Consider the following 54352-nt stretch of genomic DNA (forward strand, 5'->3'; position numbering starts at 1 on the left):
CGATGATAGTGCGGGTTCCCGTGTGAAAGTAGGTCATCGTCAGGCTCTTACAGTGAAAACCCCGTAGTCGAAAGATTACGGGGTTTTTTATTTGATCAATCGGTATTCTTGATATTGCTTGCGCAGTAGCGGACAGGGAAAGGATGAGCATGCAGCTGCAGGACATGTTGTATTCACAGGGCTTTGGCATTCGCCGCGTGTGCTCCGGCTTGGTGCAGCAAGGCTGGGTGGAGCTATGGAACCCGCAGACCTCTGACTGGGAGAAGGTCCTGGATTCCACCCAGCAGGTGGATCCCGAAGGTCTGCGCTTCAGGGTGCAAGGCGTGGAGTGGGAGTATCACGAGCTGGGTTATGTGCTGCTGAACAAGCCTGCCGGCACCGAGTGCTCGCAAAAGCCATCAGCCTATCCCAGCATCTATACCTTGCTGCCGGCTCCGCTGCGTCAACGACCCAACAAAGGGGCGGTGCAAGGTGTTCAAGCGGTGGGGCGCCTGGATCAGGATACGACCGGTATGTTGCTGCTCAGCGACGATGGGCAGTTCATCCACCGCATGTCGTCGCCCAAAAAGCATGTCTCCAAGGTTTACCGGGTGACTTGCAAGCACCCGGTGGATGCCAAGCAGATACAGCGGCTGCTGGATGGTGTCGTGCTCGATGATGATCCCAAGCCCGTCAAGGCAGCGGCCTGCGAGCAGGTGGACAGCCATGTGCTGGATCTGACCCTGACCGAGGGCAAGTATCACCAGGTCAAGCGCATGATTGCGGCCGTGAGCAATCGGGTCGAAGGTCTGCATCGCAGAAGAATCGGTGGCCTGGAGTTGCCCGCAGAGCTGGAGCCAGGCCAATGGCGCTGGCTGACGGCGGATGAGCTGGAATTGTTCAAGCCGGGCAAGTAAGGCAGAGAATCATAAAAAGCCTGCTGGCTTGCGCCAGCAGGCTTTTTGATTGGGGACACGGGAAATCAGTGTCGCTGCGCAGGGAGCATGGACGTCTGCTGGAGCTTGCCCGAGGCTTGCAGCGCAGCGCCGGGCAGGAATTCGATGCCGGTACGGCGCACCAGCTCTGCGTAGCTGATGGGCTCGGTGACGCGGGCCGCATCATCATTGGCCTGCCAGTGAGCCCAGGCACGCTGGCTCTGAGCGTCGTAGACCAGCTTGTAGAGAAAGCTGGGCACACGCACCTGGTTGTGGCCGACGGAGGCCGCGCCGGCATCAAAGACCGGGCCGGTGATGATGTAGACATCGCCCTGAGCCCGTTGTGCATAGCTGCGCGTGTCTTTTTCGATGCGGGCCCAGGGGCCGCCGTTCTGCTTGATGGACTGGGGCACCATATTGGCCAGCGAGAAGCTCTGGGCCATGGCCTGTGCGGTCGGCATGTCGCCAGCGGGAGCCATGTGGCCGCGTGAGTAGCCGGAGCGCTTGTAGTCGTCCAGCTCGGCGCGTTCATCGCGGGGCAGGCGGGCGTCGCTGTAGAACTTGTTGGTGCGCTTTTCGTCGGCATCGGCGACCAGGGCCTTGTTCAGGCGTTGAGCAACGAAGACGGGGGTCTTGCTCTGGCCGCTGTGCAGCACGGCAAACGCGTCATAGCACAGCGCACGCAGCTTGGGCTGATCGCTGAGCACGGGAGCTTTGCCATTGGCAAAGAACTGCGGGCATTGCTCAAAGCCCTGGGTACTGCGCGTGGGATTCTTGACCTGGATGAGCGACGCGGGGCCGACCGCTGCCGAGGGCGCGGGCATCCGGGCGGAGCATGCCGTGCTGCTGATGGCCAGCATTGCGATGCCGGCATGGCGCAGCCATCGGGAGGGTCGTGAGGAGAAAGAGGAAGGCGGTGCTGAGAAAGCGGAAGACATGCGCGAAGAAGGCCGAGGGAGATGAAAAGAGTGCCAGCAGCCCAGGCCCAGGAGCGGGTCTGGCCGTCATCGAGGAGGATTGATTGCTACTTGAATAAGAGCTGCTTGCGCAAGATTTGAAAGCTTTTCAAGGTAAAAGTTTCCTGAAAAGCTTTTTAGTAAAGCGCTAAGTGCTCATATTTTATGAGGGCTGGGCTTTGCCACAGCCCTGACCCTGCTTACGTCGCCAAGCTTCGGATCCCCGAGGGCGGCGTTCCATGCATGAGCAGGATCTGCAGCGCGGCTTGGGTTTGCAGATGCAGCTGCTTGAGCGCCTCATCTTTCTGGGGCGGCAAAATGTACTGGCCCTGTGCGTTCCTGGCATAGGGCTTGCCCAGAATGTCGGCCATATCGATCTGGTAGTAGCTGCGGTCGCCATATGGCCGCTTGCCGTCGATATAGGGCAAGGGCCAGATCGCCTGGCCGTCTTCCTCCTCGGCCAAAACATAAGGCAGGTCATCGGTACCGACTTCTCGCCACAGGGCGGCATGCAGCAGCGTCAGGTGTTCGGGACGAAAGTCGAAGCTGCTGTCTGGCGCCTGAGCAGAGAAGTCGGGCGGTAAGGCATAGCGACCGGGCGCCAAGGTGGCGTTTGCCACAAACTCCGGCAGCCAAAGGCAGACCTCGGCCAGGAGCCGGGTGGCCATAGCAGGATCGTGACTGCGCAGCACCTGCCGGGCTGTGTCGAGGGTGGACAGATCGCCGCCAAAGGGCTGCACGGGATCGAAGCCCGGTGCTCCCGACTCTATGGGCATCCACTGCACCCGCAGCAGGCGTATCAGTTGCAGATGCTGGGCGCTCAGTGGCGGCAGCGCCTGGCTGAAGACGGTCTGGATCACGGATCGACGCTCGGTACTGCCCGGACGCTTGCGCAGCCACGACCAGCTCAAAGCGCCGGTTGCCGCAACTGCCAGGGTGGAGAGTGTGGAGATCAGCAGCCTGCGCTTCATGGGCGAAGGCTTTCAGTCATCGATGGAAGCGCTCCAGCGGTCGCCCCAGCCGCTGCTGCGTTGCACGCGGTCGATATCCCGGCGGTCACGCTTGGTGGGGCGGCCGGTGTGCTGGGCCGCCAGTGCCGCTGCCGGCTCGGGGGCCAGACGGCGCTGCTCGGCCAGCTGTTCTCGCTGGGCAATGCTTTGCGCTGTTTCCTCGTACAGCTGTTGGGCCACGGGGGCCGGGCCGCGCATGCCGCTCAGCCCGCGTACGATGACTTCCCTGGGAATATTGCCCTGGCGCAGGTGGATGTGGTCGCCCGGGCGGATTTCACGCGAGGCCTTGGCATTGGCGTTGTTGACCGTGACCCGGCCTTTGCCGATTTCCTCCACAGCCAGGCTGCGGGTCTTGTAGAACCGCGCGCACCACAGCCATTTGTCCAGACGCATGGATTCAGTTTCGCTCATGTCGGTATTTTGCGGCGTGAAGGGATGGCGATTCAAGTCAGAGCAGTATCCATGTCCTGGGCATCGCCATTGTGCAGGGGCAGCTGAATCAGCGCCTGCAGGCCACGCACGCGGCCGAGTCCATCGTGCAGATTGCGCAGCTCGATCTGGCCGCCCAGGGTTTGCACGATCTCCTGGCAGATGGCTAGGCCCAGGCCAGAGCCGCTGCGCGCGTTGCCCGCCGAAAAAGGCTGGAACAGCCGCTGGGCCAGTTCATCGTCGATGCCGCTGCCGCTGTCTTCGATACTCAGCTGCACCATGCCGCCATGCGCGCGCACATCGACCTGCAGACTCCCGTGCCTGGGTGTGTGGCGTATGGCGTTGTGCAGCAGGTTGCGGGTCAGCTCGCGCAGCATCCATTCATGGGCGGCCACGCAGCAGGCTTGGGTTTCGATGCCGAAGTCCATGTCGTGATCGGCAATCAGCGGCGATAGCTCCAGAGCCACGTCGCGCACGATATCGTCGAGCTGGGCGAGCATGGCGCTGCTCTGGCTGCTGTCTTCCTGGCGCAGCTGCTCGACCTTGGCCAGGGCCAGCATCTGGTTGGCGACGCGGGTGGCGCGGTCCACCGTGTCGTCGATCTCGGCAAAGGCTTGGGCCGGTGGAATATCGCCGCGCTTGGCCGACTGCACCTGAACCTTGAGCACGGCCAGCGGCGTGCGCAACTGGTGCGAGGCGTCGCGCACAAAGCGCTTCTGGTTGCTCAGCAGTCCTTGCAGGCGCTGCATGGTCTGGTTGGTGGCCTCCAGCAGGGGCTGGACTTCGCGCGGCATCTCGGGTGCAGCCAGCGGACTCAGATCTCCCTGGGCACGGCCCTGCAGGTCCTGGCTGAGCTGGCGTATGGGCTGGGTGGCGCGTTGAACCACGATGATGACGATCAGGGCGACGACCAGCACCAGCAGGGCCTGACGAATCAGGGTGTCACGCAGAATCTGCAAGGCAAGGGACTCGCGCAGCTCCAGGGTTTCGGCGACCTGGATCACGGCCATGCCGCGGCCGTCGGCACTGGCCACCGGCTGCAGCAGCACGGCCACGCGCACCGGGTGGCCGCGAAACTCGTCGTCATAGAAGTCCACCAGCGCCGCATAGGGGGGGCGCTGCGGAATCCTGCCGTTCCAGACAGGCAGCTCCGCAAAGCCCGAGATCAGCTGTCCGTCCAGCGTGGAGACGCGGTAGAACATGCGGCTCTGGTTGTCGGCCTCGAAGATTTCCAGCGCCGAATAGGGGACGATGGCGCGCAGCTGCGCGTGCTCGTCGTATCCGGTAACGCCGATCTGCTCGCTGATGCTCTTGGCCGAGGCCAGCAGGGTTCTGTCATAAGCCGTGTGCAGCGATGCCAGCGTCTGCTGATAGAGGCTCCAGGCATTGAGGGCAATCAGCAGCAGTACGGGCAGCAGGATGCCGGTGAGCAGCAGGCGCCTCAGCGACCAGGCTGTCTTCGGCCGCGTCCTTGCCGGACTGGCTGTCATGCCGCCGCCTCGGCTTTGACCAGATAGCCCAGACCGCGCAGGGTGACCAGCTGCACGCCGGTGCCGCCCAGCTTTTTGCGCAGGCGGTAGGCCACGACTTCCACGGCCTCGTACTGCACATCGACCTCGCCGGGGAAGACCAGGCTGAACAGCCGCTCCTTGGTGACCGCATGGCCGGGGCGCGCCAGCAGCGCATGCATCATGGACAGCTCGCGCGGGGTCAGCTCCAGGACCTTGTCGTCGAGATAGATCGCGCCGCTTTCCTTCTCATAGCGCAACGCGCCCAGGACGATGGCCTCGGAGCCTGATCGGGGTGTGAAGCTATCCTGGCTGCGGCGCAGCAGGGCGCGCAGGCGTGCTTCCAGTTCGTCGAGGTCGAAGGGCTTGGCCAGATAGTCGTCGGCGCCGGCATTCAGGCCCATGACGCGGTCGCCCACGGTGCCGCGCGCGGTCAGGATCAGAACCGGCGTGCGCAGGCCCAAGGCGCGGGCGCGCTCCAGCACCTGCAGGCCGTCGAGACCGGGCAGGCTCAGGTCCAGTACCACGGCATCGGGTTCGCGGGTTTGCCAATGGGCCAGGGCACTGGGGCCGTCGGCCGCCACATCCACATTCAGGCCGCGACGCATCAGGGTGCGCTGCAGCGTGGTGCGCATGGCGGAGTCATCTTCAACAAGCAGTAATTGCATGTTGCCGAACATAGCACTGCGCTGCGAATGCGCAGACAAGTCGTGAAACTACCAGGGTTGCTTAAGGGATAGCCCTAGGTGATTGGACAGCTGTTTGACAGGCACGCTGTCCATGATTGCACCCACTAACTACATAAGGAGTACATCATGCGTCGTGATACGTTTCTGAAGTCTCTGGCAGCCCTGGCGGCAGCCGGTGCTTTGCCCCTGTCGGCCCAGGCCGCGGCGGCCATCAAGATGATGCTGCCCGCCAACCCGGGTGGCGGCTGGGACACGACAGGCCGTGCCCTGGGCAAGGCCTTGCAGGACGCAGGTGTGGCTTCTTCCGTCACTTATGACAACAAGGGCGGTGCTGCCGGTGCCATCGGCCTGGCCCAGTTCGTCAACGGCAGCAAGGGTGATCCCAATGCCATGATGGTCATGGGCGCCGTGATGCTGGGCGGCATCATTACCGGCAAGCCTCCCGTCAATCTGAGCCAGGCCACGCCTCTGGCGCGCCTGACCAGCGAATACAACGTGTTTGTGCTGCCCGCCAACTCGCCGTTCAAGAACATGGCGGAAGTGGTGGCCCAGCTCAAGAAGGATCCCGGCTCCGTCAAGTGGGGCGGTGGCTCGCGCGGCTCCACCGAGCACATTGCTGCGGCCATGATCGCCCGTGAAGTGGGCGTGGACCCCGCCAAGATCAACTACGTGGCTTTCCGTGGGGGCGGCGAGGCCATCTCCGCCATCCTGGGCGGCAACGTCACCGTGGGCGGCAGCGGCTTCAGCGAGTTCGCCGAATACATCGCGACCGGCAAGATGAAGCCCATCGGCGTGACCTCGGCCCAGCGCCTCAAGGGTGCGGCGTCCAGCGTTCCCACGCTCAAGGAGCAGGGCATCAACGTGGAAATCGGCAACTGGCGCGGTGTGTATGGCGCTCCCGGCATCTCCAAGGCCCAGCGCGACGAGCTGGTCGCCCAGATCGAAAAAGCCACCAAGAGCAAGGCCTGGGCCGAAGCGCTGCAGAAGAACGACTGGACGCCTGCCTGGCTGGGCGGCGATGCCTTTGGCAAGTTCGTGGACGACGAGTTCGCCAGCCTGCGCGCCACGATGGCCAAGTCCGGCATGATCTGACGATCGCCTGGCCGCTGCGTTCTGCAGCGGCCTTTAGAGCGTGTTCATGATCTCCTCACGCCGCGACAGAGGCTTTGCGGGATGGGATGCTAGGCGCGATACCGCAGCGATAGCTCCGCTATTGCGAGGATTCGCAACGCCGCAGACCGCCCGCAAAGACACTGTCCCGAAGGGTTGGAGCGAAATCGGACGATTTCTGTGTGCTGTCTCTTGCTTGCACACAGGTGCAAGCGGCGAGCCATCACTTCGAACTCATCCCGATTGCGCTTCAACGCGGCTGCGTAGAGATCGTGAACACGCTCTTGGGACATGGCACAGGGTTGGCGACTTCAGCCCTGATCGCGTTGTGTCCTGCTGTTTCTCCCCCGCACTGATTGATGGCCTGCCCCTGACGGCGCAAGCCAGGGTTTGTGCAACCCCATGATGCCGTGGGAGCTGTCGCAAGGCGGCTCTGGCGGGTTCCGAAAACCACTGAAATCACACACATTCATCATGTCTGATTCCTTCCAAGATCTGGCCCGGGCAGCGGAGGCCGCACAGGTTTCGGCCTATGCAGACCCCGACGAGCCGCAGAGCCCCAACGTACCGTCCAAGAGAGCGCAAACCATTGTCGGTGCGGGCGTGCTGCTGGTCGCTGCGGGACTGGCCTTTGGCGCACTGCAAATTCCTTCGGACTCCGGCTACGGCGGCGTCGGCCCCAATTTCCTGCCCTGGGTCTGCGCAGTGGTGCTGGGTATCTGCGGTGCCTTGCTGATCTGGGAAGCACGCAGCGGTGGTTTTCGCCATGCGGCCGACCCGGGCGGCCAGCCCAAGGCCGACATCCTGCCCTTTGCCTGGGTCTCGGCAGGTCTGCTGGTGAATGCAGCCTTGATCAGCACCCTGGGCTTTATTTTCAGCTGCACCATCTGCTATGTGCTGGCCGTGCAGGGCCTGCGCCGGGCCGCGCATCAATCGCAGGCGTCCGCACCGGGAACCTGGGTCAAGGATGTGATCACGGGGCTGCTGATTGCGGCGCCGGTGTTCTGGATGTTTACCAAGTTCCTGGCCATCAATCTGCCTGGTCTGACTGAAACGGGGTGGCTGTAATGGATATCTTCAATGCTTTGATGGCTGGCTTTGCCACGGCCATCACGCCCGCCAATCTGCTGTGGGCTCTGGTGGGCTGTGCCCTGGGTACGGCTGTGGGCGTGCTGCCCGGTATCGGCCCGGCGGTGGCTGTGGCCATGCTGCTGCCGATCACCGCCAAGGTGGATGTGACGGCATCCATGATCTTCTTCGCCGGCATCTACTACGGTGCGATGTACGGTGGCTCGACCACCTCGATTCTGCTGAACACGCCCGGCGAGACGGCATCCATGGTCACGGCCATGGAAGGCAACAAGATGGCCAAGAGCGGCCGAGCCGGGGCGGCGCTGGCAACCGCCGCGATCGGCTCGTTTTTCGCGGGTACCTTTGCCACGGTGGTGGTGACCCTGTTCGCTCCCTATGTGGCCGACTTCGCCGTGAAGCTGGGCCCGCCCGAGTACTTCATGCTCATGGTGCTGGCCTTCACCACCGTGAGTGCCGTTCTGGGCCAGAGCACGCTGCGCGGCATGACGGCACTGTTTGTCGGTCTGGCCGCGGGTTGCATCGGCATGGACCAGATCTCCGGAGCGGCGCGCTATACCGGCGGCAAGATGGAGCTGCTGGATGGCATCGATATCGTGCTGGTGGCCGTGGGCCTGTTTGCCGTGGCCGAAGTGCTGTATGCCGCCATGTATGAAGGCAAGGTCGAGGAATCCCAGAACAAGCTGACGCGTGTACACATGACCAAGCGCGACTGGAAGCGTTCCTGGCCCGCCTGGATGCGCGGCACGCTGCTGGGCACACCGTTCGGCTGTATTCCTGCCGGCGGCACCGAGATCCCGACCTTCCTGAGCTATGCGACCGAAAAGAAGCTGGCCAAGGGCGAAGACAAGGCCGAGTTCGGTGGCAAGGGCGCCATCGAAGGCGTGGCCGGTCCGGAAGCCGCCAACAATGCGACCGTGACCGCGGCTCTGATTCCGCTGCTGACTCTGGGCATTCCCACCAGCAACACCACGGCCGTGCTGCTGGGCGCTTTCCAGAACTACGGCATCAACCCCGGCCCCCAGCTGTTTACCAGCTCTGCGGCCCTGGTCTGGGCGCTGATCGCCTCGCTGTACATCGGCAACGTGATGCTGCTGGTGCTCAACCTGCCCATGGTGGGCCTGTGGGTCAAGCTTTTGAAGATTCCACGCCCCCAGCTGTATGCCGGCATCCTGATCTTCGCGACCGTCGGTGCCTACGGCATGCGCCAGAGCGCATTCGATCTGTTCCTGCTCTACGGCATCGGCGTGCTGGGCGTGATCATGCGTCGCTTCGACTTCCCCACCGCTCCCGTGGTGGTGGGCATGATCCTCGGCCCCCTGGCCGAAGCCCAGATGCGCAACGCCGTCTCGATCGGCGAGGGCAGCTGGTGGATCTTCCTGCAGCGCCCCATGTCGCTGACGCTGATCATCATCGTGCTGGCTGTACTGATCATTCCCCGCGTGCTCAAGCGCCTGTCGCAGGCCAAGCATGCCCGGGAGGCAAGCACCGCCTGAGTCCGCTTTCCTAGCCTGCTGCGGGTGCTTCACGCATGGAGCCCGTTGCATTCACATCCCCTGTCCGGTGAGTCGGACAGGGGATTTTTTTATGGAGGCAGGCTCAGTTCATGGGCGTGGATGCGTTGTTCGCTCATGAATGGGTGGCGCCAGGAGCGCGGCTACAGGTCTGTGCTGATGGTTGGGCTTCAATGTCGCCCTACCATGACGCGATGGAAATGAGCCAATTGCTACCCCACGATTTCGCTTGCGAGCTACCCGAAGATGCCGACGGCATCTATGCCCTGGCGGCACGGTCCATGTTTCAGCTGTTCTCTTCAATGAGCCAGGGCATGTTTCTGGTCGACAGAAGCGGGCGCATCGTCTGGGTCAACAAAGGCTACGAGCGTTTTTTGCCGCGCCTGGGCGTGGCCGGTGTGGGCGACTTTCTCGGGCATATGGTGGAGGAGGTCATCCCCAACACCCAGATGCGAGGCGTGCTGGAGACCGGCAAGCCGGTCCTGATCGATCTGCTGACCAATAGCGCCGGAACCTTTGTCGTCAGCCGCCTGCCGCTGCATGACGATGAAGGAGGCGTGATCGGTGCCATCGGCATTGTGCTGTTCGATCAGCCAGAGACGACCTTGCAGCCGCTGATCAGCAAGTTCGCGATGCTGCAGCGCGATCTCGATGAGGCGAGGCGCGAGCTGGCTGCTCAGCGCAGCCGCAGCTTGCACGCGTCCGTACAGGGCTCGCGCCGCAGCAAATACAGCTTTGCCAGCTTTGTGGGCAGCAGCCCGGCCGCGGTCGAGGTCAAGCGCCAGGCACGGCGGGCGGCCCAGTCCATGAGCCCGGTGCTGCTGCTGGGCGAGACCGGTACCGGCAAGGAGGTGCTGGCCCATGCCATCCATGCCGCATCGGCTAGGTCTGCCGGTCCTTTTGTGAGCGTCAATATCGCGGCCATTCCCGAGACGCTGCTGGAGGCCGAATTCTTCGGAGTGGCACCGGGCGCATTTACTGGGGCCGACCGCAAGACACGCGACGGCAAGTTCAAGCTCGCCGATGGCGGTACCCTGTTTCTTGATGAAATCGGCGACATGCCCGCCAGCCTGCAGGCCAAGCTGCTGCGGGCCTTGCAGGAAGGCGAGATCGAGCCGCTGGGCTCCAACCAGATCGTGCATTTCGATGTGCGCGTGGTGGCCGCCACTTCTCGCGATCTGTTGCAGATGGTGCGCGACGGGCGCTTCCGCGAAGACCTGTTCTACCGGCTGCATGTGCTGCCCGTGCGCGTACCGCCGCTGCGCGAGCGCAGCAGCGATATCCCGGCCCTGGTGGAAATGCTCTGTGAGGACCTGGCACTGCGCAACGACATGGTTCCACCGGAGCTGGGCAAGGGCGCACTGGAGCTGCTGGTCGCACAGGCCTGGCGCGGCAATATTCGCGAGCTGCGCAATGTGCTGGAGCAGGCCGCCATGCGCTGCGATGACTCGCACATCGATGCCGGCCTGCTGGCACAGGTGCTGCGCTCGTCCGGGGTCGAGCCTCAGGCTCCGCATCGGCAGCTCTTGGCTCAGGAGACTATGGCGGCGATGCCGGCGACGGGTGATCTGCTCAAGCCGCTTGCCGAGCAAATGGCCGATCTAGAAACCCGCGCCATACGGGCCGCGATGCAGGCCCATGGGGGCAACAAGCTGGCGGTGGCGAGGACGCTCGGCATATCGCGCGCCAAGCTGTACGACCGGCTCGAGAAGCTGAATTTCTGAGTCATGCTAGGGATTGCCCTTGGTGGGTAGGACTTGGTTTGTTTTTATAGTTATAAAAAATATCTAATTTAAGTCCGGAGACAGCATGGCATTGGTACAAGGGCAGGAATTGTGGAGGCCCACGCAGCAGCAGCAGGAGCAAAGCGGCCTGCGGCATTACATGAACTGGCTGCGCGACAGCCGTGGCCGTGACTTCTCCGACTATGAGGTGCTGTGGCAATGGTCGGCAACCGATATCGAAGGCTTCTGGCGCTCCATCTGGGACTACTTCGACATTCAGGCCAATGGTGACCCCACGCAGGTGTTGGCCAGCCGCAAGATGCCGGGTGCCGAGTGGTTCCCCGACACCCGGCTCAACTACGCCGAGCACATCTTCCGCCAGGCCAGCGATCAGCGTCCGGCCATCATTGCGCGCTGCGAGGGCGAGGCTTCGGTCGAGGTCTCCTGGCAGCAGTTGCAGCGCGATGTGGGCGCCCTGGCGGCAAGTCTGCGTAGCCTGGGCATAGGGCGTGGCGATCGCGTGGTGGCCTATCTGCCCAATGTGCCGCGGACCGTGGTGGCGTTTCTGGCCTGCGCCAGCATTGGCGCCATCTGGTCCAGCTGCGCGCCGGAGATGGGTGTTTCCGTGGTGCTGGACCGCTTCCAGCAGATCGCGCCCAAGCTGATTTTCGCGACCGACAGCTACACCTATGCCGGCAGGCAGTTCGATCGCCGTGAAGTGCTGGACGAAGTGCTCCAGGGTCTGCCCGATATCGCCCGGGTGATTCATGTGCAGGGGCCCTTGTTCGGCAGCGATGCCGAACATGCTGCCGTGCCCTGGCGTGACTGCATGAGCTGGGACGAGGCAACGCGCCATGCAGCGCCGCTGCAGTTCGAGCGCCTGCCGTTCTCCCATCCGCTATGGGTGGTGTACTCCTCGGGAACCACCGGCCTGCCCAAGGCCATGGTGCACAGCCATGGAGGCATCGTGCTCACCCACCTCAAGACCAATCGCCTGCAGCACGATGTCTTGCCCGGCGACCGCTTCATGTTCCTGGGCAGCACGGGCTGGATTGTCTGGAATCTGATGATAGGCAGCCTGCTGGCCGGTGCGACCGTGGTCCTGTCCGATGGCAACCCGACGGCGCCCCATGATGATGCGCTCTGGGACTTCATCGACCAATACCAGGTCAGCATCTTTGGTTGCGGTGCGGCCTTCCTCACCAAGAGCATGAAGGATGGTGTCTCGCCGAAGAAGGGACGCCAGTTCGAGAAACTGCGCGCCATCAACTCCACGGGCTCGCCGCTGCCTCTCGATGCCTACGCCTGGGTCTATGAGAACGTCAAAGGCGATCTGTGGCTGGCCTCGATCAGCGGCGGAACGGATATCGCCTCGGGCTTTGTGGCTTGCGCTCCCATACTGCCCGTCAATGCGGGCGAGATTCAGTGCCGCGAACTCGGTGTGGCCGCCCATGCTTTCAACGAACAGGGCCAGAAGGTGATCGCCGAAGTCGGCGAGCTGGTGATTACCGAGCCCATGCCCTCCATGCCCGTGTTCTTCTGGAACGACGAGAGCGGGGCGCGCTACCACGACAGCTATTTCGATGTGTTTGCCGGCTACTGGCGCCATGGCGACTGGATCGAGTTCAGCGAGCGCGGCACGGCCGTGATCTATGGACGCTCGGACAGCACCATCAACCGCTTCGGCATACGCATGGGAACGGCGGAGATCTACCGTGTCGTCGAGGAGCTCGACGCCGTCAAGGACAGCCTGGTGGTCGACCTCGAATACCTGGGCCGACCTTCCTTCATGCCGTTGTTCGTGACTCTGGCCGAAGGCCATGCATTGACGGACGAGCTGACCGCCCAGATCAGGAACGCCATCAAGACCAAGGCTTCGGCACGCCATGTGCCCAATGTGGTGGTACAAGTGGCCGAAATTCCGCGCACCCTCACCGGCAAGAAGATGGAGGTGCCTGTGCGCAAGCTGCTGCTGGGCGCGGACGCCGCCAAGGTGGCCAGCCCCGATGCCATGGCCAATCCATCCAGCATTGATTTCTTCATTCAATTTCGAGAGCAGGTGCCGCAGGCGTGACAAGCGCTTGAGGCTGATTTGACTCAATACCCAAAGCAGACCCACCCATGAACCATCAAGATCTGATCGCCATCGACTTCCACACCCATGCGGAAGTCAGCTGCCGCAATCCCTTTGACAGCTATGGCGAGGAGTACGACCGCGCGGCCGACAAATACTTCGGCAGCTCGCTGCGCCCGACGATCGCCGAAACCATTGCCTATTACCGCGAGCGCAAGATCGGTCTGGTGATGTTCACGGTGGACAGCGAGGCGCAACTGGGTCGTCGCCGCATCCCCAACGAAGAGATTGCCGATGCTGCGCGCGAGAACAGCGACATGATGGTGGCATTTGCCAGCATCGACCCGCACAAGGGCAAGATGGGCGCGCGCGAGGCCGAGCGCCTGATCACCGAATGCGGCGTCAAGGGCTTCAAGTTCCATCCCACGGTGCAGGGCTTTCATCCCTACGACCGCATGGCCTGGCCCATCTACGAGGTCATCAACCACTACAAGCTGCCCGCCATCTTCCACACCGGCCACAGCGGCATCGGCAGCGGCATGAAGTGCGGCGGTGGCCTGCGTCTGGCTTATAGCAACCCCATGCTGCTGGACGATGTGGCCGTGGACTTCGGCGATATGCAGATCGTCATGGCCCATCCCAGCTTCCCCTGGCAGGACGAGGCGATCTCGGTGGCGCTGCACAAGCCCAATGTCTGGATCGATCTTTCGGGCTGGAGCCCCAAGTATTTCCCCAAGCAGCTGGTGCAGTACGCCAACACCTTGCTCAAGGACCGTGTGCTGTTCGGCAGCGACTTCCCGCTGATCACACCGGAGCGCTGGATGAAGGACTTCGAGGTCGCCGGCTTCAAGCCCGAGGTCATGCCGGGCATCCTCAAGGACAACGCCGTGCGGTTGCTGGAATTCGACAAAAAGCGCGATGCAGCGTAAAGAACACAAGGATCACCTCGGTGATCCTTTTTTCATGGCGCTTGAACCTTGGCCGAGGCCAAGCCTGAAGCAGTGTGTGAGAAACGTGTAGTGTCTTTTTTGAAGACAGTTTTTGTCTGATTTTCAGGCAACAAGGGCGCGGACCATAACAGGGCTCAGAGGAAAACCAGACTGGCACGAAGACTGCTAACTGCACACCATACAAAGACAAGCGGCACCACCGCAAACACCGTCAAGGAGACAAACCATGCACAAGCGCAGCCTGCTGCAGTTCGCGGCCCTGGCCGCCATGGCCGCCCATGTTCCGGGGGCTCTGGCTCAATCCGAAATCCGCATCGCCCATGTCTACAGCAAGACCGGGCCGCTGGAGGCCTACGGCAAGCAGACGCAGGCCGGGCTGCTGATGGGACTGGAGTACGCCACGGGCGGCAGCATGACGGTGGCAGGCAAGAAGCTGGTGCTCATCGAAAAGGATGACCAGGGCAAGCCCGACCTGGGCAAGAGCCTGCTGGCAGCAGCCTATTCGGACGACAAGGCCGATCTGGCGGTCGGCCCCAGCGCGTCGGGCGTGGCGCTGGCCATGCTGCCCGTGGCAGAGGAGTACAAGAAGATCCTGATCGTCGAGCCCGCCGTGGCCGACTCCATCACCGGCGACAAGTGGAACAAGTACATCTTCCGCACGGGCCGCAACTCCAGCCAGGATGCGATCAGCAATGCCGTGGCCATCGACAAGCCCGGAGTGACGATTGCGACGCTGGCCCAGGACAATGCCTTCGGCCGCGACGGCGTCAAGGCCTTCAAGGAAGCGATCAAGAAGGGCAAGCTGGTGCACGAGGAGTATCTGCCTGCGGCCACCACCGATTTCACGGCCGGCGCCCAGCGCCTGATCGACAGGCTCAAGGATGTTCCAGGCAAGAAGGTGATCTGGATTGTCTGGGCCGGTGCCGGCAATCCCTTCAAGATCGCGGACATGGACCTCAAGCGCTACGGCATCGAGATTGCGACGGGCGGCAACATTCTGCCGGCCATGGCGGCCTACAAGAATCTGCCTGGCATGGAGGGTGCCACCTACTATTACTTCGGCATTCCCAAGAACCCGGTGAACGAAGCCATGGTCTCCATGAGCTACAAGCAGTTCAAGGCTCCGCCGGACTTCTTCACGGCTGGCGGCTTCTCGGCCGCCATGGCCATCGTCACGGCACTCAAGAAGACCGGCGGCGACACCAAGACCAACGCCTTGATCAAGGCCATGGAAGGCATGAGCTTCGATACACCCAAGGGCGTCATGACTTTCCGCAAGGAAGATCACCAGGCCATGCAGAGCATGTACCACTTCAGGATCAAGAACGATCCGGCCATGGCCTGGGGCGTTCCCGAGCTGGTGCGCGAGATCAAGCCTGAGGAAATGAACGTTCCCGTGCGCAACCAGCGCTGATCCGGCCGGGAGATCCTCCCGCGCCCACCTGTCCTCTCAATTGATGAACCCTCGGGAACACGAGGGCTGGCATTGCTCATTCCTATTTCAACGATTCACGGAGACAAAGCATGCGAGTTCAATCCTGGAGAAGCGGTGTTGCCGCGCTGGCGCTATGGGGCGGCGTGAACCTGGCCGCGGGGGCGGCCGTGCCGCTGGGGCAATACAACATTGCTACCGACCAGATCAGCGTTTCGGGGCTGTCGTCGGGCGGCTTCATGGCCAATCAGCTGGGCAATGCCTATTCGGCAAGCTTCATGGGGGTGGGGATCTTTGCGGCAGGCCCCTATATGTGCGCCGGCCTGAACAATTACACGGCCTGCATGTACAACGCCAGCATCAGCAGCGCGCAGCTCAATGCCATGCAGTCCAGCATCGACAGTTACAGCAGCGCTGCCAGCATCGATGCCAAGAGCCGGATCGCGGCGCAGAAGATCTATATCTTCACGGGAACCAGCGACTACACGGTGGGCCCCAACCTCACCGATGCGCTGCAGACCCAGTATCTGAACAATGGCGTGCCGCAGGCCAATATCGCCTATGTCAAGCGCTCGGGGGCTGCCCATGTGCTGCCCACCGACTTCGACAGCAGCGGCAACAATGCCTGCAGCAGCAGCGCTTCGCCCTATATCAGCAATTGCGGCTATGACGGTGCCAAAGCCGCACTCACGCATTTCTATGGTGCGCTCAATCCGCGCAACGATGCTCCGGCCACCGGCAACTACATAGAGTTCAACCAGGCCAGCTATACCAATGCCAACCCCGGCATGGCCAGCACCGGCTGGCTCTATGTGCCGCAGAGCTGCGCCAGCGGCACGCAGTGCAGGCTGCATGTGGTGCTGCACGGCTGCCAGCAGAGCACGGACAAGATTGGCGACAAGTTCGTCAGGAACACGGGCTTCAGCCGCTGGGCGGATACCAACAACATCATCGTGCTGTATCCGCAGACCCAGGTGGACAACAACAACCGCAGCACGAGCAAGAGCGGTTCGCTGGCCAATCCCAATGCCTGCTGGGACTGGATAGGCTGGTATGGCAATAACTTTGCGCAGAAGAGCGGCGTGCAGATGACGGCCATCAAGGCCATGATCGATCGCATCGCCTCCGGCGCGGGCTCCGGCACCGGTGGCGGCAACGGCGGAGGAAACCCGACCCAGCCAGCGCTGGCGGCTCCTACGGGACTGGGCGCGTCAGCTGCCACCAGCACCAGCATGCAGCTGGACTGGGCTCCTGTGACCAGCGCGGCGAGCTACAACGTCTATCGCAACGGCAACAAGGCCAACGCGCTCCCGGTTTCTGCCACCAGCTATGTCGATGCGGCACTGAGCCCTGCCACCAGCTACAGCTGGACGGTGCGGGCCGTGGACGGCAATGGCGCAGAAAGTGCCGACTCTGCCGCAGTGAGCGCCTCGACGCTGACCGGCAGCAATCCTGCGGGCACCTGCACCACGGCCAGCAATTACGCCCATGTACAGGCCAACCGCGCCTATCAGCAAGGCGGCTATGCCTATGCCAACGGCTCGGGCCAGAACATGGGCTTGTGGAATGTGTTCTACACCACCACGCTGAAGCAGACCGGCAGCAACTACTACGTGATCGGTACCTGCCCCTGAGCAGCGACCGCACGCATTCGAGAAGGAAAGATCCGCCTCCATGGGAATTCTGGCAACGCAAGATCTCACCATCCGCTTTGGGGGCCATGTGGCCGTGAACGCTGTGACCTGCTCGTTCGAGCCGGGCACGCTCACGGCCATCGTGGGCCCCAATGGGGCCGGGAAGACCACTTATTTCAATCTGATCTCGGGCCAGCTCAAGGCCAGCTCCGGCACGGTCACCCTGGGGGGGCGCGATCTGAGCGGCCTGCCCGCTTCGGCGCGTACGCGCGCCGGGCTGGGCAGGGCCTTTCAGCTCACGAATCTCTTTCCGAATCTGAGCGTGCAGGAGAACGTGCGGCTGGCGGTGCAGGCCAGCATGACGGGAGCGCATCGCCGCGGCTTGAACCTCTGGAGCATCTGGAGCGATCACCGGGCGGTCACGCAGCGTGCGCGACAAATCCTGGAGCGGGTCTCCATGTCCGAGCGTGCCGACACCGTCGTCGCCAGCCTGCCGCACGGCGATCAGCGCAAGCTGGAGGTGGCGCTGCTGATGGCGCTGGAGCCGCAGGTCTATATGTTTGACGAGCCCACGGCGGGCATGAGCCATGACGAGGCACCGGTGATCCTGGACCTGATACGCGAACTCAAAAAAGACCGCAGCAAGATCATCCTGCTGGTGGAGCACAAGATGGATGTGGTGCGCGAGCTAGCCGATCGCATCATCGTGCTGACCAATGGACAGCTGGTGGCCGACGGCAAGCCTGCCGAGGTCATCGCCTCGCCCGTGGTGCAGCAGGCCTACCTCGGCAATGCCGTGAAGGAGGACGCATGAGCCAGACATCCGCCCCTTTGCTGCAACTGTCCGGCGTCCATACCCATATAGGCGCCTATCACATACTGCATGGCGTGGACCTGATTGTGCCGCAGGGCGAGGTCACCATGCTGCTGGGCCGCAACGGCGCCGGCAAGACCACCACGCTGCGCACCATCATGGGCCTGTGGCAGGCCAGCCAGGGCAGCATCCGGTTTGCGCAGAAGGACATTGCCCAGCTGTCCACGCCGGCCATTGCACGCCTGAATATCGCCTATGTGCCCGAGAACATGGGCATCTTTGCCGATCTCACGGTCAAGGAAAACCTGTTGCTGGCGGCACGCGCCGCCGCCCATGCGGGCCAGATGGATGCCGCCCGGCTGGACTGGATATACCAGCTGTTCCCGGCCGTGCAGAAGTTCTGGAATGCGCCTGCGGGCAAGCTCAGCGGCGGGCAGAAGCAGATGGTGGCCGTGGCGCGCGCCATTGTCGAGCCGCGCGATCTGCTGATCGTCGACGAGCCCAGCAAGGGCCTGGCTCCCGCCATCATCAACAACATGATCGAGGCCTTTGCCCAGCTCAAGGCCGGCGGCGTGAGCATCTTGCTGGTAGAACAGAACATCGACTTCGCAAAACGCCTGGGCGACGGCGTGGCCGTGATGGACAACGGCCGTGTCATCCACGCGGGCCGCATGGCCGATCTGGCGGCCGACGCGCAGCTGCAGCAGACGCTGCTGGGGCTGTCCTTATGAAGGGAATCGCATCGGACATGCCATCCGTCTTTATGTCTCACTCGCAAGCCGCCATGGATCTGGCAGTGTTGGCGGGTAATCGGAGGGAGCCTGCATGAGCTTCAAGGATATGGATTACAAGCCGCTGTTGCTGGTGCCGCTGCTGGCGCTGGTGACGCTGCCGCTGGTGGGTTCGCCCAGCACCTGGCTGACGCTGACGGTTGCAGGTTTGGCCATGGGCATGATCGTCTTCATCATTGCTTCGGGTCTGACACTGGTGTTCGGCCTCATGGATGTGCTGAACTTCGGGCACGGCGTGTTTATCGCGCTCGGCGCCTTTGTGGCCACCAGCGTGCTTGGCGTCATGGGCGACTGGACTGGCTCGGACCATCTCTGGCGCAATCTGGCCGCTGTCTTTCCGGCCATGCTGGTGGCGATGCTGGTGGCCGGCGCCGTGGGCCTGGCGTTCGAGCGCTTCATCGTGCGCCCGGTCTATGGCCAGCATCTCAAGCAGATTCTCATCACCATGGGCGGCATGATCATCGGCGAGGAGCTGATCAAGGTCATCTGGGGCCCGCAGCAGATACCGCTGCCCCTGCCCGATGCCATGAAGGGTGCGTGGTTGTTGGGCGATGCGGCCGTGGAGAAGTACCGCGTGTTTGCCGTGCTGGTGGGCGCGCTGGTGTTTGCAGGGCTGGCCTGGACGCTGGCACGCACCAAGCTTGGCCTGCTGATCCGCGCCGGCGTTCAGGATCGCGAGATGGTCGAGGCGCTTGGCTACCGGGTGCGCAACCTTTTCATTGGCGTGTTTGTGGCCGGCTCGGCCCTGGCCGGGCTGGGCGGCGTGATGTGGGGGCTGTACCAGCAGAACGTGATTCCGCAGATGGGCGCCCAGGTCAATGTGCTGATCTTCATCGTCATCATCATCGGCGGGCTGGGCAGCACCGGTGGCGCTCTCATCGGAGCGCTGCTGGTGGGGCTGATGGCCAACTACACGGGCTTTCTCGTGCCCAAGGTGGCGCTGTTTTCCAATATCGCACTGATGGTCGCCATCCTGCTCTGGCGGCCACAAGGTGTCTATCCGGTGGCTAACCGATGAGATACCCCGTGAGTCGCTCCGCGCTTTCCCCATGGGGGACACAACCCTCGCTGCGAGGCGGCCCCTGCTTGGTAGCCGCTGGCCAGGGGCATGCTCAGTTCGAGCAGCTCGCCACCAAAGAGATGAAAGGTTGATTGGATGTTGAACCGTTTGCTCTCCGGCGATCTGCCGCGCAGTCGCATCCTGGCACTGATGCTGCTGGCGATCTTCCTGGGTCTTGCCGTGGCGCCGTTTGCCTTCCCCGGTGTCAAGGCGCTCAATGTGGCGGCCAAGGTGCTGATCTTTGTGGTGCTGGTTGCCAGTTTTGACCTGCTGCTGGGCTATACCGGCATCGTCAGCTTTGCCCACACCATGTTCTTCGGCATAGGCGCCTATGGCGTGGCCATTGCTTCCGGCAAGCTGGGGGCGGGCTGGGGGGCGCTGGCCCTGGGGCTGGGTGCGGCGCTGCTGGTGTCGCTGCTCCTGTCCCTGGCCATCGGCCTGTTTTCCCTGCGTGTGCGTGCCATCTTCTTTGCCATGATCACGCTGGCCGTGGCGGCAGCATTTCAGACCCTGGCTTCGCAGCTGTCCGACTGGACGGGAGGCGAGGACGGCCTGACCTTCAAGATGCCCGAATGGCTGTCGCCCAGCTTCGAGCCCTTCGAGAACGAGGTCTTCGGTACCCTCATCGACGGCAGGATCATCAGCTACTACCTGCTGTTTGTGCTGGCGCTGCTGCTGGTGCTGATGCTGTTGCGCATCGTCAATTCGCCCTTCGGCCGCGTGCTGCAGGCGATTCGCGAGAACGAGTTCCGTGCCGAGGCCATCGGCTACCGCGTGGTGATCTATCGCACCACGTCCAGCGTGCTCTCGGCCCTGTTCGCCTGCGTGGCCGGTGCCATGCTGGCGGTCTGGCTGCGCTACAACGGGCCGGACACCACGCTGTCCTTCGAGATCATGATGGACTGCCTGCTCATCGTCGTCATCGGCGGCATGGGCACGATTTATGGCGCGGTGATCGGCTCCGTCATCTTTCTGGTCGCTCAAAGCTATCTGCAGGATTTGTTGCGGCTAGGCAGCGAAGCCGCCGTCAGCCTGCCATGGCTGTCGGCCCTGCTGTCGCCCGACCGCTGGCTGCTGTGGCTGGGTCTGCTGTTTGTGCTCTCGGTCTATTACTTCCCCACGGGCGTGGTCGGGCGGCTGCGTGCTGCGGCGTCGCTCAAGGACTGATTATTTCAATTTTTATAGCTGAAATCGCTTTATGCATAAGCGTTTTAGGCCAAATTCATTCAAAAAATCATGAGCCAGACCTCTCCCGCCTTGCCCCTGCCCGCATCTTGCTATGCTCTTTGCGCGGGCTATGAGATTCATTACCTTGACTGGCAGCCGCAAGGCCCGACCAAGGCCACGGTGATCGCCTGGCATGGCCTGGCACGCACGGGCCGCGACATGGATGCCCTGGCGCAGTTTCTCGTGGCGCAAGGCTATCGCGTCATCTGTCCGGATACCCTGGGCCGCGGCCTGAGCCAGTGGAGCCGCAACCCGCGCGAGGAATATCGGCTGCGCTTTTATGCCCGTCTGGCGCACGAGCTGATGGATGCGCTGGCGCTGCAGCAGGTGCACTGGGTGGGGACCAGCATGGGCGGTGCGATAGGTACGGTCTGCGCATCCGGCCTGTTCGAGCCGGATCTCAGGCACCGCATTCTCACGCTCACGCTCAACGACAATGCGCCCGAGCTGGCCGAGGCTGCGCTGGCCCGCATCAAGAGCTATGCGGGCCGGCCACCGGTGTTCGACACCGTCGCCGAGCTGGAAGGCTTTTTCCGCGCGGCCTACAAGCCCTATGGCTGGCTCAGCGATTTCGAGTGGCGCAAGCTGACCGAGACCAGCACGCGCCGTTGCGACGACGGCCGCGTCACCCCGCATTACGACCCGCGCATGATCGAGCAGTTCACCGAGCATGACAACGACTATCTGCTCTGGGATCACTATGACGCGTTGCAACTGCCCGTGTTGTTGCTGCGCGGCGAGCAGTCCGATCTGGTGCTCAAGCCGGTGGCCGAGCAGATGCAGCAGCGCGGCCCCGGTGTCCGAGGTCTGCTGACCTGGCTGGAAGTGCCGGACTGCGGCCATGCGCCGGCGCTCAATGTGAGCACGCATTTCGAGGCCGTTCTGTCCCATCTGCACCAGGCTTGAAGCGCAACAACCTCGCAGCCCCGGGGATGTTCACGTCTCGCTAGCATCGGTGGCTAAGCCCGGTCGGGGTAAGGAGCGTGGGTCATGGGTTTTGTCGTCGATCTGATTCGGGAATACGGCTTCGGCATTGTCTTTCTCAACGTGCTGGTGGAGCAGCTGGGCGCACCCATTCCGGCCTATCCGGTGCTGGTGGTGACCGGAGCGCTGGAGGGCGGCAGCCTGGCACGCCTGGGCTGGCTGACCGTGATTGCGGTGGCCGCAGCGCTGATGGCCGATGTGTTCTGGTACCACGCAGGCAGAGCCTATGGGCACCGGGTGCTGGGACGTATCTGCCGCATTTCGCTCTCGCCCGATGCCTGCATCCGTCAGACAGAGTCCGTCTATGGTCGCTGGGGCGCCAGGTCTTTGCTGGTGGCCAAGTTCGTGCCGGGCTTTGCCTCCATCGCCAGCGCACTGGCCGGCGTGGTGGGCACGCCGCTGCGCACCTTTGTGTTGTTCGATACCCTGGGGGCCCTGATCTGGGTGGGCTCGGCGGTGTTTCTGGGCTCGCTGTTCAGTTCCACGGTGCAGGATCTGCTCGATGTGCTGACGGCCCTGGGCAAATGGGGGCTGCTGCTGCTGTGCGTGGCGTTCGCGGTCTTCGTGGCACGCAAGTGGTGGCAGAGGCAGCGCGTGGTGCGTTCGCTGAAGATGCCGCGCATGTCGGTCGAGGAACTGGCGGGGCTCAATGCCCAGGGCATCACGCCGACGGTGATCGATGTGCGCGAACCCCTGCTCTTCGGTCAGGGTCATATTCCCGGTGCCAGCTCCTGGCTGGAGCATCAGGGCAAGGGCAGGGCGGCCTACGAGCACTTGCTGCCGCGTGAGCGGCATGAGCATGGCCTTGTCGTGTATTGCGACTGCCCCGACGAGATCTCCGCCGCGCGCGTGGCCAGGCAATTGCAGCGTGCGGGATTTCATAATGTCCGGCCATTGTCCGGTGGCCTGACGGCCTGGGAGGCGGCCGGCTTCGAGCTGGAGAAGCCCGAGGCCTGAGCAGGCCCCAAAGAAAAACGCCCTGACCATTCCTTGGGCAGGGCGTCGGGTAGGTTCGAAGCGCCTACTTGCCGGCAGGCATGGAGCAATGCCCGCCCTGTGCGGCCTGGCCGGAGCCGGCTGCAATCAGCGGCGCTTCGAAGCGCAGGTCGATGGCCGGCGATGTATGAAAGTCCCAGGCCAGAAAGACGAGCAGCACGGCCCAGAATACGGTGCGCAAGGTGCTTGGTGAGGTCATGGTTGTTCCTTGCTCAGAAGCCGAAATGGCGGCGGATGCGCAGGCCGAAGATGGTGCCTGCAAATGCCAGTGGGACCCAGATCCAGCCGTGGATGGAGCCGGTGGAGATGCCCGAGAGCATGGCGCCCACATTGCAGCCGAAAGCCAGGCGCGAGCTGTAGCCGAGCACCAGTCCCGCCAGCAGGGCCACGACCCATTGTGTGCCTGTCAGTGCCTTGGCTGCCGCGGGCTTGCCGGCGGCAATCCACAATGCGCCGCCCAGAATCCCGATATTGGTGATGCTGGTCACGTCCAGCAGCACGGTTTCGTGCAGGCGTGCCGCATTGCCGGGCTGGCTCCAGAACCAGTTGCTGGCCAGGTCGACGGCGCCAGTGGCATTGGCGATCTTGGCGGCCCACAGACCAAAGCCGTAGACCACGCCCCAGGGCTGGCCCGCAATGATCAGGTTGAGCGTGGCCAGGATGGCCAGCAGCACGGCACCCACCAGCCATTTGCGCACCAGCAGCGGCTTGGCCGGGCGGTTCAGGGCGGCATTGGCCTTTTTCACATACAGGGCCACGCCTGCCGCGATCACGGCCAGCGCGACCAGCGTGGCGATCAGCGCTGGAGCCCAGCCCCATTGCGTGACCAGGCCCACGGGGGCCGTATTGCCCAGGTCCAGCCACCAGCCCAGGTGCAGGCTGCCCAGAAAGCTGCCGATCGCAAACAAGGGCAGTATGGCGGTGTTCATGGGGATGCCCATGCCCGCCTTGTAGAGGGTGCCGCTGCCGCAACCGTCGGCGATCTGCATGCACAGGCCGAAGACAAAGGCACCGACCAGCAGGCTGATGCTGGGTGGGCCGAGAGCTGCCGTCAGCTCCGGGAAATGGCCCAGCAAAGGCATGGCCAGTGCCGCAGCCAGCGCCAGCAGCAGCAACTGGCCAAAGATGCCGCTGCCGTCCTTTTCCTCGACCAGCATGCGCCAGCCCGTGGTGAAGCCAAATCGTTTGCCGGCCAGCACCGCGCCCAGGCCTATGCCCACGGCAAACAGCGCCGCCTGACGCACCGAGACCGACCACAGCAGCCAGCCAAAGAAAACGGCCAGCAAGGCCGTTATGGGAAGTCGTTTCATGTTTTTAGTGTTAATTCAGTGCCTCAAGAGTTCGAGGCTTGTAAAACCGCCACACACCAAGTCAGAGACACCAAGCAAGAGCCGCCTCGCAGCGAGGGTGTCTGTCCCCCTTGGGGGGAAGGCGCGAAGCGACTCAGGGGGTTACTTGAATGTTTTTTCCCACCATTTTTGGGCGTCATAGGCCAATGACTGGGCGCGGCCCGGCTGGTTGGCCATGCGCGGCGCGTCCTTGGACTGCGTCCAGTCCACCATGGAGCCCGCATACAGCTTCACATTGGGCAGGCCTGCCATTTCGGAGAGGCCGAACCAGTCGGTGGCCGCCCAGTGACCGGTGTTGCAGAAGGCCACCATGTCCTGGCCTTGCGGGCGCTGGACCTTGGCAGCGATTTCCCGGGCCTTGGCAGCATCCACGAACCGTGAGGTACCGGGCACAAACCATTGATTGAAATCCAGTTGCTGTGCGCCGGGCAGGGTGCCCGAGAGCTTGGCGGCGGGTGCGCGGGTCTTGCCCAGATAGAAGGCGTCGGGGCGCGAGTCCACCAGAGCCGCATTGGAGAGGTCGATATGCTTGCCCACATCCTGCTGCGTGGCCAGCCAGTTGGCGTCAAAAGTCGGGGCGTAGCTGCTGGGCGCAATCTGCACCTGGGTCTTGCCCAGGGGCTTGCCTGCACCTTCCCAGGCCTTCATGCCGCCGTTGACGATGGACAGCTCCTTGAGGCCCAGGCTTTTGAGCGTCCAGTACACACGCGCCGTGGCACCAAAGTCCGTGGCATCGGCACCGCTGGAGATCACGATGGCATGCGTGGCTGGCGTCAGGCCCAGGGACTGCACCAGCGCCACCAGCTTGGCCTGGTCGGGCAGCTCGCCAGGATTGGTGGCCGGGCCGCGCCATTTGCCGTAGGGGGCGTTGGCGGCCTGTGCGATATGGCCGGCCTCGAAGGCTTTGGGGTCGCGGATATCGATGAGGCGGACATCGGCCTGCTGCAGCAGAGGCTGCAGCTGTTCGGGGTTGAGCAGGGGCTGGGCAGCGAGCGCCCAGCTGCTGGCGCCCAGGCTCAAGCCCAGACCTAGTGCATAGCGTGTCAGAGAGTTTTTCATGGCAGGAGTCGGCAAAGCCGATTCATCAGGGGCATGGCTATGCCCAGGGCCTCTATTGTCCTGGCCTTGCCGCGACAGGGCCAACCAAGAAAAACTTGTCTGCTTATTGCCTGGGGTCATGAACCGGCGAACAAACAGCGTGGTTTCTGATAACCGTGGTTAAAAGTGGCTGATTCGCTTTGTGAGTAAGCGATTGCAGCTATCAAACTTGAGCAATCATGCGCTTTGTTCGGCCGGAAACAGCTCCTGCACGGCCCGCCGGATGCCGCCATAGCCCGTACAGCGACAAAGGTTTCCGCACATCTGGGCCTCGGCCTCGGCGGCTGTGGGGCGGGGCTGCTGCTGGTGCAGCCAGCTCATGCTCATGACCATGCCGGAGGTGCAATAGCCGCATTGCACGCCGCCGCAGCGCGCCAGAGCGTCGCGCACGGGTTCGCTGGCGCTGTCCTGTGCCACGGACTCGATGGTGCGCACCGTCTGGCCCTGGATCTGATAGGCCATCAGCAGGCAGGCATTCACGGGCTCGCCGTTGAGCCAGACCATGCAGGCGCCGCAGCGCCCCACTTCGCAGCCGGGCTTGGCCCCGGTGAGTTGCCAGTGCTCGCGCAGCAAGGTCAGCAGCCGGGTATCGGGGCTGCAGCTGGCGCTGGCCGGCTGGTCGTTCAGATTCAGCTGTAGCACAAAAGCCGGGGCCTCCTTTGCGTTGGCTGCGGTTGGCTTGCCACCGTGCTCCGGGATGTGGGTCGTCGTCATGGTGTGGAGGACTCCGCGCCCGCCTCCAGCAGCACGATCACGCGCTCCGGGGTCATGGGCAGTTGCGTGATGGGATGCTGCAGTGCGGCAGCCAGGGCATTGGCCACTGCGGGCAGGGCCAGGTTGACGCTGATCTCGCCGGCTCCGCGCGGGCCTATGGGATCGCCCTCGGGAAGGTTCTCGATCGCCAGCACCTGCATTTCAGGGGCATCGGCCAGCGTGGGGATCAGATAGCCGTCGAGATTGCGTGCCTGGTAGTGGCCGTCCAGGCAAGCCAGCTCCTCCTGCGTGCCCATGGCCAGGCCCATGACGGCGCCGCCTTCCATCTGACCCAGATAGCCCTGGGCCGATGTCACGGGCCCCAGGGCCGTGCACATCACCAGCCGCTGCACCTGGACCATGCCGCTCCAGGTGTCGACGCGTACCTGGGCAATGGCGGCGCAGGCTCCGAAGACGAAGTGGGTGTCATGCGCGTTGCCCTCCGGGTCCTCTGCGCGCAGGTCTAAGGAGATACAGGGCGCTTGTTCGCCCGATGCCCTTGCCAGATCGGCGTAGCTCAGGCACAGGCCCGCAGCGCTTTCCAGGCCCCATGCGCCGCAGCGCAGAGGGATATCGGGCAGCAGTCTTGCGGCGGCCAGGAGCAAGGCTTGCTGCCAGGGCCGGGCCGCCTCCTGCAAGGCGCGCCATACCAGCGTGGTGGCGCGCGAGGCGGCCACAGGGCCCGAGTCGGGCGTCAGCCGGGTATCGCCCAGCACCGGCCGAATCGCGTCGGCTGCGCAGCCCAGATGCTGCGCGCCCAGGCTCTGGATGGTTCCAACCAGGTTCTGTCCCAGCTCGGTAAAGCCGCAGCGCAACTCGATCGCACCGTCGGCGGCCAGGGCCAGCTCCATGCGGCAGTCACTTGGGCCACCCTTGCCAAAGCCGTCGCTGCGATGGATCAGCGTGAGGCCCACGCCGTGCAGATGGCGGCCGTCCGCGCTGGCCCAGCGATGCGGCCCGCGCCACAGCGCTTGCTGGCGGGCGACATCGAGTGCGCGCTGGGCGCCGTCGAACGGAACGACATGCTGGCCCAGCGGGCCAGGTGCCTCGGGAGCGGCGAGATTGAGGGCGCGAAACGCGTCAGCTGTCATGCCGACCAGCGCAGCCAGTCTGTCCATTTGCTGCTCAAGTGCAAATTGCACCTGCACGGCGCCGAAGCCGCGGAACGCACCGGCGATACCGTTGTTCGTATAGGCCAGCCTGGCGCCGAGGTCCAGTGCCAGATACCGGTAGGGGCCGGGGGCATGCTCGAGCGCGGCATCCAGCACCTCGGGGCCATGCGTGGCATAGGCCCCGGTGTCGGCCACTATCCGCACCTGGTGGTAGGTGAGCCGCCCCTTTGCATCGCAGCCGGTCTGCATTTCGATCTGCATGGGATGTCGCTTGACACCTAGATCCACCGATTGCGGACGTGTCAGGTGCAACCGCACGGGGCGCTGCGCCCTCCAGGCCAGCAGGGCCGCGATGGGTTGAATCGTCAACTCGTCCTTGCCGCCGTAGGAGCCGCCCACGGGTGTGGCCACGGCGTGAACCCTGTCGTGCGGCAGGCCGAGCATGTCGGCGATGACCTGCTTTTCCCGCGCGGGGTTGTGGCCGCCGAAGAACAGGCGCAGGCCGCCCGCGCCATCGGGCTCGGCCACACCGCCTTCGGTCTCGAGAAAGGCATGCATCTGGCGTGGCGTGACATAGCTGTCCTGCACCCGGTGCACTGTGCTTGCCCGGGCAGCAGACATGTCTCCCTGGCGGTGGCTGGCGGCATGCAGCAGATTGCCGTCCTGATGGACTGGCTGCCCGGAGGCCACCGTGCCGTCAAGCGCGGCGACCGGGTCGCAGACCGGGGGCAGGCGTTCGTAGTCAACCCGGATCAGCGCCAGAGCCTGCCGCGCCGTCTCCATGTCCACGGCCGCAACGGCGGCGACCGGGTCGCCCACATGGCGCACCTTGTCGATACAGAGTACGGGCCGGTCCACCTTGCGCAAGCCATAGTGCTTGATGCCGGGGATATCGGCATGGGTGACCACGGCATGGACGCCTGGCAGGGCTTGGGCGGCGCTGGTATCGATATGCAGAATGCGCGCGTGGGGATGAGGGCTGCCGAGAATCGCTCCGCGCAGCTGACCCGGCTGAATGCGGTCGCTCAGAAAGCCCGGGTTGCCGCCGAGCTTGGCCCCGGCATCGGGCCGGACCGGTAAAGCCTCAAGGCCCAGCTCGCGGATGTGATGAGGGGTGTGGAATTCCATGATGGTTCAGGCCAGCAGCCCGCAATGTCCGGCAATCAGGCGGCTGGCAATCCGGGCCAGATCGGGAGGCAGGCTTTGCTCGCAGGTCGTGCGTATATCGCCGAGGGAGGGCCGGATCTGCAACTCCTGCGCATAGCTCAGCAGCTTTTCCGTGGCTTGCAGGCGGTGCACGCCTATGCCCGGGGCTGCCGCCGCAATGCGGTCCAGGTTCAGGCGCTTTTGTGCATCGCTCCAGCGCAAGGCCAGGCGCAGCCGCGCGGGGGAGAATGCCGCGCGATAGCCGACCTTCTCGAACACCAGTGGCCGGGGCTCCATCACATCGCTGCGCGGCAGCAGGAACGAGAGCATCAGAGGCCGGTCCATGAGCTTGAGCGTCTGCGCCAGCGACTGCAGGTTGCCGTCCGTCAACTCGACCTGCGCATCCATGGCCAGCAATACCGGGCAGCAGTCGCCTTCGCCCCAGCCTATATTGCCGCCCAGGGTTCCCAGGCGGCGTATTCCCATGGCCCCTAGCTGGTCCAGGGCCTGGACGATCACGGGGGCGTGCTGCTGAACCCAGGGGTGACGGCGCACGGCCTCCAGCCGCATGCCTGCACCGATGTGCAGATATTGCGGGCCGAGGCTGATCTGCTGCATCTCGGGCCAGTGCATCACGTTGATGAAATGCGTGGCCGACGGCGCCAGACGAGGCTCTGCCCATGACTGCTGCAGCAGCGTGCCCCCGGCGATGAAGCAGGCGGCATCGCCGAGCTTGCGGGCCAGGGCCTGCGCGGCCTGGGGTGACGAGGGGTGGGTGAGCAGCATGGCAGCCTCCTGCTGGCTTGGTCCTCAGCGCTGCGCCCAGAAGGCTTGCTGCTGGGCGGCGATCTCGGCCTCCATCTCGGGTACGGGGCCGATCAGCTCCACGGCCTTCTGGCAATGGTCGAAGACATAACGCGACGAGACGCTCATGGTCGGGTTCTCGCCATGGCTGCCCGTGCATTCCAGCAGGCGGTGTTCGGTCATGCCGAACACGATGCGACCGATATTGGCCCAGTAGGCCGTACCGGCGCACATGCAGCAAGGCTCCACATTGGTGTAGAGCGTGCAGCTCCAGAGAAAGTCGGCCGTGTAATTGGTGGCCGCCATGCGCGCCAAGGTCGATTCCGCGTGGTTGACGGTGTCGATATTGCACTGCTCCATGAGCACGGTCTCCTGGTCGGGACCTACCAGCACGGCGCCGAAGGGGTGGTGGCCCATTCGTGTAGCGCGCTGGGCCACGGCCTGCGCGCGACGCAGATTGCGCTGGATTTGTTCGGCAGAGGGCGTCAGGCCCTGCGGGGGGAAGTTCTTGTCTGTCATGGTGGCGGTCCTTGTGTTGATCAGGCTGGAGTGCTCTGGCTCCAGGGAAAGAGGCGCTTGTGCAGCTGCTGCACGCCACCATAGAGCAGCAGGCTGCACAGCACCAGCAGTGCCAGTGCGGCAAAGGCCACGGCCACCTTGAAGGAGGAGGTGGCAAACAGGATCAGATAGCCCAGGCCTTTTTCCGCAGCCACGAACTCGGCGACCACGGCGCCCACAATGGCCAGCGTGATGGAGACCTTGAGGGCCGAAAACACATAGGGCACGGCAAACGGCATGCGAATCTGCCAGTACTGGCGGCTGGTGGTGGCGCGCAGTGAGCGCGACAACTCCACCAGCTCTGCCGGCACCGAAGCCAGGCCCAGGGCCGTGGAAACCACCAGCGGGAAAAAGGCAATCAGCGTGGTGATGACCACGCGGGGCAGCAGGCCTGCACCCAGAGTGACGACGATGATGGGAGCGACGGCCACGATGGGGGTGGACTGGATCACCACCAGCCAGGGCATGATGATTTTCGAGAGCAGCTGCGATCGCGTGATGGCGATGGCCAGCGGAATGGCCAGTGCGATCGCCAGCGCATAGCCTATGAGCGCGACCTGCAAGGTGGCCGTGACATGCTCCAGCCAGCGCTGCAGCCCCATCTCGGCAGCAGCCAGCCAGATCTGGCTGGGAGCGGGAAAAATGTACTCGGGTATATGCGCCAGGCGGCAGGCGCACTCCCAGAACAGCAGGACGGCGAGGAAAACCAGCAGCGAAGCATGGCGTTGTATGAGGGCAGACATAGGGGGCCTCTTGGGGCTGCGGGAGGATCTTCAGGCGTGTGCGGGGTGTTTGCTGAAGACCTTGAGACGAATCTCGTTGGCCATTTCGGTGAACACGGGATCGGCCAGAGTGGCCATGCTGCGCGGGCGTGCCAGCGGCACATCGATGATGTCGGCCACACGGCCAGGGCGGGCGCTCATGACCACGATGCGGTCGGATAGCAGCAAGGCCTCCTGGATGGAGTGGGTCACAAAGACCACGGTCTTGGGGCGCTCGTTCCAGATGCGCAGCAGCTCCAGGCTCATTTCGTCGCGTGTGAGCGCGTCCAGCGCCGAAAAGGGCTCGTCCATCAGCAGGATGTCCGGGTCATGCAGCAAGGAGCGTGCGATCGCGACGCGCTGCTGCATGCCGCCCGAGAGTTCGTGGGGCCGCTTGTGGCCGAAGTCCCTGAGGCCGATCATCTCCAGCAGCTGCTGGGCGCGGGCCTCTTCCTTCATTTCCACATTGCCGTATTTGTGGCGCATGGGGAAGGTGATGTTGTCCAGCACCGAGAGCCAGGGCAGCAGCGTGGGCTTCTGGAACACCATGCCGATCTCGTCGCGTGGTTCGGTCACGGGCAGATCGAAGATGCGCACCTCGCCGCTGCTGGGGCGGATCAGGCCCGCAATCAGTCGCAATATGGTGGACTTGCCGCAGCCCGAAGGGCCGATCAGCGAGACGAATTCGTGGCGGCGCAGATGCAGGTCCACGCCCTGCAGGGCCGTGACAGGGCTGCCATCGCTGGAGACAAAGGTCTGGGTGACCGCGTTCAGATCGATTACGTATTGCATGGCAGGCGATCAAGGAAAGGACAAGGGCGTGAGGGCGGCGCTGTGCCGCCCTCGCATGGGATTTACTGGCTCAGAAAGCGGCGATCCACCAGCGTTTCCGGGTCGACCTTCTTGAGGTCATAGCTCATGGACTGGGCCACCCAGCCCCAGGTGGCAGCCAGCAGCCGGGGCTCGAATTTGCCCAGGCCGTCGCGCTGGCTGATCTCGTTCCTGAGCAGCGGGATGGAGGCTTCAAATTCGGCCTTGACCACGGCAGTGTCGGCCTCGGGCACCTGGGCCTTCAGCGACTCGGCTGCCTTTTGCGGGTTCTGGATGGAGAACTCCAGCGACTTGCCCAGTGCCCGCACATAGCGCTTGAGCACTTCGGGGCGCTCCTTGATGGTCTTGTCACTGGCCATGACGGACCAGCCATAGCCGTCCAGACCGAACTGCGTCCAGGGCAGGACCGACAGTTCCTTGCTGGCCTGCTTGAGCACGGAGCCGAAAGCCGGAGCCACGGTCACCCAGTTGATGGTCGCGTCCACGCGGCCCTGGGCCAGCATGGGTGCCAGCGTCGCCGGGTCCGACTTGATGACCTTGATCTTGCTGGCGTCCACGCCGTTCTTCTGCAGCACGATGGGCCACAGGGCATTCGACGAGGAGAAGGTGGGCATGGCCACCGTCTTGCCTTCCATGTCCTTGAGGCTCCTGATCTTGCTGTCGGCACGCGTGAAAAGCGCATCGGGCTGTTTGGAATACAGCGACATCACGGCCTTGACGGGAATCCTGCCTTCGGCGGCGGCCATCATCAGCGCCGAGATGCCGCCAAAACCCACATCGGCAGAGCCCGAGGCCACCTTGGTCACGGCATCGGCCGAGCCTCGGCCGGGAACAATCTTCACGTCCAGGCCTTCGTCCTTGAAAAAGCCTTGCTGCACGCCGGCATAGACAAAGGACTTGTCGCCCCCGGGCAGCCAGTCGAGCTGTACCGTGAGCTTGTCGGCTGCCTGGGCCGCTGCGCCACAGGCGACGAGCATGGCGAAAAGGGCGGAGCGTTTGAAGTAGGTAGCGGGGCGCGTCATGAATAACTCCTGAAGAATGCGAGTTTTGGGTAATTGCTTGCTATACATTGATGAGCGGCATGCGCAAGCTCATAAACGGTTTTGATTGAATTTCGTCTAAAGCCGGCAGCAAGGCGTCGCTCAGGGCCTGAGGGCAGGCCAGCTGTGGCACATGGCCGCAGTCGAGGCTGATGCGCCTGGCACCCGGCGTGAGCTGCTGCATGCGCTGCTGCAGCGGCAGCGTCACGGAGCGGTCCTGACGACATTCCACATAGATACGTGGCACCCGGCCAAAACGCTCGGCGCTGAGCCGGTTCACCATGGCCCGGCCCGTTTCGGGCTGGACGCAGAGACGGCTGGCGGCCTTGAGCGCTGCGGTCGGAGGGCAGTCATGCAGGAACAAAGCCATGGCGGCTTCCAGCGGAACGCTGCTGGCATTGCGCTGCTCGTTCCAGGCCAGATGCGGGCCTATGCCCTGGTAGTCAAAGCCCGGATCGGCGGCGCGGCATTGTGCGATCACATCGCCATAGCTCATGCCGCTGGGCAGCATCATTCCGGCCAGGTAGACCAGGGCGCTGACCCGCTCGGGGGCGGCCTGGGCGACCTGAGACGCCGTCATGCCGCCACCGCTGTGACCGACCACCACGGCAGGGCCATTCAGCGATTCCAGCACGCGCAGCACATGGGCGGTGTAACCGTCGAGATTGGCGCAGCTGTCGTCTTCGGCGGCGGCATCGTTGCCCGGCAGATTGACGGCAAGCACCTTCCAGCCTCGGGCCTGCAGCAGCGGCGTCCAGGCCGCAAAAGCCCAGCTGCCTTGCCAGGCCCCGTGGATCAGCACCATATTGCGTGAGCTTGTCATCGTGGCCTCCGTCAACCGTAGGTGCGGCGATAGCATTCGATCTGGTGCTGCTCCACCGTGACAGCCGGGTATCTGGGCAGCTCGCCCTCGTCCAGGCAGGTGGGAATGCATTCCACCTTGTGCAGCGGGTTGCCCGTGAAGAAAAAGGGCACGGAATAGCGTTCGCGACCCGAGACATTGATGACCCGGTGCAAGGTGGAGACATAGCGGTCGTTGGTCCAGCGCGCGAACAGATCGCCGATGTTGACGACGAAGGCGCCGGGCACGGGGGGCGCGTCGATCCAGCTGCCGAGATCTTTGTCCCAGACCTGCAGGCCGCCGGCCTCGTCCTGCAGCAGCAAGGTCACGCCACCGAAATCCGTGTGCTCGCCGCAGCCTTTCTCGCCGGGTTCAGGGTTGGCGGGCTGCGGCGGGTAATGCAGCAGGCGCAGGGTCGCGGCGGCCTCCTTGAGATAGCCGTCGAAGTGGCTGACCGGAACACCCAGAGACAAGGCCAGGCCGCGCACAATGGTCGCGCCCAGGCCGTAGGCGGCCTGGTAATAGTTCTGCATCACGGCGCGGAAGTCGGGCAGGGTTTCGGGCCATTGGTTGGGGCCGGTATTGAAGCGGCCGGCCAGCACGCGTGCATCGTTGGCCGCGACCTCGGCGCCGGCATAGAAGCTTTCCTTGAGGTCGGGCGGTGCGCCGCTCTCCAGCGTCTGGGCGCGCAGCGGCTCATAGCCGCGATTGCAGCGGGAGAGCTTTTTGTCCACGGCCAGCTTTTCGGTCATGGGCAGGTCAAAGAAGCGCTGGCTGGCGGCAAACAGGCTGCTGATCAGTGCCGGGTCTATGCCATGGCCGGTGATATAGAAGAAGCCGCGCTGTTCGCAAGCCTGGCGCAGCTGCTCGGCCACCAGGTGCTGATCCACAGGGTCATGGCTGCGCAGGCCGCTGATGTCGATGAGGGGGAGGGCAGAGGTGCTCACAAATGGCGTCCAGAAACTGAAGAACTGGAGTCAGTTTAGAAAGCGCAGTCCGTGCTGGATAGCGCAGCTTTTGCTGCGGGGTGATCTAAAAATGTGAGCGCTAATCGCTTGCGGGTAAAGCGCTGCACGGCATTGGTGCATTCGCGAGAGGTGATGCGCACAATGCCGGTGCGGGCGTAGGAGAGGGCGGGCTCAGCTACTGGCGGAAGCCGCCGCAGCGGCGGTCTGCGTGCGTGCCACCCATTCACGCAGGGCGACGCTTTCCTCGTCCTCGCGGCTTTCTATGGCATCGGCCGCGATGCGGTTGAAGGCGTCGAGTGCCGATGGCAGCGTGCGTCCTGCACGCACATAGACGCCGAGTTCGGAATACAGCGTGGTGGGAGTATCCAGCGGCACATGGACCAGCCGGCCTTCGCGCAGCTCGCGCTCCAGCCCCAGGCGGCTCTGGAAGAAAATGCCCACGCCGCGTTCGGCAAGACTCTTGGCCAGCTCGATGGACGAGGTTTCCAGCAACACCTGCAATGCACGCTTGTGGTGCGCCAGCAGGGGTTGCAGCAAGTCGTGCATGGAGAGTTCGGGCGTGGGCAGAATCAGCGGAAAGGTCGCGCATTGCGCAAAGTCCACGCGCTCCAGTTGGGCAATCGGGTGTTTGGGTGGCACGATGGCACCCAGCGCAAAGCGGCCCATGGTGCATTGGCGCAGATTGTCATGGCGCTTGACCGAAAAGCCTATGCCCACGTCCGCATCTCCCTGAATCACGGCCTGTGCCGCCTGCTGGGAGCCGCAGGTGCGCACATGAATCTGAATCGTGGGGTAGCGCCTGTGCATCTGCGTGAGCACGGCCGGCATCAGGTCGGCGTTCAGGCCTTCCACGGCGGCCACGCTGACCGAGCCGCGACGCACGCCGCGCAGCAGCTCCAGTTCGGTGCTGAGGCGGTGCTCGTCCTGCAGCACCGTGATCACATGGCGCGAAAACACCTCGCCAGCGGCCGTGAGCCGCAGGCCCGAGCTCAGGCGCTCGAACAGCGGGCTGCCGATTTCGTCCTCAAGCTGCAGCAACTGGCGGTTGACTGCCGACGAAGCCACATGAAGATGGCGTGCGGCTTCCCGTATGGAGCCGCAACGGCGAATCATGTCGAAATAGCGAATGGAGCGGGCGTGAATATGCATGCTGCCGGAGGCAGCATATGCCGTGCCAGTTCGCTGGATGGCCGCCTACAGCGGCGCGCCGGCCGCCTTGGCGTGCTGGGCGCGGGCATTGAGCTCGGCATCGTCCTCGCGCCCGGTGGGCCAGCCTTGCATATGCCGCTGGGCAATATCGCAGAGTGCGGTCATCCAGGGCGCACTGTCGTTGAGGCAGTCGATGTATTCGAACTGCTGGCCGCCCGCATGCAAAAAGGCTTCACGCGCCTCCTGCTTGATTTCCTCCAACGTCTCCAGGCAGTCGCTGGTAAAGCCGGGGCAGACCACATCGACGCGTCGGGTGCCGGCCTGGGCCATGGCAATCAGCGAGGGTTCGGTATAGGGCTCCAGCCATTTGGCCTTGCCAAAGCGCGACTGGAAGGTCACCAGATACTGCTCGTTGCCGAGCTTGAGCCGCTCGGCCAGCAGGCGTGCCGTCTTGTGCGATTCGCAGTGATAGGGGTCGCCCAGATGCAGGGTGCGCTCTGGCACACCATGAAAGCTCATGACCAGCTTCTCCCCGCGACCATGGCCGCGCCAGTGGGCTTCGATGCGCTGCGCCAGTGCTTCGATGTAGCCGGCATCGTCGTGGTAGCGGTTGACAAAACGCAGTTCGGGAATGTGACGCTGGGTCCTGGCCCAGTCGTAGACGGCATCGAACACGCTGGCCGTCGTCGTGCCCGAATACTGGGGGTACAGCGGCAGGATCAGGATGCGCGTCGCGCCGTCTTTCTTGAGTGCATCCAGCTGGGCCGCAATGGACGGCGTGCCGTAGCGCATGGCCGGCAGTACCAGCACATTGTGGCCGCGCTCGCCCAGCCAGCCGCGCAGCAAGGTGGCCTGGCGCGTGGTCCAGTGCAGCAGCGGGGAGCCGTCCTTTTCATGCCAGACGGTGGCGTACTTGGCGGCCGACTTGGCCGGACGCGTGCGCAGGATGATGCCGTGCAGAATCGGCAACCAGGCGAGCTTGGGAATCTCCACCACGCGATCGTCACCGAGAAACTCCGCCAGATAAGGGCGCACTGCTGCAGCCGTGGGGGCGGCTGGCGTGCCCAGATTGCACAGCAGGATGCCGGTGCGTGCGGATTGGTCGTGACGGAAGCGGGGTTCGGGCGCAAAGCGTGATGGCATGGCGCAATTGTGTCAGCTAATCGGATAGGCGCAGCCGCTCTGCGGCATTAGCCGGGCCGCTATTCTTCGGGGCATGCAATCCCAAGACACCACAGCCCCTGCCATTGAAACCCTTCAGCGCCTGCGCCACAGCGGCCAGATTCGCGCCATCAGCCTGGATCTGGACGATACGCTCTGGCCCATCTGGCCCACGATTGCCAAGGCAGAGGGCGTTTTGCTGCAGTGGCTCGCGCAGCATGCTCCCAGTACGGCCGAGCACCTGGGCGATACGGACAAGGTGCGCGCCTTGCGCCATGAAATCGTGACATTGCGCCCGGATCTGAAAGCCGACCTCAGCGGTTTGCGCCGCGAGTCCATCCGGCTGGCGCTGACCCGCGCCGGCGACGATCCTGCCCTGGCCGAACCGGCCTTTGACGAGTTCTTTGCCGCTCGCCAGCGGGTCGAGCTGTTTGACGACGCCTTGCCGGCGCTGCAGTTTCTCTCGCAGCGTTGGCCGGTGGTGGCCCTGTCCAATGGCAATGCGAATGTGCATGTGGTGGGTATCGGCGAGCATTTTCGCGCCTCGCTGTCTGCCAGCGGAGCCGGCATGGCCAAGCCCGAGACGCGGTTTTTCCAGGCCGCAGCGGATGCGGCCGGCGTGGCTCCCGAGCATGTGCTGCACATCGGCGACGATGCAGAGCTCGATGCCCGGGGCGCCATGGATGCGGGTATGCACGCAGTCTGGCTCAACCGCGGGCAGGTAGCATGGCCTTGCGTGGGTCCTGAACCCCACGTCACAGTCGCCAGCCTTTGGCAGTTGTGTCAGGGGCTGGCAGATCGTTGACCGGGACGAGCGGGAGCTTTGCGGGTCAGCGAACAAGGACCGCCTATGCCTACCTGCCTGTCTGCCTGCCTTCTCACGCCGCCTCCACTGGCACCTGTGCGAACCATTGCCTGGAGCCGGCCTCTGGTGTGGCTGTCCAGAGCCTTGCAGGACATTTCTAAGGCTCCGTTAATCAGTCTGGCCCATGGTCTGGCCTTGATCCTGATCGGTGCAGCAATCCTGACCCTGGGGCACAATCGCTTCTGGTTGATGGCAGGAGCCCTGTCGGGCTTTCTGGTGGTGGGGCCGCTGGTAGCCACCAGCCTCTATGCCATCAGCCGGGCCATCGAGCGCGGTGAGGTGGCAGACTGGGGCCTGATCCGCCGCACCTGGACGCAATGGCAGAGCTGCCATGCCACGGGCCGGGGAGGGTACTGGTGCATGGTTCGGTTCGGCGCCTTGCTGGCGCTGGCGGCCACGGGCTGGGTGCTGATTTCTGCGTCGCTGATCACCGTGATGTCGCCCGTGCGTGTGCAAACCCTGCAGGATTTCATTGCGCATGTGGTGCTGGCCAGAGATGGTCAGCTGTTTGTGCAATGGATGGCTTTGGGCAGCTTTCTGGCTGCTCCGATTTTTGCGTCCAGCGTGGTGGCCATGCCGCTGATGCTGGACAGGCGAGTGACCGTGCGTCAGGCCGTGTTGACCAGTTGGTCCGTGGTGCTGGCCAACCCGGGCCCTATGGCCTTGTGGGCGGCGCTGATTGTGATGTTGACTTTGCTGGGCCTTGGCAGCTATCTGCTGGGGCTGGTGGTTGTGATGCCCCTGCTGGGCCATGCCAGCTGGCACGCCTATCGGGACCTGGTGGATGCCTCTGCATTCCCTGCCAGGGATGACGCGATGGTGCCTGCCGTCTGAGCGCTGCGCGACCAGGGCCTGGCAAAGGCTGTAAGGACCTGGTTGTCGTGATATTCGGTTATACGGAAGAGCAGATTGCCCACTTTTTCCTGACCTGGGGCGTGGGCGCCTTCATCTTGTTCATGGTGTTCATCATCCTGCAGCTGGCGCGTCAGTCCAAGGCAGGCAAGTTCGGCACCTTTGTTATTTTTCTGGGTCTGGGCGTGGGCTTTGTCGGCTATCTCGCCAAAATCATCATCCAGTGGTGGATTGAGAGCCATTAAGCCGCGCCACGCGCTGTGCCATAGGGCACTGACCGGCCCAGTGCATCCAGCAAGGCCGGCCCCGCAATGAGGATTTCTCACCCCTTCCGAAAAGAAGGGGGAAGGCGAGATGCCTCGGGGTTCAACCCGGTTTCACCTGTGCGCGCTTGAGCACTTTTTGCCAGCGGTTCTGCTCGATGCTGATGAACTGGGCAAACTGCTCCGGCGTGCTGCCAATGGGTTCGGCCGCGTCGCCTTGCAGGCGTTTGAGCGCATCGGGTGCCTTGACGGCCTTGGCGCACTCTGCGGCCAGCTTGTCCACATGGGCGCGGGGCAGGCTGGAAGGGGCCAGCATGCCATACCACTGGGTCATCTCGAAGCCCGCAAAGCCCTGCTCGGCCACGGTGGGCACATCGGGCAGCTGTGGCAGGCGCTTGGTCGAGCCGGTGGCGATACAGCGCACCTTGCCGGCTTTGATGAAGGGCAGCAGCGCGGCGGCGCCGACCGAGGCCGCATCAAGACGGCCCGAGAGCAGGTCGGTCATCATGGGGCCGGTGCCGCGATAAGGCACGTGGAGCATGAAGATGTCGGCCGTCATCTTCAGATATTCGAATGCCAGATGCCCCGCGCTGCCGTTGCCGGCCGAGCCATAGCTGAGCTTGCCGGGGTTCTTCTTGGCATAGGCCACCAGATCGGCAATGTTCTTGACGGGCAGATCGGGGTGCACCACATAGAGGCTTGGCACCTTGGCCAGCAGGCTCACGGGCACAAAGTCCTTTTTCGGGTCCCAGGGCAGTTTGTCAAAAATATAGGGGTTGACGGCCAGTGTGCCGATATGGCCGAGGATGACCGTGCTCTGGTCATCGGCTCGAGCCACTTCCTGCATGGCGATATTGCCCGCGGCACCGGGCTTGTTGTCCACGAATACGTTCTGACCGATGGTCTTGGACAGCTCGGCTGCGGTGGAGCGGGCCACGATTTCAGAGCTGCCGCCGGGCGCGAACGGCACGACAAAGCGAATCGGGCGGTTGGGCCAGCTGTCATCGGCAGCGCGGGCCATGCCGGGCAGTATGCTGCTGCAGGCCAGGGCTCCGGCGCCGGTCAGCAGATGGCGGCGCGAGATGCTCAGAACTTCGTGAGTGGACTTGTCGAACGTGGATGCCATGTTGTCTCCGTTGCTTTTGGCTTTATGCGGCTGAGAGATTGCCTCTCAAGCCATGGTTGCAACTGTGGCTGTCAAATCGCTGTCAAACGGCCTGCGGCAGCGCGATCTGGGCATCAGGATTGTGCTGATAGGGTTTGCGCTAGAGCTGCTCAGTCCTGGTCCTTGCGGACCAGTTGCTCGGCTGCCTCGAGTGCGCAGCACACCGCACCTTCGAGCGTTGCCGGGTAGGGGCCGCTCACATAGTCGCCGCAAGCCCAGAGGCCATGGCCCAGCTCCATGCTCGGGCGCTTCACACCGGGCCTGCAGGCAAATGTGGCGCGCTTTTCAACCACGGTCAGCACAGCTTGAATGTCCTGCCAGCCCAGCTGTTCCCGGGCTTGTTCCAGCACCAGCCGCTCGAGGGTCTCGCGGTCTGTGCGGCAGTCGCTGATGACAAACGCCATCAGACCTTGCTGGGCGCCATCGGAGGGCTGCAGGTGACCGCGGTCGAACACGAACTGAGCCGGAGCCTGGGCGTCGGGTCGCAATGCAAGCCAGGGCATCGCGGGCGCGAGGCGCTGGCCGGTGCGGGCATAGACCGTGGCAATGGCAGTGTGCTCCAGGGCCTGCGCGCCCTTTGCCCAATGCTGGTAGGCCACCGCGTCACGCGCGGGCAGGCGCTGGTCTTCTGCGGCCAGCAGCGCAAGGCGGGTTGCTTCCTGAGGTGGGCAGGCGAGCAGCACTGCATCAAAACGCGCTTGTTCCAGTGCCGGCTCAAGTGCCGCTTGGGAGCTGCGCAGCAGCCATTGCCGGCCTTGGGGGATCAGTTCCTGAATCCGGCTGGCCGTATGCACGGCATGCCCCCGGCCTTGCAGCCATTGCGCGGCCGGATTCGGAAACAGATCGCCGAGTCCGCAGCGCGGCAGCAGAAAATGGGAGCCGCCCGTGCCCGCGAACAGCGCGTCATGCAGCACGCGCAAGAAGATGCTGCCGCTGGCCTGTGCGGCTGGAAGATTGAGGGCCGACACGCACAGCGGCTCGATGAATTCATCGAGCAGGCGTCGCGGCAGACCGCTGCAGATATCGGCAACGGTTGCAGCATCTGCGCAGCGAAAGCGCTGAAGGCGCCAGCGCAGGGCACTGCCCAGCAGGGCGGCACGTTCGCGTAGCGACCAGCCGCTGGCGCTGGCAATTCCGACCAGGGCGTCGAGAGGCGCGGGCAGCTCGGGAAAGCTCAGGCCGCTGCCATCGGCATGGCGCATGGCCAGTGGCCTGCGCAGCAGGGCTTGCTCCGGCTCCACGCCCACGGCGTGCATGAGTCGCAGGCATTCGGCATAGGCGCCGATCAGAATATGCTGGCCGTTGTCGGCGAAGCTGCCGCCCGGCAGTTCCAGATTGCGGGCCCGGCCACCGAGCTGGCGACCGGCCTCGAAAACCGTGGGCTGATGGCCGCCTAGCGAGAGCTGTACTGCGGCAGCCATGCCGGCCCAGCCGCCACCGATGATGGCAACTTGCATGGCGCGCTTACATGCGGCCCAGCGCCTGCATCTTCCAGACCAGCCAGAATTTGCGCAGCGGCGTGAGGCTGATGCGCTGGTGCAGCACCTGGAAGTTCTCGGACTCGATTTCGCGCAGCAGGGTGCGATAGATGCTGGCCATCATGAGGCCGGGCTTTTGAGCGTGGCGATCGGCATCGGGCAGCAGACCCAGTGCCTTGTCATAAAGGCTGTGGGCACGCTCGGCTTGAAAGCGCATCAGCGCCGTGAAGCGATCCGAATACTCGCGCTTGTTGATCTCGTGGGCCTTGACGTCAAACTGTTGCAGCTCGCTGATGGGCAGGTAGATACGGCCGCGCATGGCGTCTTCGCCCACGTCGCGGATGATATTGGTCAGCTGCAGGGCCTGACCCAGCGTGTGGGCGTATTCGGTTGTGCGCTCGTCGGTCTGGCCGAAGATGCGGGCGGCGACTTCGCCGACCACGCCAGCGACCAGATGGCAGTAGCGCTGCAGACCCGCGAAGTCCAGGTAGCGGGTCTGATCCAGATCCATCTGGCAGCCTTCGATGACGGCCTGCAGATGGCGCTCTTCGATGCCATAGGTCTTGGCGTGGGGCATCAATGCCTGCATCACGGGATGGGCTGACTGGCTGGTGAAGGCCCTGTGCACCTCGGTCTTCCACCAGGCCAGCTTGGTGGCTGCCACGCCGGGGTCCGTGACCTCGTCGACCACGTCATCCACTTCGCGGCAGAAGGCATAGAAAGCCGTGATGGCGGCGCGGCGCTCCTTGGGCAAGAAGAGAAAGGCGTAATAGAAGCTGCTGCCCGAAGAGGCGGCTTTGTCTTGGACGTACTGATCCGGATTCATAGGGGGAGCATTGTCCCATGACGCGGGTCGTTGGCCGGCACAACAGTGAAATGCGCGGCATGCGCCTGGTTGGACTTCAAATTCAATAGCGAACTGCGCATATACAGAAAGGGGTCAGGGCTATCTGCTTCGCTTACATGCGCAGGGCTTGCCAGAGCATGGTGGCCATATCGAGCTTGCCCAGCTTGATGCGCTGATAGAGGTTGCGTCCCTGCATGGCGTCCAGTCTGTCCAGCATGCGCAGGCCGCCTTGAACGACCAGACGCAGCTCCCAGCCCGTACGACCGGGCAGTTGATGTACCAGGGGCGCACCATGGTTCATCAGGCTGCGGGCCTGGCGGTTGAGCTCGCCGAGCAAAGATTGAAGCTCGGGCGTCAATGCCGTTGCTTCCGGCTTGATGGCGCTGCGCACCAGGCCGTGGCGGGCCAGATCGGCATCCGGCAGGTAATGACGCTGGCGCGGCAAGTCCTGGCTCAGGTCCTGCCAGAAGTTGATCAGCTGCAGCGCGGTGCAGATGGCGTCACTCTGAATCAGTGCCTTGGCGTTGACCACGCCATACAGATGCAGCAGCAGGCGGCCGACCGGGTTGGCCGAGCGGCGGCAGTAATCCAGCAACTGGGCCATGTCTGTGTAGTGGGCCTGGGCGGCCGTCATGCGTACATCCTGCTCGAAGGCGCTGAGCAGGTCGGCCAGCAATGGCTTGGGCAGGCCATGGGCCTGGACCTGGACTGCCAGCGGGCCAAAGATATGGGGCCAGGAAGTTCGCATCAGCATCGCTGCTTCGCCGGCGCTGCCTAGCTGCTGCAGATCGGCGGCATATTGCTGCAACTGTGCCAGGCGCTGCTCGGCGCTGTGCTGGCCCTCGTCGGCCAGGTCGTCGGCGGTGCGCGCAAAGTGGTAGATGGCGGCGATGGGCGCACGCAGCCGTGGCGGGCACAGCCAGGAGGCGACGGGAAAATTTTCGTAATGGTTGATGCTGGCCGGCGCATTGGCGGCGGGGCTTGCTGGGGGCATATGGTTCACGCCCGTATTGTGGACCGGGCGGGCTTGCCGGCTTGCTCCAGCCCATAAAAAGACGGCGCAAAAGCGCACGTGCGTGCACAATCAGCGCTGACTTTGGTGCAGCGGCCTGCCCGGCGGCTGCGCTTTTCCTATTTTTACAAGCCCAGAACACCATGGCTGTTTCGTCTTCTCGTCGTTTTGCAATGTTGTCTTTGCCGCGCCGGCCTGCCGTGCCCCTGGCTGCGCTGTCCATAGTGGCGGCTGCTGTCATGTTGTCGGCCTGTTCCAAGAAGGAGGCTGCGCCCGAGCCGGTGCGTGCCGTCAAGCTGGTGACCGTGGGTGAGGGGCAGATCGAATCTGCACAGGAATATTCGGGTGATGTGCGGGCCCGTGTGGAGTCTCGCCTCGGCTTTCGCGTGGCGGGCAAGATCACCAGGCGCGAGGTGGAGCTGGGCCAGCATGTGAAGGCCGGACAGGTGCTGGCGCGCCTGGATGCGCGTGACTATCAGCTCAGTGCCGATGCCGCGCGCGCCCAGTTGGCCTCGGCCACCACGCAGCGTGATCTGGCCGATGCCAATGCCAAGCGTTTTCGTACCCTGCGTGCACAGAACTTCATCAGCGCCGCTGAGATGGAGCGCTACGAGGCCAATCTGAAGGCGGCCCAGGCATCGCTCGACCAGGCGCGGGCTCAGCTCTCCAGTCAGTCCAATCAGGAGAACTACACCCAGTTGCTGGCCGATGCCGATGGCGTGGTCACCAGCGTGGAGGCCGAGCCCGGTCAGGTGGTTGCGGCCGGCACACCCGTGGTGCGGATTGCCCAGGATGGTGCGCGCGATGCGGTGTTCAGCGTGCCGGAAGACCGCCGTAGCGCCATCAAGCCTGGGCAAGGCGTCAAGGTCAGACCCTGGTCGGATGAGTCGCGCGTGATCAACGCCCTGGTGCGTGAGGTGGCGGCCAGCGCCGATCCGGCCACACGCACCTATGTGGTCAAGGCCGCTCTGCAGGGAACGGACCTGCCCGCATTGGGAGCCACCGTGCATGTCATGCCCGAGGGCATGGGCGTGAGCCGCGAAGCCGTAGGCAGCCAGGTCATCAAGTTGCCAACCACGGCCTTGCGCCAGGAGGGGGGTAACGGTCAGGGTACGGCCGTCTGGCTCTATGACGCGGCCAGCAGCTCGGTGAAGCTGCAGCCGGTGCAGATTGCCAGCGCCGACGGCAACGAGGCGGTGATTGCCTCGGGTCTGCAACCTGGCATGCAGGTGGTGGCCACAGGCGCCCATGTGCTGACCCCGGGCCAGAAGGTGACGGTATATCGCGATAAATACGCCAAGCCGCCACAAAACTCTGTATCAAATCAGTCCAAAACGCAGGTGGATAAAACGCAGAATGCTCCTGAATCTGGAGCGTCTCAGCCTGCAGTCGCTGCGGAGGCGGGCAAATGAGCGGCACTGGACACAAAAAGACCGGTGGTGCGCATTTCAATCTTTCCCGCTGGGCGCTCGATCATGTAGCGCTGACACGCTATTTCATCGTCGTGCTGATGCTGCTGGGCTTTGCGGCCTTTTTCCAGCTGGGGCAGGATGAGGACCCGCCGTTCACCTTCCGGGCCATGGTCATTCGTACCTACTGGCCTGGTGCGACGGCCGAGCAGGTGGCCCAGCAGGTGACGGACAAGATCGAGCGCACGCTGCAGGAAGTGCCTTATGCCGACAAGATCAGCAGCTATTCCAAGCCTGGCGAGTCGCAAGTCATCTTCCAGGTCAAGGACTACTCTCCCCCCAAGGAAGTGCCGCAGCTCTGGTATACGGTGCGCAAGAAAGTGGGGGACATGCGCTACACCCTGCCGCAGGGCGTGCAGGGGCCGTTCTTCAATGACGATTTCGGCGATGTCTATGGCGTGATCTATGCGTTGCAGGCCAAGGGCTTCAGCTACGCGGAACTCAAGACCCTGGCCGACGATGTGCGTCAACAGCTGCTGCAGGTGCCCGATGTGGCCAAGGTCGAGCAGTTCGGCGTGCAGGACGAAAAGGTCTATGTGGAGCTGTCGCACAAAGCCACGCAGATGGGGCTGAACCTCAAGCAGGTACTCGACCAGCTCAACCAGCAAAATGCCGTGGCATCGGCCGGTACCTTGCAGACGCCTGCTGAAACCATTGTGTTGCGTGTGCAGGGCCAGTTCAACGACCTGCAGCAATTGCGTGCCATGCCCATCATCGGCCAGGGTGGGGCGCAGTTCAGGTTGGGCGATATCGCCGAAGTGCGCCGAGGCTATGCTGATCCGGCCAATGTCATGGTGCGTTTTCAGGGCGAACCCACGGTGGCCCTGGGGGTTTCCATGGTCAAGGGCGGCGACATCATTGCCCTGGGCAAGGCGTTGACGCAGGCCACGGAGCGCATCGCCAAAAGCCTGCCTGTGGGCGTGACGTTGAGCAATATGCAGAACCAGCCCAAGGCGGTGGCGGATTCGGTCAGCGAGTTTCTCCAGGTGCTGGTCGAAGCCGTGGTCGTGGTGCTGGCTGTGAGTTTTTTGAGCCTGGGTCTGCACAAGCGCCCGGGGCAGCATCCGCTGTGGAAGCGCTGGTATATAGACCCGCGTCCCGGACTGGTGGTGGGCATCACCATTCCGCTGGTGCTCGCGGCGACCTTCCTGGCCATGTGGTACTGGAATATCGGTCTGCACAAGGTGTCGCTGGGCTCGCTCATCATTGCGCTGGGACTGCTGGTGGACGACGCCATCATTGCCGTGGAGATGATGGTGCGCAAGATGGAGGAAGGCTACGACAAGTACCGTGCGGCCACCTTTGCCTATGAGATCACCTCCAAGCCCATGCTGACCGGCACACTGATCACGGCTGCCGGCTTTCTGCCCATCGGCATGGCCAAGTCCATGACAGGCGAATACACCTTCGCCATCTTCGCGGTGACGGTGATTGCCCTGGTGCTCAGCTGGTTCGCCTCCGTGTACTTCGTGCCCTATCTGGGTCTGCTGCTGCTCAAGAAGCCGCCGCATGCGGCCAAGCTGCCGCCCGAGGTTGCGTCCGGAGAGGTGTCGGCCGAAGAGGCCGGAATCAACACCGATGCGGGCGAGCATGAGCTGTTCGACACGCCGTTCTACAACCGCTTCCGCCGCACGGTGAACTGGTGCGTGCAGCACCGCTGGCTGACGATAGCTGCCACGGTGCTGGTGTTCGTGCTGGGCCTGGCCGGCATGGGCAAGGTGCAGCAGCAGTTCTTCCCCGATTCCAGCCGTCCCGAAGTGCTGGTCGATATATGGTTTCCCGAGGGCACTTCCCTGCAGGCCAACAAGGAAGTGACGCTGCGTGTGGAAAAGCGCTTCTTGCAGCTCGACGGCGTGGAGTCCGTCAGCGAGTGGATAGGCTCCGGAGCGCCGCGCTTCTACCTGCCGCTGGACCAGGTTTTTCCGCAGAACAACGTTTCCCAGTTTATTCTGGTGACCAAGGATCTGAAGGCGCGCGAGGAAATCCGCAAGCAGCTGCCGGCGCTGATGGCCGAGGAATTCCCCGAGGTGCGGGCGCGTTCCAAGCTGCTGCCCAATGGGCCGCCCGTGCAGTATCCGGTGCAGTTCCGTGTGATGGGCTCGGACCCGGCCAAGCTGCGCACCTACGCCGATGAAGTCAAGGCGCTCATGCAGGCCAATGTCGACATGCGTGGCGTGAACGACAACTGGAACGAGTCCGTCAAGGTCATACGCCTGCAGGTTGACCAGGACAAGGCCCGTGCCCTGGGTGTGACCAGCCAGTCGATCGCCGAAGCCACGGGCATGAATTTCAGCGGCACCACCGTGGGGCAGTTCCGTGAAGGCGACAAGCTGATCGATATCGTGATGCGCCCGCCCAAGCAGGATCGGGATGCCATTACTGATATCGCGACTGTCTATGTCACCACGGCAAACGGCCAGTCGATCCCGCTCACGCAGATTGCCAAGCCCGTCATGGTCTGGGAGCCGGGCGTGATGTGGCGCGAAAAGCGCAACTTCGCGATTACCGTTCAAGGCGATGTACGTGAGGGCCTGCAGGGCGCCACGCTGACCAACGAGCTGTTGCCGCAACTGCGCAAGATGGAAGCCGGCTGGCATGCTGCTGGTGACACCGGCTATCGCATCGAGGTGGCCGGTGCCGTGGAAGAAAGCTCCAAGGGCTCCGGCGCCATCGTTGCGGGTATCCCGGTGCTGCTGTTTCTGACCTTCACATTGCTCATGCTGCAACTGCGCAGCGTCAGCCGTTCACTGCTGGTGTTTATCACCGGCCCCTTGGGCATACCCGGTGTGGCGGCAGCCTTGTTGCTGCTGAATCGCCCCTTCGGCTTTGTGGCACTGCTGGGTGTCGTGGCCTTGATGGGCATGATTCAGCGCAATTCGGTGATTCTGATCGACCAGATCGAAAGCGGACGTGCCCGTGGCGTACCGGCTTGGGATGCGATTGTGGAGGCGGCTGTGCATAGGCTGCGTCCCATCGTGTTGACGGCGGCAGCAGCCGTGCTGGCCATGATCCCGCTGTCGCGCAGTGTGTTCTGGGGGCCTATGGCGGTGGCCATCATGGGCGGTCTGATCGTGGCGACCGTGCTGACCCTGCTGGCCTTGCCCGCCATGTATGCGGCGGCATTCCGCATCAGAAAGGACACGGCCTGAGCCTGGATTGTGCGAAAGACTGCCGATTTTGCGGCTAGAATCTGCGTCTTGACCTCAGTAGGCGTAGATTTGCGCATTGCTGACCGCGCGGGTGGCGAAATTGGTAGACGCACCAGGTTTAGGTCCTGACGGTGGCAACACCGTGCCGGTTCGAGTCCGGCTCCGCGCACCAGATACAGGCACTCTCTGCTGCCCAAGCCCGTAACCCCAAGCCGTTACGGGCTTTTTCTTTTCCCGCTCCCTGCTGTGCAGCTGCGGTGTCAGCTTTTAAGGCAAACCCCTGTAAGGCGATGGCGGAGCCTGCGCGGCGCCTCGTTATAATGGTCGGCTTCGCCTGTTCCTGATTTGAACAAATGCCCGGCGCCAGACGCGGGTGCCAATGACCGGGGCAGGCTCTGGAAATTTGTGGTGCCGCATGTCCCAGGGGATCCCCGGGCGTGCGCGCACTGTGACTTTGCGCAACACGGTGCGGGTTGTTAGTCAATCTGCACGGTCCTCATCCCTCTTAGGAAAAATCATGGCCGTTAACGTTGAAACTCTTGAAAAGCTCGAGCGCAAGATCACGCTGAGCGTGCCCCTGTCGGCAATCCAGTCCGAAGTGGATGCCCGCCTGAAGAAGGTGGCGCGCACGGTGAAGATGGACGGCTTCCGTCCCGGCAAGGTGCCCATGAGCGTCGTGGCTCAGCGTTATGGCTACTCCGTGCAATACGAAGTGCTGAACGACAAGGTGGGCGAGGCTTTTGCCGCTGCCGTGAACGAAGCCGATCTGCGCGTTGCCGGTCAGCCCAAGATCACCGAAAAGGAAGGCGCTGCCGAAGGCGAAGCGCAATTCGAAGCCGTGTTCGAAGTCATGCCCGAAGTCAAGATCGGCGACCTGACTACTGCCGAAGTGGAAAAGCTGACCACCAGTGTGGACGACGCAGCCATCGACAAGACCGTGGACATTCTGCGCAAGCAGCGCCGCACCTTCACCGAGCGCGCTGCCGGTGAAGCCGCTGTGGACGGCGACCGCGTGACCGTGGACTTCGAAGGCAAGATCGACGGCGAGACTTTCTCCGGCGGCAAGGCTGAAGACTTCCAGTTCCTGGTCGGCGAAGGCCAGATGCTCAAGGAATTCGAAGACGCAACCCGTGGCATGAAGGCCGGCGAGTCCAAGACTTTCCCTCTGGCTTTCCCCGCTGACTACCACGGTGCCGACGTGGCCGGCAAGACTGCCGACTTCCTGGTGACCGTCAAGAAGGTGGAAGCTCCCAACCTGCCCGAAGTGAACGAAGAGTTCGTCAAGACCCTGGGCGTGGAAGGCGGCTCCGTCGAAGCCCTGCGCGAAGACATCAAGAAGAACCTGGAGCGCGAAGTGAAGTTCCGCGTTCAAGGTCGCAACAAGCAAGCCGTGATGGACGCTCTGGTGTCCGTGTCCGAACTGGATCTGCCCAAGGCTTCCGTGCAAGCCGAAGTCGGCCGTCTGCTGGAAGGTGCGCGCGCCGAGCTGGAACAGCGCGGCATCAAGGATGCAGCCAAGGCTGAAATCCCCGAAGACATCTTCCTGCCCCAGGCCGAGCGTCGCGTGCGTCTGGGCCTGGTGGTGGCCGAGCTGGTCAAGAGCAACAATCTGCAAGCTACTGCCGAGCAGATCAAGGCTCATGTTGAAGAGCTGGCTTCCAGCTACGAGAAGCCCGAAGACGTGGTGCGCTGGTACTTCGGTGACCGCAACCGTCTGGCCGAAGTGGAAGCCGTTGTGATCGAAAACAACGTCACCGACTTCGTTCTGGGCAAGGCCAAGGTCACCGACAAGGCCGTTTCCTTCGACGAGCTGATGGGGCAGGCCTAAGGGCTGAACCTTTTATCGGTGCTTGCCCTAGGCAAGTTCCGATAACTTGAATTGCGGGGCTTGTGCTTTTGCGCGCAAGCCCCATTTTCTTTTCAGAATGCGGCTACAGTAGGCGCATAGCACTGGAGAAAACATGAGCGCATTGGATACATTGGGTTTGGGCATGGTGCCCATGGTCATTGAACAGTCGGGTCGCGGTGAGCGCTCCTACGACATTTATTCGCGTCTGCTCAAGGAGCGCGTGATTTTCCTGGTGGGCGAGGTCAACGACCAAACCGCCAATCTGGTGGTGGCTCAGCTGTTGTTCCTGGAAAGCGAAAATCCCGACAAGGATATTTCCTTCTACATCAACTCCCCCGGCGGCAGCGTGACGGCGGGCATGGCGATTTTCGACACCATGAACTTCATCAAGCCCGATGTCTCGACACTGTGCACCGGCATGGCTGCGAGCATGGGGGCTTTCCTGCTGTCGGCAGGTGCCAAGGGCAAGCGTTACGCACTGCCCAATGCTCAGGTCATGATTCACCAGCCTCTGGGCGGTGCACGTGGTCAGGCGACCGAGATCGAAATTCATGCCCGCGAAATCCTCAAGACCCGCGAGCGCCTGAACAAGATCCTCGCCGAGCGTACCGGCCAGCCTCTGGAAAAGATCCAGAACGACACCGAGCGCGACTATTTCCTTTCCGCCGATGAGGCTAAGGACTACGGTCTGGTTGACCAGGTAATTAGCAAGCGTTCCTGAAATGCATAGCACCCAAGCCCCTGTCTGATTGGGCTTGCGGATGCCGGCAATGAAGATCCTGGGAGTTGCTGACTGGCTCCCGGGACTTGCTCGGCGGCGTTTGTCCCTGAAGGGCTACGCCGCCTTGTCTTTGGTTATCATTAATTTTCGTTTTTTCGTAACGAGGCACAGCCCCCATGGCCGATAAAAAAGGCTCTTCCACCGAAAAGAATTTGTATTGCACCTTCTGCGGCAAAAGCCAGCACGAGGTCAAAAAGCTGATCGCCGGCCCGTCCGTGTTCATCTGCGACGAGTGCATCGACTTGTGCAATGAGATCATTCGCGACGAACAGCCTGCCGCCGATGCCAAGGAAGGCCGCGGCGATCTGCCTACGCCTGCCGAAATCAAGGCCAATCTCGACAACTATGTGATCGGTCAGGAACAGGCCAAGCGCACGCTGGCCGTGGCGGTCTACAACCACTACAAGCGACTGAACCACAAGGACAAGGCCGGCAAGGACGATGTGGAGCTCAGCAAGAGCAATATCCTGCTGATCGGTCCCACTGGGTCGGGCAAGACCTTGCTGGCCCAGACGCTGGCGCGTCAGCTGAATGTGCCATTCGTGATGGCCGATGCCACCACGTTGACCGAGGCTGGCTATGTGGGCGAGGATGTCGAGAACATCATTCAGAAGCTGTTGCAAAGCTGCGAGTACGACGTCGAGCGCGCGCAGCGCGGCATTGTCTACATCGACGAAATCGACAAGATCTCCCGCAAGTCGGACAACCCCAGCATCACGCGCGATGTCTCGGGCGAGGGCGTGCAGCAGGCGCTGCTCAAGCTGATCGAAGGCACGATGGCCAGCATTCCGCCCCAGGGTGGACGCAAGCATCCCAATCAGGATTTCCTGCAGATCGACACCACAAACATCCTGTTCATCTGCAGCGGCGCGTTTGCGGGGCTGGAGAAGGTCATCGAGAACCGTACCGAGGCTTCAGGCATAGGCTTTGGCGCTACCGTCAAGAGCAAGAAGCAGCGCTCCATCTCGGAAATGTTCCTTGAGATTGAGCCCGAAGATCTGATCAAGTTCGGCATCATCCCCGAGCTGGTCGGTCGCATGCCAGTGGTGACGGCGCTGGCCGAGCTCAGCGAAGAGGCACTGGTGCAGATCTTGACCGAGCCCAAGAACGCGCTGGTCAAGCAATACAGCAAGCTGCTGGCCATGGAAGGTGTGGAGCTGGAAATCCGCCCGGCGGCACTGAAGGCGATTGCCCGCAAGGCTCTGGCCCGCAAGACCGGCGCCCGTGGCCTGCGCTCCATCGTCGAGCAAGCACTGATCAGCACCATGTTCGAGTTGCCAACGGCTGAGAACGTGGAAAAGGTGGTGGTGGAAGAGGCCACCATTGAAGACGGCAAGGAGCCGCTGCTGGTTTACCGCGAGGCGGCCAAAAAGGCCTGATACTGTGCTTGCGTGCGAGGCGCTTCTGCGATGGGGCGCCTTGCTGCATGAGACGGAAAGGCAATGCCCCTGCGGTGGCAAAAACAATTTGCACGCAGGGGTTGAAATACACCGGTAAGCGGACCATCTTCCGCTGATAAACCGAGGATACCTATGTCTGGACAAACCCCTTTGCCTTCCACTGAGTTGGATCTGCCGCTGCTGCCCTTGCGGGACGTGGTGGTGTTCCCGCATATGGTGATTCCGCTGTTTGTGGGGCGTGCCAAGAGCATCAAGGCTCTGGAGCTGGCCATGGAAGGCGATCGCCGCATCATGCTGGTGGCGCAGAAGACGGCCTCCAAGGACGAGCCTGCAGCGGAAGACATGTTTGATGTGGGCTGCGTGTCCACCATCTTGCAGATGCTCAAGCTGCCCGACGGCACCGTGAAGGTGCTGGTCGAGGGCCAGCAGCGCGCCCTGGTCAAGCAGATCACCGACGAAGAGTCTCATTTCACGGCGTCTGTGACGCCCGTGGAGGCTGATGAGAATGCCCATGAGCAAAGCGAGATCGAAGCGCTGCGCCGTGCGGTGACGCAGCAGTTTGACCAGTATGTCAAGCTCAACAAGAAGATCCCCCAGGAGATCCTGACCTCTATTGCCAGCATTGACGATGCCGGTCGTCTGACCGACACCATCGCTGCGCACCTGCCTCTCAAGCTGGAGAGCAAGCAGGCAGTGCTGGATCTGGTGGACATCAAGGAGCGTCTGGAAAACCTGTTCGAGCAGCTCGAGCGTGAGGTGGACATCCTCAATGTCGACAAGCGCATCCGTGGCCGCGTCAAGCGTCAGATGGAGAAGAATCAGCGCGACTTCTATCTGAATGAGCAGGTCAAGGCCATCCAGAAGGAGCTGGGTGAAGGCGAGGATGGGGCCGACATCGAGGAGATCGAGAAAAAGATCAAGCTCGCCAAGATGCCTGCCGAGGCCCGCAAGAAGGCCGAGGCCGAGCTCAAGAAGCTCAAGTTGATGTCGCCCATGTCGGCGGAAGCTTCGGTGGTGCGCAACTACATCGAAGTGCTGACCGGCCTGCCCTGGAGCAAGAAGACCAAGATCAAGCACAACCTGGCGAATGCCGAGGAAGTGCTGAACGAAGATCACTTTGGCCTGGAAAAGGTCAAGGACCGCATCCTCGAATATCTTGCCGTGCAGCAACGTGTGGACAAGGTCAAGGCCCCCATTCTGTGCCTGGTCGGACCTCCAGGCGTGGGCAAGACCTCGCTCGGTCAGTCCATTGCCAAGGCCACAGGCCGCAAGTACGTGCGCATGGCGCTGGGCGGCATGCGTGACGAGGCCGAGATTCGCGGTCACCGCCGTACCTATATCGGTGCCATGCCTGGCAAGGTGCTGCAGAGCCTGGAGAAGGTCGGCACGCGCAATCCTCTGTTCCTGCTTGACGAGATCGACAAGCTGGGCATGGATTTCCGTGGCGACCCATCGAGCGCACTGCTGGAGGTGCTGGACCCCGAGCAGAACAACAAGTTCGGCGACCACTATGTGGAGGTCGACTTCGACCTGTCCGACGTGATGTTCGTGGCGACCTCCAACTCCATGAACATTCCTTCGGCCTTGCTGGATCGCATGGAGGTTATTCGTCTGTCGGGCTACACCGAAGACGAAAAGACCAATATTGCCATCCGCTACCTGCTGCCCAAGCAACTCACCAACAATGGTGTGAAGGAGGGCGAGCTGGAGGTGACCGAAGCCGCTATCCGCGACATCGTGCGCTACTACACCCGCGAAGCAGGTGTGCGTTCGCTGGAGCGTGAGCTGTCCAAGATCTGCCGCAAGGTAGTCAAGGGCTTGCAGCTCGGCAAACTCCAGCCCAAGGTGGAGGTGAATGCAGACAACCTCAACGACTATCTGGGCGTGCGCAAGTTCAGCTACGGCCGCGCAGAGCATGCCAATCAGGTGGGGCAGGTTGTGGGCCTGGCCTGGACCGAAGTCGGTGGCGATCTGCTGACCATCGAAGCCGCAACCATGCCTGGCAAGGGCGTCATCACCCGTACCGGTTCTCTGGGCGACGTGATGAAGGAGTCGGTGGAAGCTGCTCGTACCGTGGTGCGCAGCCGCGCTCGTCTGCTCGGCATCAAGGATGAAGCCTTTGAGAAAAAGGACATCCATGTGCACGTGCCCGATGGCGCCACGCCCAAGGACGGTCCTAGCGCCGGTGCCGCCATGACGACGGCGTTTGTCTCGGCGCTCACGGGCATTCCTGTGCGTGCTGACGTGGCCATGACTGGTGAAATCACCTTGCGTGGCGAAGTCACGGCGATTGGCGGCCTCAAGGAAAAGCTGCTGGCGGCTCTGCGTGGTGGCATCAAGACCGTGCTGATTCCTGAAGAGAACGTCAAGGATTTGCAGGACATTCCCGATAACGTGAAGAGCGGTCTGGAGATCGTTCCTGTGAAGTGGATCGATCAGGTTCTCAAGGTGGCCCTGGAGCGCGTGCCCGATCCTTTGTCTGAGGATGCGGTAGCCGCGGTGGCGGCTGCCGATGCCAAGCCGGTCGAGGCAGCGATCAAGCATTGATGCTTGTTTTGTGAAAATTGTGGCGTTTTTTCTGGGAGGGCCCAGAACTGCGCTACAATTCATCCATCGCAGCAAACAACGTTGTACAATGTTGGGCTTCGGTAGATATGCGGGAATAGCTCAGTTGGTAGAGCGATACCTTGCCAAGGTATAGGTCGACGGTTCGAACCCGTTTTCCCGCTCCAGGTTTTCAGAACCT

General features: G+C 63.0%; 47 protein-coding genes and 2 tRNA genes. 26 read left to right on the forward strand and 23 right to left on the reverse strand.

From position 1 onward, the window contains the following. Positions 1-149: 149 nt before the first annotated feature. Positions 150-896: a 16S rRNA pseudouridine(516) synthase gene (locus ACLBXN_RS23545; protein ID WP_043008593.1), complete on the forward strand. Its 747-nt coding sequence runs from the start codon at positions 150-152 to the stop codon at positions 894-896. A gap of 65 nt (positions 897-961) precedes the next feature. Here the strand turns inward: ACLBXN_RS23545 and ACLBXN_RS23550 are convergent, their stop codons facing one another. The 5 genes from ACLBXN_RS23550 to ACLBXN_RS23570 form a co-directional block, all read right to left on the reverse strand. Continuing rightward, on the reverse strand, positions 962-1774 hold the full coding sequence (locus tag ACLBXN_RS23550) for a DNA/RNA non-specific endonuclease (RefSeq protein ID WP_447613757.1): 813 nt from the start codon (positions 1772-1774) through the stop codon (positions 962-964). A 296-nt stretch (positions 1775-2070) separates the two neighbouring features. Then, entirely contained in the window at positions 2071-2841 is a 771-nt protein-coding gene (locus ACLBXN_RS23555; RefSeq protein ID WP_447613758.1) for a hypothetical protein, read from the reverse strand. A 12-nt stretch (positions 2842-2853) separates the two neighbouring features. Next, on the reverse strand, positions 2854-3291 hold the full coding sequence (locus ACLBXN_RS23560; RefSeq protein WP_043008584.1) for an RNA-binding S4 domain-containing protein: 438 nt from the start codon (positions 3289-3291) through the stop codon (positions 2854-2856). A 32-nt stretch (positions 3292-3323) separates the two neighbouring features. Then, positions 3324-4799, reverse strand: a complete 1476-nt coding sequence (locus ACLBXN_RS23565) for a sensor histidine kinase (RefSeq protein WP_447613759.1) — start codon at positions 4797-4799, stop codon at positions 3324-3326. Continuing rightward, positions 4796-5497, reverse strand: a complete 702-nt coding sequence (locus ACLBXN_RS23570; RefSeq protein WP_211455479.1) for a response regulator — start codon at positions 5495-5497, stop codon at positions 4796-4798. Before ACLBXN_RS23570 ends, ACLBXN_RS23565 begins: the two co-directional genes overlap by 4 nt. Before the next feature lie 135 nt (positions 5498-5632). On the opposite strand from ACLBXN_RS23570, the gene ACLBXN_RS23575 reads away from it, so the two are divergent. The 14 genes from ACLBXN_RS23575 (at position 5633) to ACLBXN_RS23640 (ending at position 22866) form a co-directional block, all read left to right on the forward strand. Beyond that, positions 5633-6598: a Bug family tripartite tricarboxylate transporter substrate binding protein gene (locus ACLBXN_RS23575; protein WP_003057571.1), complete on the forward strand. Its 966-nt coding sequence runs from the start codon at positions 5633-5635 to the stop codon at positions 6596-6598. A gap of 492 nt (positions 6599-7090) precedes the next feature. Then, a complete protein-coding gene (locus ACLBXN_RS23580; RefSeq protein ID WP_407715408.1) occupies positions 7091-7684 on the forward strand; it encodes a tripartite tricarboxylate transporter TctB family protein in 594 nt (197 codons plus the stop codon). Continuing rightward, positions 7684-9201, forward strand: coding sequence for a tripartite tricarboxylate transporter permease (locus ACLBXN_RS23585; protein ID WP_003057567.1), 1518 nt, complete (start codon positions 7684-7686; stop codon positions 9199-9201). The genes ACLBXN_RS23580 and ACLBXN_RS23585 overlap by 1 nt, the downstream gene beginning before the upstream one ends. 218 nt (positions 9202-9419) lie before the next feature. Next, the gene (locus ACLBXN_RS23590) at positions 9420-10943 is read left to right on the forward strand and encodes a sigma-54 interaction domain-containing protein (protein ID WP_447613760.1); all 1524 of its coding nucleotides are present in this window, start codon (positions 9420-9422) and stop codon (positions 10941-10943) included. Positions 10944-11028: 85 nt separating this feature from the next. Continuing rightward, positions 11029-13017 carry an acetoacetate--CoA ligase gene (locus ACLBXN_RS23595; RefSeq protein WP_447613761.1) on the forward strand — a complete coding sequence of 663 codons (1989 nt, stop codon included), beginning with the start codon at positions 11029-11031 and terminating at the stop codon, positions 13015-13017. A 47-nt stretch (positions 13018-13064) separates the two neighbouring features. Beyond that, entirely contained in the window at positions 13065-13946 is an 882-nt protein-coding gene (locus ACLBXN_RS23600) for a 4-hydroxyphenyl-beta-ketoacyl-CoA hydrolase (RefSeq protein WP_003057560.1), read from the forward strand. 247 nt (positions 13947-14193) lie between these two features. Further along, positions 14194-15381, forward strand: coding sequence for a substrate-binding domain-containing protein (locus tag ACLBXN_RS23605; RefSeq protein ID WP_447613762.1), 1188 nt, complete (start codon positions 14194-14196; stop codon positions 15379-15381). A 110-nt stretch (positions 15382-15491) separates the two neighbouring features. After that, positions 15492-17033 carry an extracellular catalytic domain type 2 short-chain-length polyhydroxyalkanoate depolymerase gene (locus tag ACLBXN_RS23610; RefSeq protein WP_447613763.1) on the forward strand — a complete coding sequence of 514 codons (1542 nt, stop codon included), beginning with the start codon at positions 15492-15494 and terminating at the stop codon, positions 17031-17033. A 40-nt stretch (positions 17034-17073) separates the two neighbouring features. Continuing rightward, positions 17074-17847 carry an ABC transporter ATP-binding protein gene (locus tag ACLBXN_RS23615; RefSeq protein ID WP_043008568.1) on the forward strand — a complete coding sequence of 258 codons (774 nt, stop codon included), beginning with the start codon at positions 17074-17076 and terminating at the stop codon, positions 17845-17847. Then, positions 17844-18578, forward strand: coding sequence for an ABC transporter ATP-binding protein (locus ACLBXN_RS23620; protein WP_447613764.1), 735 nt, complete (start codon positions 17844-17846; stop codon positions 18576-18578). The genes ACLBXN_RS23615 and ACLBXN_RS23620 overlap by 4 nt, the downstream gene beginning before the upstream one ends. Positions 18579-18672: 94 nt before the next feature. Continuing rightward, positions 18673-19656, forward strand: a complete 984-nt coding sequence (locus tag ACLBXN_RS23625; RefSeq protein ID WP_447613765.1) for a branched-chain amino acid ABC transporter permease — start codon at positions 18673-18675, stop codon at positions 19654-19656. 138 nt (positions 19657-19794) lie between these two features. Beyond that, positions 19795-20865, forward strand: a complete 1071-nt coding sequence (locus ACLBXN_RS23630; protein ID WP_043008563.1) for a branched-chain amino acid ABC transporter permease — start codon at positions 19795-19797, stop codon at positions 20863-20865. Positions 20866-20934: 69 nt separating this feature from the next. Beyond that, the gene (locus tag ACLBXN_RS23635) at positions 20935-21831 is read left to right on the forward strand and encodes an alpha/beta hydrolase (RefSeq protein WP_343678712.1); all 897 of its coding nucleotides are present in this window, start codon (positions 20935-20937) and stop codon (positions 21829-21831) included. Between the two features lie 84 nt (positions 21832-21915). After that, positions 21916-22866 carry a rhodanese-like domain-containing protein gene (locus tag ACLBXN_RS23640; RefSeq protein ID WP_447613766.1) on the forward strand — a complete coding sequence of 317 codons (951 nt, stop codon included), beginning with the start codon at positions 21916-21918 and terminating at the stop codon, positions 22864-22866. A 64-nt stretch (positions 22867-22930) separates the two neighbouring features. Here ACLBXN_RS23640 and ACLBXN_RS23645 read toward each other — a convergent pair whose 3' ends face one another. From ACLBXN_RS23645 to hemH, 14 genes are all read right to left on the reverse strand, one after another. Then, positions 22931-23104: a hypothetical protein gene (locus ACLBXN_RS23645; protein WP_003057543.1), complete on the reverse strand. Its 174-nt coding sequence runs from the start codon at positions 23102-23104 to the stop codon at positions 22931-22933. Between the two features lie 13 nt (positions 23105-23117). Then, positions 23118-24215 carry a YeeE/YedE thiosulfate transporter family protein gene (locus tag ACLBXN_RS23650; RefSeq protein WP_447613767.1) on the reverse strand — a complete coding sequence of 366 codons (1098 nt, stop codon included), beginning with the start codon at positions 24213-24215 and terminating at the stop codon, positions 23118-23120. Between the two features lie 141 nt (positions 24216-24356). Beyond that, entirely contained in the window at positions 24357-25313 is a 957-nt protein-coding gene (locus ACLBXN_RS23655; protein WP_447613768.1) for a sulfurtransferase, read from the reverse strand. A gap of 216 nt (positions 25314-25529) precedes the next feature. After that, positions 25530-26066 (reverse strand): (2Fe-2S)-binding protein, encoded by a 537-nt coding sequence (locus ACLBXN_RS23660; protein WP_447613769.1) that lies wholly within the window; start codon positions 26064-26066, stop codon positions 25530-25532. Further along, positions 26063-28345, reverse strand: a complete 2283-nt coding sequence (locus tag ACLBXN_RS23665; RefSeq protein WP_447613770.1) for a xanthine dehydrogenase family protein molybdopterin-binding subunit — start codon at positions 28343-28345, stop codon at positions 26063-26065. Before ACLBXN_RS23665 ends, ACLBXN_RS23660 begins: the two co-directional genes overlap by 4 nt. Before the next feature lie 6 nt (positions 28346-28351). Next, on the reverse strand, positions 28352-29149 hold the full coding sequence (locus ACLBXN_RS23670) for an FAD binding domain-containing protein (RefSeq protein WP_447613771.1): 798 nt from the start codon (positions 29147-29149) through the stop codon (positions 28352-28354). 24 nt (positions 29150-29173) lie between these two features. Continuing rightward, positions 29174-29686 (reverse strand): nucleoside deaminase, encoded by a 513-nt coding sequence (locus tag ACLBXN_RS23675; RefSeq protein ID WP_447613772.1) that lies wholly within the window; start codon positions 29684-29686, stop codon positions 29174-29176. Between the two features lie 20 nt (positions 29687-29706). Next, positions 29707-30468 carry an ABC transporter permease gene (locus ACLBXN_RS23680; RefSeq protein ID WP_447613773.1) on the reverse strand — a complete coding sequence of 254 codons (762 nt, stop codon included), beginning with the start codon at positions 30466-30468 and terminating at the stop codon, positions 29707-29709. A gap of 30 nt (positions 30469-30498) precedes the next feature. Beyond that, the gene (locus ACLBXN_RS23685) at positions 30499-31278 is read right to left on the reverse strand and encodes an ABC transporter ATP-binding protein (RefSeq protein ID WP_447613774.1); all 780 of its coding nucleotides are present in this window, start codon (positions 31276-31278) and stop codon (positions 30499-30501) included. 62 nt (positions 31279-31340) lie between these two features. After that, positions 31341-32339, reverse strand: coding sequence for an ABC transporter substrate-binding protein (locus tag ACLBXN_RS23690; RefSeq protein WP_447613775.1), 999 nt, complete (start codon positions 32337-32339; stop codon positions 31341-31343). 40 nt (positions 32340-32379) lie between these two features. Then, positions 32380-33180, reverse strand: coding sequence for an alpha/beta fold hydrolase (locus ACLBXN_RS23695; RefSeq protein WP_447613776.1), 801 nt, complete (start codon positions 33178-33180; stop codon positions 32380-32382). A gap of 11 nt (positions 33181-33191) precedes the next feature. Then, complete coding sequence (locus ACLBXN_RS23700; protein WP_211455497.1) at positions 33192-34145, reverse strand: isopenicillin N synthase family dioxygenase; 954 nt, start codon at positions 34143-34145, stop codon at positions 33192-33194. Positions 34146-34337: 192 nt separating this feature from the next. After that, the gene (locus ACLBXN_RS23705; protein ID WP_407715424.1) at positions 34338-35315 is read right to left on the reverse strand and encodes a LysR family transcriptional regulator; all 978 of its coding nucleotides are present in this window, start codon (positions 35313-35315) and stop codon (positions 34338-34340) included. A gap of 45 nt (positions 35316-35360) precedes the next feature. Continuing rightward, on the reverse strand, positions 35361-36458 hold the full coding sequence (hemH, locus tag ACLBXN_RS23710; RefSeq protein ID WP_447613777.1) for a ferrochelatase: 1098 nt from the start codon (positions 36456-36458) through the stop codon (positions 35361-35363). Between the two features lie 73 nt (positions 36459-36531). Here hemH and ACLBXN_RS23715 point away from each other — a divergent pair, with 73 nt between their 5' ends. From ACLBXN_RS23715 to ACLBXN_RS23725, 3 genes are read left to right on the forward strand one after another with little or no spacing between them, the layout of a single operon-like run. Beyond that, entirely contained in the window at positions 36532-37281 is a 750-nt protein-coding gene (locus tag ACLBXN_RS23715) for an HAD family hydrolase (protein ID WP_082877459.1), read from the forward strand. Positions 37282-37326: 45 nt separating this feature from the next. Further along, positions 37327-38175, forward strand: a complete 849-nt coding sequence (locus ACLBXN_RS23720) for a DUF2189 domain-containing protein (protein WP_447613778.1) — start codon at positions 37327-37329, stop codon at positions 38173-38175. A gap of 47 nt (positions 38176-38222) precedes the next feature. After that, entirely contained in the window at positions 38223-38438 is a 216-nt protein-coding gene (locus ACLBXN_RS23725; protein WP_003057514.1) for a DUF2788 domain-containing protein, read from the forward strand. Positions 38439-38559: 121 nt separating this feature from the next. Here the strand turns inward: ACLBXN_RS23725 and ACLBXN_RS23730 are convergent, their stop codons facing one another. The 4 genes from ACLBXN_RS23730 to hpnC all read right to left on the reverse strand — a co-directional run bounded on the left by ACLBXN_RS23730 (position 38560) and on the right by hpnC (position 42940). Then, entirely contained in the window at positions 38560-39582 is a 1023-nt protein-coding gene (locus tag ACLBXN_RS23730) for a Bug family tripartite tricarboxylate transporter substrate binding protein (protein ID WP_447613779.1), read from the reverse strand. Between the two features lie 149 nt (positions 39583-39731). Then, entirely contained in the window at positions 39732-41078 is a 1347-nt protein-coding gene (gene hpnE / locus ACLBXN_RS23735) for a hydroxysqualene dehydroxylase HpnE (protein WP_447613780.1), read from the reverse strand. A 7-nt stretch (positions 41079-41085) separates the two neighbouring features. Continuing rightward, positions 41086-41925: a presqualene diphosphate synthase HpnD gene (gene hpnD / locus ACLBXN_RS23740; protein ID WP_003057509.1), complete on the reverse strand. Its 840-nt coding sequence runs from the start codon at positions 41923-41925 to the stop codon at positions 41086-41088. A 133-nt stretch (positions 41926-42058) separates the two neighbouring features. Beyond that, positions 42059-42940: a squalene synthase HpnC gene (hpnC, locus tag ACLBXN_RS23745; protein WP_447613785.1), complete on the reverse strand. Its 882-nt coding sequence runs from the start codon at positions 42938-42940 to the stop codon at positions 42059-42061. 191 nt (positions 42941-43131) lie between these two features. Between hpnC and ACLBXN_RS23750 the strand changes: the two genes are divergently transcribed. The 8 genes from ACLBXN_RS23750 (at position 43132) to ACLBXN_RS23785 (ending at position 54338) form a co-directional block, all read left to right on the forward strand. Continuing rightward, positions 43132-44370, forward strand: coding sequence for an efflux RND transporter periplasmic adaptor subunit (locus ACLBXN_RS23750; protein WP_447613781.1), 1239 nt, complete (start codon positions 43132-43134; stop codon positions 44368-44370). Next, complete coding sequence (locus ACLBXN_RS23755) at positions 44367-47576, forward strand: efflux RND transporter permease subunit (protein ID WP_447613782.1); 3210 nt, start codon at positions 44367-44369, stop codon at positions 47574-47576. Before ACLBXN_RS23750 ends, ACLBXN_RS23755 begins: the two co-directional genes overlap by 4 nt. Positions 47577-47661: 85 nt before the next feature. Beyond that, a tRNA-Leu gene (locus ACLBXN_RS23760) sits at positions 47662-47748 on the forward strand. Between the two features lie 345 nt (positions 47749-48093). Next, positions 48094-49404 (forward strand): trigger factor, encoded by a 1311-nt coding sequence (gene tig / locus ACLBXN_RS23765; protein ID WP_447613783.1) that lies wholly within the window; start codon positions 48094-48096, stop codon positions 49402-49404. Positions 49405-49537: 133 nt separating this feature from the next. Beyond that, positions 49538-50146 carry an ATP-dependent Clp endopeptidase proteolytic subunit ClpP gene (gene clpP / locus ACLBXN_RS23770; protein ID WP_003057504.1) on the forward strand — a complete coding sequence of 203 codons (609 nt, stop codon included), beginning with the start codon at positions 49538-49540 and terminating at the stop codon, positions 50144-50146. Between the two features lie 176 nt (positions 50147-50322). Next, on the forward strand, positions 50323-51585 hold the full coding sequence (gene clpX / locus ACLBXN_RS23775; RefSeq protein WP_003057503.1) for an ATP-dependent Clp protease ATP-binding subunit ClpX: 1263 nt from the start codon (positions 50323-50325) through the stop codon (positions 51583-51585). Between the two features lie 153 nt (positions 51586-51738). Then, complete coding sequence (gene lon, locus ACLBXN_RS23780) at positions 51739-54153, forward strand: endopeptidase La (protein WP_447613784.1); 2415 nt, start codon at positions 51739-51741, stop codon at positions 54151-54153. A gap of 109 nt (positions 54154-54262) precedes the next feature. Beyond that, positions 54263-54338 (forward strand) — tRNA-Gly (locus ACLBXN_RS23785). The last annotated feature ends 14 nt before the right edge of the window (positions 54339-54352 follow it).

It is taken from the genome of Comamonas sp. C24C (assembly GCF_053345995.1).

Excerpts from the sequence above, each read along its gene's own strand:
- ACLBXN_RS23660 (WP_447613769.1), bottom strand. The coding sequence starts at position 26,066 with ATGACGACGACCCACATCCCGGAGCACGGTGGCAAGCCAACCGCAGCC.
- ACLBXN_RS23600 (WP_003057560.1), top strand. The coding sequence starts at position 13,065 with ATGAACCATCAAGATCTGATCGCCATCGACTTCCACACCCATGCGGAA.
- hemH (WP_447613777.1), bottom strand. The coding sequence starts at position 36,458 with ATGCCATCACGCTTTGCGCCCGAACCCCGCTTCCGTCACGACCAATCC.
- ACLBXN_RS23625 (WP_447613765.1), top strand. The coding sequence starts at position 18,673 with ATGAGCTTCAAGGATATGGATTACAAGCCGCTGTTGCTGGTGCCGCTG.
- ACLBXN_RS23685 (WP_447613774.1), bottom strand. The coding sequence starts at position 31,278 with ATGCAATACGTAATCGATCTGAACGCGGTCACCCAGACCTTTGTCTCC.
- ACLBXN_RS23630 (WP_043008563.1), top strand. The coding sequence starts at position 19,795 with ATGTTGAACCGTTTGCTCTCCGGCGATCTGCCGCGCAGTCGCATCCTG.
- ACLBXN_RS23555 (WP_447613758.1), bottom strand. The coding sequence starts at position 2,841 with ATGAAGCGCAGGCTGCTGATCTCCACACTCTCCACCCTGGCAGTTGCG.
- ACLBXN_RS23680 (WP_447613773.1), bottom strand. The coding sequence starts at position 30,468 with ATGTCTGCCCTCATACAACGCCATGCTTCGCTGCTGGTTTTCCTCGCC.
- ACLBXN_RS23640 (WP_447613766.1), top strand. The coding sequence starts at position 21,916 with ATGGGTTTTGTCGTCGATCTGATTCGGGAATACGGCTTCGGCATTGTC.
- ACLBXN_RS23615 (WP_043008568.1), top strand. The coding sequence starts at position 17,074 with ATGGGAATTCTGGCAACGCAAGATCTCACCATCCGCTTTGGGGGCCAT.
- ACLBXN_RS23695 (WP_447613776.1), bottom strand. The coding sequence starts at position 33,180 with ATGACAAGCTCACGCAATATGGTGCTGATCCACGGGGCCTGGCAAGGC.
- ACLBXN_RS23610 (WP_447613763.1), top strand. The coding sequence starts at position 15,492 with ATGCGAGTTCAATCCTGGAGAAGCGGTGTTGCCGCGCTGGCGCTATGG.
- ACLBXN_RS23570 (WP_211455479.1), bottom strand. The coding sequence starts at position 5,497 with ATGTTCGGCAACATGCAATTACTGCTTGTTGAAGATGACTCCGCCATG.
- ACLBXN_RS23550 (WP_447613757.1), bottom strand. The coding sequence starts at position 1,774 with ATGCTGGCCATCAGCAGCACGGCATGCTCCGCCCGGATGCCCGCGCCC.
- ACLBXN_RS23705 (WP_407715424.1), bottom strand. The coding sequence starts at position 35,315 with ATGCATATTCACGCCCGCTCCATTCGCTATTTCGACATGATTCGCCGT.
- ACLBXN_RS23635 (WP_343678712.1), top strand. The coding sequence starts at position 20,935 with ATGAGCCAGACCTCTCCCGCCTTGCCCCTGCCCGCATCTTGCTATGCT.
- ACLBXN_RS23565 (WP_447613759.1), bottom strand. The coding sequence starts at position 4,799 with ATGACAGCCAGTCCGGCAAGGACGCGGCCGAAGACAGCCTGGTCGCTG.
- ACLBXN_RS23675 (WP_447613772.1), bottom strand. The coding sequence starts at position 29,686 with ATGACAGACAAGAACTTCCCCCCGCAGGGCCTGACGCCCTCTGCCGAA.
- ACLBXN_RS23645 (WP_003057543.1), bottom strand. The coding sequence starts at position 23,104 with ATGACCTCACCAAGCACCTTGCGCACCGTATTCTGGGCCGTGCTGCTC.
- clpX (WP_003057503.1), top strand. The coding sequence starts at position 50,323 with ATGGCCGATAAAAAAGGCTCTTCCACCGAAAAGAATTTGTATTGCACC.
- ACLBXN_RS23545 (WP_043008593.1), top strand. The coding sequence starts at position 150 with ATGCAGCTGCAGGACATGTTGTATTCACAGGGCTTTGGCATTCGCCGC.
- ACLBXN_RS23655 (WP_447613768.1), bottom strand. The coding sequence starts at position 25,313 with ATGAAAAACTCTCTGACACGCTATGCACTAGGTCTGGGCTTGAGCCTG.
- ACLBXN_RS23755 (WP_447613782.1), top strand. The coding sequence starts at position 44,367 with ATGAGCGGCACTGGACACAAAAAGACCGGTGGTGCGCATTTCAATCTT.
- clpP (WP_003057504.1), top strand. The coding sequence starts at position 49,538 with ATGAGCGCATTGGATACATTGGGTTTGGGCATGGTGCCCATGGTCATT.
- ACLBXN_RS23595 (WP_447613761.1), top strand. The coding sequence starts at position 11,029 with ATGGCATTGGTACAAGGGCAGGAATTGTGGAGGCCCACGCAGCAGCAG.
- ACLBXN_RS23730 (WP_447613779.1), bottom strand. The coding sequence starts at position 39,582 with ATGGCATCCACGTTCGACAAGTCCACTCACGAAGTTCTGAGCATCTCG.
- ACLBXN_RS23620 (WP_447613764.1), top strand. The coding sequence starts at position 17,844 with ATGAGCCAGACATCCGCCCCTTTGCTGCAACTGTCCGGCGTCCATACC.
- ACLBXN_RS23605 (WP_447613762.1), top strand. The coding sequence starts at position 14,194 with ATGCACAAGCGCAGCCTGCTGCAGTTCGCGGCCCTGGCCGCCATGGCC.
- tig (WP_447613783.1), top strand. The coding sequence starts at position 48,094 with ATGGCCGTTAACGTTGAAACTCTTGAAAAGCTCGAGCGCAAGATCACG.
- ACLBXN_RS23585 (WP_003057567.1), top strand. The coding sequence starts at position 7,684 with ATGGATATCTTCAATGCTTTGATGGCTGGCTTTGCCACGGCCATCACG.
- hpnE (WP_447613780.1), bottom strand. The coding sequence starts at position 41,078 with ATGCAAGTTGCCATCATCGGTGGCGGCTGGGCCGGCATGGCTGCCGCA.
- ACLBXN_RS23575 (WP_003057571.1), top strand. The coding sequence starts at position 5,633 with ATGCGTCGTGATACGTTTCTGAAGTCTCTGGCAGCCCTGGCGGCAGCC.
- hpnC (WP_447613785.1), bottom strand. The coding sequence starts at position 42,940 with ATGCCCCCAGCAAGCCCCGCCGCCAATGCGCCGGCCAGCATCAACCAT.
- ACLBXN_RS23715 (WP_082877459.1), top strand. The coding sequence starts at position 36,532 with ATGCAATCCCAAGACACCACAGCCCCTGCCATTGAAACCCTTCAGCGC.
- hpnD (WP_003057509.1), bottom strand. The coding sequence starts at position 41,925 with ATGAATCCGGATCAGTACGTCCAAGACAAAGCCGCCTCTTCGGGCAGC.
- ACLBXN_RS23690 (WP_447613775.1), bottom strand. The coding sequence starts at position 32,339 with ATGACGCGCCCCGCTACCTACTTCAAACGCTCCGCCCTTTTCGCCATG.
- ACLBXN_RS23560 (WP_043008584.1), bottom strand. The coding sequence starts at position 3,291 with ATGAGCGAAACTGAATCCATGCGTCTGGACAAATGGCTGTGGTGCGCG.
- ACLBXN_RS23720 (WP_447613778.1), top strand. The coding sequence starts at position 37,327 with ATGCCTACCTGCCTGTCTGCCTGCCTTCTCACGCCGCCTCCACTGGCA.
- ACLBXN_RS23665 (WP_447613770.1), bottom strand. The coding sequence starts at position 28,345 with ATGGAATTCCACACCCCTCATCACATCCGCGAGCTGGGCCTTGAGGCT.
- ACLBXN_RS23650 (WP_447613767.1), bottom strand. The coding sequence starts at position 24,215 with ATGAAACGACTTCCCATAACGGCCTTGCTGGCCGTTTTCTTTGGCTGG.
- lon (WP_447613784.1), top strand. The coding sequence starts at position 51,739 with ATGTCTGGACAAACCCCTTTGCCTTCCACTGAGTTGGATCTGCCGCTG.
- ACLBXN_RS23590 (WP_447613760.1), top strand. The coding sequence starts at position 9,420 with ATGAGCCAATTGCTACCCCACGATTTCGCTTGCGAGCTACCCGAAGAT.
- ACLBXN_RS23750 (WP_447613781.1), top strand. The coding sequence starts at position 43,132 with ATGTTGTCTTTGCCGCGCCGGCCTGCCGTGCCCCTGGCTGCGCTGTCC.
- ACLBXN_RS23670 (WP_447613771.1), bottom strand. The coding sequence starts at position 29,149 with ATGCTGCTCACCCACCCCTCGTCACCCCAGGCCGCGCAGGCCCTGGCC.
- ACLBXN_RS23580 (WP_407715408.1), top strand. The coding sequence starts at position 7,091 with ATGTCTGATTCCTTCCAAGATCTGGCCCGGGCAGCGGAGGCCGCACAG.